The sequence below is a fragment of the Paracoccus mangrovi genome, assembly GCF_042648425.1.
GTDB lineage: Bacteria > Pseudomonadota > Alphaproteobacteria > Rhodobacterales > Rhodobacteraceae > Paracoccus > Paracoccus mangrovi.
Map to the genome: position 1 here is coordinate 1 of NZ_JBHRXJ010000020.1, position 57,671 is coordinate 57,671.

Here is a 57,671-nt window from a genome sequence, read left to right on the forward strand (position 1 = left end):
CGCCGCCCCTTCCAGGCCGTCCGATCCAGCGTCGCCGTCTCGGTGAGCGGGTATCTAGGCCCCACCGAACCCGCCCGCAAGTGAAAAAAGAAGGAAACGTCGCAGAAACTTCACAATACCATGTTATTGAAAGGAAAATTTACCTCGCCCGAGGCCGCGTTCCGACCCCAGGGATGGCATGGGCGGCGCATTTCGATGGTCCGGCATCGCGATTCACGCCCGAAATGATCGAGATTCGGGGATTCGCACCCGAATCCGCGCCATGGATTCGGCCAGACGATGCCCCGAAAGGGATGCCGGCCGATTCTCGGCGACAGAATCCCTGCCCCTTTTCCGCCCGACAGGCCCCGATGTGGCGCATCGGACGTAACCGGGAATCCGACAGCCAAAAAATTCGGGGCTGCGATACATCCGCTTGACAGAATCTCCGCCTTTGGCCGCTCATGAATACATTAAATTTTATGCAACTTGTCAGAGGGTCTTTACATGGAAGCATGGTTACTGGCCGCCCTGGCTTTGGAGGGGGGGCGCCGCCGTCTCGTTGTTCTCGTCCGATGATGATGACGGTTCGGACTCTTCGACCGAAGAACCGGAACAGCCCACAGACAATTCGGTCACCTATACGGGCAACGAAGAATCCGAGCTGGACTATTCCTACGATCCGGCCACCGGGAAGATCCGGTTCGAGGACGCCAGCGGCGAATACGAACTGGTGGACGATGGCGAATTCGTCGATTCCCAATTCGAGCCGGTCGATCCGCCCGCGGCCCTGGTTCAGGTCTCCGGGACCGACGGTCAGGACCATATGATCGTGACCGGAAATGACCTCATCGTCTATGACAGCGACGGCGCGGATCTGGTTGACGCCAGCGGCATGGAAAGCGGGATCGTCATCGTGAACGACGGCGACACCCTTGAGGGGCCGGACGGCACCGATCACAACGTCACGGTTCTGGGCCGGGGTGACATCACCATGGACGGCGGCGACGGCGATGACGTCGTCTATACCCGCGGCGACTCTGTGACGGGGGGCGATGGCGACGATTACGTGCGCATCACCGGCGCCGGCACCGTGCTGGGCGAGGACGGAAACGACACGCTGGTCGGCAATTACAACCCGCTCATCGATGCCCCGACCGAGCAATATGGCATCGCCTCTCACATCGGCAACGGCGCATCGCAGCTGGATGGCGACAATGGCGATGATCTGATCATGTTCGATTCCCGCGACACGGTCAGCGGCGGCGCGGGCACCGACACGCTGGTCGGCTTTGTCGATCCGGCCTTCGAAGAGGCGATGGTCAGCGACTTTTCCCCGGCCGAGGACGTCATGACCATCTGGGTCAATCAGGATATCCTGCACGAGGTCACCCTGACGACGGAACAGGGGGACACGCTGGTGATGCATGAGGGTGTCGTTCTGGCCCGCAGCGCGGATCAGACCGGGCTGAGCGCGGGCTATTATTCGAACACCGATCCCTTTGGCGCGCGGCCGGGCGACCCCTATGCGGCGGATTCGGTGGTCACCGACGCCCAGGGCAACACCATCGCCGCCAATTCGGTCAGCTTCATCATCGGCGGCGTGCCAAGCGTCACGACCTGACGCCACCCATAACAGGCAACGAAAAAGCGCGACCCCGATGGGCCGCGCTTTCTTTTCTTGATCTGGCCGGATGACAGCACCCGGCGCAAGGCTGTGGAAAATCAGCGCTTCGAGAACTGGAAGCTGCGGCGGGCTTTCGCCTTGCCGTATTTCTTCCGTTCGACCACGCGGCTGTCGCGGGTCAGGAAGCCGGCGGCTTTCAGCGCGGCGCGCAGGCTGGGCTCATGCAGTTGCAGGGCCTTCGAGATGCCGTGCTTGACCGCGCCGGCCTGACCCGACAGACCACCACCGGCAACGGTGGCATAAACGTCGTACTGACCGGCGACGCCCGCGATGTCGAAGGGCTGGCGCAGGATCATTTGCAGCACCGGACGCGCGAAATATTCGTTGATGTCCTTGCCGTTCACGACGACCTTGCCCGAACCGGGTTTCACCCAGACGCGGGCAACGGCGTCTTTACGCTTGCCGGTGGCATAGGAACGGCCCAGCTGGTCGCGCTGAGCTTCGCGGACGGGCGCTTCGGCGGCAACAGTGCCGGTGGTGACCGATTTCAGGTCGTCCAGGGTCTTGATGTCTTCGGCCATGTTCATGCGCTCCGGGTATTCTTGGCGTTCAGGACCTTGACGTCCAGAACTTCGGGCTGCTGCGCCTCATGCGGATGCTCGGCGCCGGCATAGACGCGCAGATTGGTCATCTGCTGCTTGCCCAGCTTGTTGCGCGAGATCATGCGTTCAACAGCCTTGATCACGACGCGCTCGGGGTGGGCGCCTTCCAGAACCTGACGCGCGGTGCGGTGCTTGATGCCGCCCGGGTGGCCGGTGTGCCAGTAGTATTTCTTGGCATCGCGCTTGTCGCCGGTCATCTGCACCTTGTCGGCGTTGATGATGATGACGTTGTCGCCCATGTCCATATGGGGGGTAAAGGTCGGCTTGTGCTTGCCACGCAGGCGCATCGCAACGATCGAGGCAAGACGGCCCAGAACCACGCCCTCGGCGTCGATCAGGATCCACTTCTTCTCGATATCCGCCGGTTTCGCGGTATAGGTTTTCATCGGTCGTCCCTTTGGGGGTGTAATTCGAGATGCGGGTATATCGGCGATCCCCGCGTTTCGGTCAAGTGCATTGATCGCCGATTAATCATTCGAAAACAATACTTTGCAAAATAGGTATTTAAATACCACAAAACAAGGCCCGAAAACCGGGGCAAAATCCGGGCCGGACGGTCCCGCGAGGCGGTGCGCGCCCTGGCCCCTCGTGCCAAAGGCGGCTGCGGGATTCGCGCCCGGATTGGCCATTTGACCCGGTCATCGATGCGCGGCGGCTCGGGCGGCCCGCGATCAGCCCTTTGCCCCGGGCGGGATCGAATAGGTCATCGAACAGCGCGCCACCGGCTGATCCATGCCGTCCGAACGGATCAGCACATCCCCCACCGCCAGCACCCGCCCCAGTTTCAGGATCCGGCATTCCGCCAAAAGATCGCGCCCCGCCTCGGGTTTGCGCATGAAATCGATCGAGGCATTGGTGGTCACGGCCAGCGCGACCTCGCCGATGCGGGACAGAATCGCCAGATAGATCGTCACATCGGCCAGCGCGAACATCGCCGGGCCGCTGACCGTTCCACCCGGCCGCAGATGCTGTTCATCCACCAAAAGCCGCGCAATCAGCACCTGCGCATCCACCGATTCGACGCGGATCTGACCCGAGATCTGTGGAAAGACCCGGTCCAGAAACCCGTTCAGCGTCGCGCAATCCATTGCCAGTGCCATGCTTTCCCCCTGCCCTGCCCGCCGCTAGAGTGAATCGCGCGACCCGGTCAAGGCAAGCCGGTCGTAACGTCAGGGAGGAGACGAGGATGAAGGACGGCAATCCCGAACCGCTGGTGCTGCGACAGGATCGCGGCCATGTCGCGCGGCTGGTGCTGAACAGCCCCGCGAATTACAACGCGCTGTCGATGGCGATGATCGACGCGTTGGGTGCCGCGCTGGATGAAATCGCCACGGATGACAATATTCGCGTGCTGATTCTGGCTGCGGCGGGCAAGGCTTTCTCGGCCGGTCACGACCTGCGCGAAATGCAGGCCGCGCGTCAGGATGGGGATGACGGCCGCGCCGCCTATGAACGGCTGTTTTCGCGCTGCGCCACGATGATGCAAAAGCTGCCCGCCCTGCCCCAGCCCGTCATCGCCGAGGTCCAGGGCATCGCCACCGCCGCCGGCTGCCAGCTTGTCGCCAGCTGCGACCTGGCCGTCGCCGCCGAAGGCACGCGTTTCGGCGTGAACGGCGTCAATATCGGGCTGTTCTGTTCGACGCCGATGGTCGCGCTTTCCCGCGCCATCCCGCCACGGGCAGCGTTCGAATATCTGGTCACCGGCGAATTCATGGATGCCGCCCGCGCCCGCGAGCTGGGGCTGATCAACCGCATTGCCGCGCCCGAAGCGCTGGCCGCCGAGACCATGGCCCTGGCCGAGGTGATCGCCGCGAAACTTCCGGCGGCGGTGCGCATGGGCAAGCGTGCCTTTCACGCCCAGACGCGCCTGGGCCTGGGCGATGCCTATGCCGCGACCGGCGCGGTCATGTGCGAAAACATGATGCGGGCCGATACCGCCGAGGGCATTCAGGCCTTTCTGGAAAAGCGCCCGCCGGACTGGTCATGACAGGCCCCGCCCCGGATCAGCCGACCAGCGCCAGCCCCGGAAAGGTCTCAAGCAGCCAATAGGCGAATCGGGCGAAATCGCCGCGATAAAGCGCCACGCCGACGATAACCAAAAGCGCGCCCATGATCCGTTCGATCAGCCGCAAGTGCGGCTTGATCCGGTTCATCAGCCCCATCGCCCGGTTGATGAAGATCGCCGACAACAGGAACGGCAGCCCTAACCCCAGCGCATAGATCGCCAAAAGCGCCATGCCGCGTTCGACAGCCGCGCCCCCCGCCGCCAGCGACAGGATCATGCCCAGCTGCGGGCCGATGCAGGGCGTCCAGCCAAAGGCAAAGGCCAGCCCCAGCACATAGGCGCCAAGGGCGCTGCCGCCGCGATCGCCCACATCCATCCGCGCCTCGGTATCCAGAAAAGGGATGCGGAAGAGGCGCAGGAAATGCAGGCCCATGATCACGATCACCACGCCCGAGGCTTTGACCAGATATTCCTGATATTGCAGGAACAGCCGCCCAAAGGCCGATGCCGCCATGCCCATCAGCAAGAACACCGTCGACAGGCCCAGAACAAAGAACAGCGCTGGCACCACCGCGCTGCGCTCGCCGGTTTTCAGCCCGCCAACCCCCACCCCGGTCATATAGGCCAGATAGGGCGGCACGATCGGCAGCACACAGGGCGACAGGAAAGACAGGATCCCGGCCAGCAACGCGACCATGGCGGCGGGCAGAAAGGCGGCGTCTACGAGTTCGATTCCAAACATGAGCCGCACTTTGCGCCATGAGAAAGGCGCGGGGAAGCCCCCCGCGCCGTCACTCTTTTGTCATTGCGGCCAGTAGATTACCGGCGCGTCACAGCGACCACCAGCCACGGCGCTTGGGACGCTGCGTTGCGGGTTCCTCGGTGGTCAGCTCCGGCTGCGGCGCGGGCGCGGGTTCGGGCGTCGGCTCAGGCCGGATCTCGGGCTGGGCTTGCGGCGCGGGCGCGACCTCGGGCTGCGGCTCGGCATCGCTGCCGGTTTCCGAAACGGCGCTGTCCCCGGCAACCGCCTGCGCGGCCTCGGACGGGGGCGCGACCTCGGAGGCTCCCTGATCGGGCTGGGCGGGTTCGGCCATCGGCAGGTCGGTCAGATCGACCACCTCGGCGGCCTCGACGACCACCGCTTCGGCGGGCTGGGCCTCGGCATCCGAAGCCTCGGCGGGTTGGGCCTCGGCCTCATCCGTCTTGCGGCGGCGGGTGCGGCGGCGACGCGGCTTCGCCTCATCCTCGCCAGAGCCCGCGACCTCGGTCACGGCCTCCACCGCAGGCGCGGCAGCATCGGCTTCGGCATCCGCTTCGGCCAACTCGGCCTCGTCACCGGCATCCGCGCCCTCGTCCTGGGCCTCGCCCTCGCCATTGCGACCGCCACGGCGGCGACGGCGGCGGCGGCGGCGCTTGCCATTGCCGTCACCCTGATCGCCATTCTCGGCGCGGGCGGCCTCATCCTCGGCGGCGCTGTCCTCGGCGACGTCCAGATCGGCCTCGTCCTCGGCGCTGTCCTCATCGTCGATCTGCGCCATCAGCCGCGCATCGACCGAAACCACCGGCGATGCCAGCTCGGGCACGTTGCGGATCGCGGTCTTGAACTTTTCGATGGCGAAATCGGGCGAGATCAGCGTCGGATCGGCCTCGACCCGCACCGACATGCCATAACGCGCCTCGATCCCGGCGATATGCTCTCGCTTCTGGTTCATCAGGAAGTTGGCGACCGCGACCGGCGCCTTGACCAACACCTCGCGCGACCGCTTGCGGGTGCCCTCTTCCTCGATGGCGCGCAGAATGGTCAGCGCAAGGCTGTCATCGCTGCGGATCAGCCCGGTGCCATGGCAATGTGGGCAAGGCTGCGTCGTCGATTCGAGCATCCCGGGACGCAGGCGCTGACGCGACATCTCCAAGAGGCCAAAGCCCGAAATGCGGCCGACCTGAATCCGCGCCCGGTCGGTTTTCAGCTTGTCCTTGAAGCGCTTTTCAACGGCGGCGTTGTTCTTGCGCTCTTCCATGTCGATGAAGTCGATGACGATCAGCCCGGCAAGGTCGCGCAGACGCAGCTGGCGGGCGATTTCCTCGGCGGCCTCAAGGTTGGTCTTAAGCGCCGTGTCCTCGATCGAGCCTTCCTTGGTGGCCCGGCCCGAGTTCACGTCGATGGCGACCAGCGCCTCGGTCACGCCGATGACGATATAGCCACCGGATTTCAGCTGGACGACAGGGTTGAACATGCCGCCCAGATAGCTTTCGACCTGAAAGCGGGCGAAAAGCGGCATCTGGTCGGAATAGTGCCGCACATTCTTGGCATGCGACGGCATGATCATCTTCATGAAGTCCTTGGCGGTACGATAACCGCGATCGCCCTCGACCAGAACCTCGTCGATTTCCTTGCTATAGATGTCGCGGATGGTGCGCTTGATCAGGTCGCCTTCCTCATAGACCGGCGCCGGCGCGACGGATTTGAAGGTCAGCTCGCGGATCTGTTCCCACAGACGCATCAGATATTCATAGTCGCGCCGGATCTCGGTCCGGGTGCGCTGGCTGCCGGCGGTGCGGATGATCAGGCCGGCGCCCTCGGGGACCGACAATTCACCGGCGATTTCCTTCAGCTTCTTGCGGTCGGCGGCATTGGTGATCTTGCGCGAAATGCCACCACCACGCGCGGTATTGGGCATCAGCACGCAATAGCGACCGGCAAGGCTGAGATAGGTGGTCAGCGCCGCACCCTTGTTGCCGCGCTCTTCCTTGACCACCTGGACCAGCATGATCTGCCGGACCTTGATCACTTCCTGGATCTTGTAGCGGCGGGCGCGCGGCTTTTTCGGCGGACGGATTTCCTCGGTCACGTCCTCTTCGGCGACGGATTCGATGCCGTCATCCTCGGGCGCGTCCTCGGCATGATCGTCGCCGGCATCGATGGCCTCTTCGGGCGGGCATTCGATGGCGGCGGTTTCATGCAGCGTGATCTCGACCGGCTCGTTGCCGGCGGTTTCATCCTCCAAAAGCGTATCTGCGGCTTCGGGATCGACGATGGTCATGCCGGGAATGTCGTCCGAAACGGCGACGGCATCGCCATTGTCGGCGGCGGCGGCTTTCGGCGATTTGCGGCGGCGCGAATTGCGCTTGGGCTTTTCGGCCTCTTCGCTTTCGGCCTCGGCGGCGCGGCGCTCTTCCTCGATCAGCGCCTGACGGTCGGCGGCGGGGATCTGGTAATAATCGGGATGGATTTCCGCAAAGGCCAGGAACCCGTGGCGATTGCCGCCGTAATCCACAAAGGCCGCCTGAAGCGAGGGTTCGACCCGCGTCACCTTGGCCAGATAGATGTTGCCAGCAAGCTGCCGCTTGTTGACTGTCTCGAAATCAAATTCCTCGACTTTGGTTCCGTCGACCACGACCACCCGAGTTTCCTCGGCATGGGTGGCGTCGATCAGCATTTTCTTTGACATATGTGTTTCTTCCACGCAGCCTGCCGCCCCGGCTTGCGACCGTTGGCGGGAACATGCTGCGATATGATGGGGACGCGGGCGCGGCGCGGGTAGTCAGCAAGCCTGCCGGGGACGTGCCCAACAGCGCCTCTGCCGATCTGTATCGCGCGCGATGCATCGCGTCTGTTACCTCTTGGACCCGGGCATGGCCGCGGGACAACGAATATCTGCCCTCGCGCGGATGCGCTGGGGCCGGCTTTCTCGGCGGACAGGGACCGGATAGATGAAGGTCCGCTTCCGCTGCGAAACTGATGGCGCAGGATCATCAACCCAAGGTTGAGGCACCGCACATGATCCAAACATAAGGGCGGATGGCAAGAAAGTTCAATGGGGAATTGATGTGGCGGTAATTTCATGCCGCGCCGGGCTGCGCGGCTATTGAACGCGGCAGTCTTTCGCCGCGTCCCGACACAGAATCGCCTCGAGCTCATCGGTCCAGGCAGAACCTCCGGGCCAGGTCCGCATGTCACCCATGCCGGGCAACCAGGGATAGGTCGCCAGATCCGCGCTTAGATCAAAGCGCAGCAAATCGGCCCCTTCGGCCGAGATCCGAAAATTCCGCGGATCCGCGACCGGCGCAAAATACCAGCCCAGAGCGACCCGAAAGCGATCGCGGTCGATCCCCGCCAGCAGGTCGCGGAATGGCGCAGTCGCGTCGTAATAGCCGCCCTCCATGACGAAATAGTCGATTCGCGCTAGTGGCGGCGCAATGGGTGCCGGTGCGCAGAACTGGCGCATATCGGCGTCCCGATCGGGCCAATCGTCAAAGCCCGGCGGAATATCCGACAGCGCCGCCTGTGCGCTCACCAATGCCGCAAGGTCCAGCGGTGCCGACAGATCGGAGGCCGGACCGTCGCCGCGCGGAATGTCCAGCGGTTCGATCATATAGACCTGCGCCGCGCCGGAATGGCGCAGGATCGCCTCGCATTCCAAAGAGATGTCGTCGTGGTTGCGGCTGCTGACATAGGCCACGACCCTGCCGGTCAGGTCGGGCACCTTGCGCGTGATCTCGGCCTTTTCCAGCGCGGCGACGCTGCGCCCAAAAGCGATGCGGTCCCAAAGATGCGGTCCCGCGCTCAGCACCAGGGCCACCGAACCGGCAAGACCCAGCTTGACCGCCGGCGCCCGCCGACCGGTCCGCCATAGCCCGATCGCGACCAGCGGCAGAACGATCCCCGCGCCAGCAAGAACATAGAAAAATGCCAGAACCGCCACGAAAAGCGCGATGGTCCCCCAGCCGATGCTGATCACGCCCGCATCACCCCCCTGCCGGCAAGGGCCGGCGGCGGACCGCCGCGCCCGGCAGACATTTGCGGCCTAAAGATAGTCGCCCCGGCTCAGCCCGTATTTCGCCATCTTCTCGTTCAGAGTCCGGCGCGGCAGGCAAAGCTCGTCCATCACGGCGGCAATGCTGCCTTTATGGCGGCGCATGGTGTTGTCGATCAGCATTTTTTCAAAGCTTTCGACATATTCTTTCAGCGGCTTGCCCTCGGTCGTGGTCGCCTGCTGGGTTTCCTCGCCATCCGCCATCAAAAGCGAGGCGATCGAGCCCGAGCCGCGCCGGTTCTGCAAAACCGCGCGTTCCGCCACGTTGATCAGCTGACGCACATTGCCGGGCCAGGGCGCCTGCAACAGCTGCGCGGCCTCTTGCGCTGTGACCTGCGGCGGCTCACAGCCATATTCCTCGGCGAATTGCTCGGTCATGCGGTTAAAGAGCGACAGGATATCCTCGCCCCGCGAGCGCAGCGGCGGCAGCGTGATCTTGAGCGCGGTCAGGCGGTAAAACAGGTCGGGCCGCAGCGAATCCTCGGCCTTGCGGCCTTCGCCACGGGCGTTGGAAATGGCGATGATACGGGTTTCTGCCGGGCTGCCCTGATCGGCGATAAAGGCCAGAAGCCGCGCCTGCAACGCATCCGACAGCGCCTCGATATCCTCAAGACACAGCGTGCCGCCGCGCGCCTCTTCGACGGCGGGCAGGCCGTTTTCGACCGGGCCGAAAATCTTGGCGGCCAGCACCTCGTCATTATAGGCGGCACAGGAAATCGGCACGAATTTCTTGCTGGCGCGCGGCCCCACCGCATGCAGCGCATGCGCGACCAGCGTCTTGCCGGTGCCGGTTTCGCCGTCGATCAGCACATGACCATCGGCCTGACCCAGATCCAGAATATCCTCGCGCAGGCGATCCATCACCGGGCTTGCGCCGATCAGCTTGGACATCACCTGCTGCCCCTCGCTGAGATCGCGGCGCAGCGCGCGGTTGTCCAGCGTCATGCGCCGGGCCTGCGTGGCCTTCTTGACCAGCTCGGTCAGACGCTCGGGGTTGAAGGGCTTTTCCATGAAATCCATGGCGCCGATGCGCATCGCCTCGACCGCCATGGGCACGTCGCCATGCCCGGTGATCATGATCACCGGCAGACCGGAATCGATGCCCATCAACCGCTTGAGAAACGCCATCCCGTCCATGCCGGGCATGCGGATGTCGGAAATCACCACGCCGGGCCAGTCCGCGCCGATCACCTTCAACGCGTCGTCGGCACTGGCATAGGTTTCCGCGTCAAAGCCCGACAGCGCCAGCCACTGGCTGATCGATTCGCGCATATCCGGTTCGTCATCGACGACGGCAATCTTCAACGTGCGGCTCATGGGCCCTACCTCATCTTGCTATTCTGCGGCCATCCCGGCCCCCGTCTTGCGCTGGGGATCGTGCAGCGGCAGTTCCAATTCGAAGACGGCGCCACGGCCCCCCTCGTCCGACGCATTATGCGCCGTCAGCCGACCACCGAAATCTGCCGCAATCCCTGACGAGATCGCCAACCCAAGCCCCGTGCCCTCGCCCGGTTTCTTGGTGGTGAAGAAGGGTTCAAACAGATTTTCCAGATCAGAAACACCCGGCCCGTTATCGCGAACGGACAAGAAAGCGTGAGAACCTGAACTTACGGTGATCTCGATTGCGGGGTCACGCACATCCTTGATCGCGTCGACGGCGTTGCGCAAAAGATTGATGACGATCTGTTCCAGCCGGATGCGGTCGCAATAAACCATCACCGGATAGCGCGGGATATTGCGTTGCAGCTTGATCGTGCGGTTGCGCAGCTGCGGCTCCATCATCACCAGCGCGCTCGACAGCGCGGCGCGCAGATCGACCGGCTCGAACGCCTCGCCGCCCTTGCGGGCATAGGATTTCAGCTGCCGGGTGATGGCGCCCATGCGTTCGACCAGATCGTCGATGCGCTGAAAACTGGACAGCGCCTCTTCGCCGCGCCCGCGCTGCAACAAAAGCCGCGCCCCCGCCAGATAGGTCTTCATCGCCGCCAGCGGCTGGTTCAGCTCATGGCTGACGCCCGCCGACATCTCGCCCAAAGCGGCCAGCTTGCTGGACTGCTGCACGGTCTGTTCGGCGACGCGCAATTCCTTTTGCACCCGCTCGCGCTCGGCGATCTCGCGGGTAAGACGCATGTTCAGCGCCCGCAGATCGGCCGATTCGCGCATATAGGCCGCCGATTCGACGCGCGCACGGCGCGACAACAGGTAAAACACCGCCGCAAGCAGGATCGCGAAGCCCATGATGACCAGCGCAAGGACGGCGTTCACCCGCTCGCGCACGGAATCGTAGGTGGTAAAGGCGATCATCTTCCAGCCCCGGAACGGGATCCGCGTCTCGGTCTGGATCACGGCCTTGCCCTGCACATAGGCATCCGCCTGCGGCGAGGTCCAATCCGCCGTCACCTGAAACGCCCGCGCAATCGCCGAGGGCGCCGAGCGCACCGAAAGCGCCTCTGGCAGCGTCAGCCCCCGCCAGCGCGGCTCGGTCGCAAGGATGATGGCGCCGGCGCTGTCGGTGACCGCAATCGCGTCCGAAATCCCCGCCCAGGACCGCACCAGCCGCGCCAGATCCGCGCCCACCACCACCACGCCCAGGGTCCGACCATCCGCCACGATCGCCCGGGAATAGGTGAACTCGTACCCCCCCTGCGCCGAGGACGAGACGGTGAATACCGTATCCTTCGACCGCAGCGATTCGACATAGAACGGCTCTTGCACGTAATTCTTGCCCAGAAGGTTGCGGTCGGTCGAACCGACCAGCCGCCCCGAGGCATCCAGCAACCGGATGGACGACGCGCCGATCTCTTTCTGGGCGGAAATCAATCGCGCCGAGGTGGTCGAGAAATCATTCCCCGAAAGCGCCGAAATCAACGCCGGATCGCGCGCCAGCAATTGCGGCACCACCGAGGTGCGCTGCAATTCCGATAAAAGATTGCCGGTATAAAGCGCCGAACGCAGCTCGGTGCGCACGCGCGTGGTTTCGGAAAACCGCGCGGTCAGCCACGCATTGGTGAACCAGACCGTGCCCACCGCCAAAAGCAACAGCACGCCAACGGCACCGCGCAAGCCCCAGCGACCGGCAAGGCCGGCGCCGTTCGTTGCATTCCCGGTCGCGTTCTCGTCGTCTTGCATAAGCCTCCGAACCCGCCGCCAAGGCGCGATCGGGGCAATCTAATGCAGGCTGCTGCCGTGCTCAAGTCAGGCGGCGGCCAGCTCGCCCATCAGCGATGCGAACAACCCCGCCCCGTCACGCCCGCCATGGGCCGCCTCGACGGCGCGCTCGGGATGCGGCATCATCCCCAGAACACGGCGGTTTTCCGACAGCACGCCCGCGATATCCCCGACCGAACCGTTGATCCCCGGCCCATAGGTAAAGGCGATCCGGTCCTGATCCCTCAGCACGGCCAGCCCCTCGGCGTCGATCTGATAATTGCCATCGTGATGCGCAACCGGCAGGCGGATCTCCTGCCCCGGCCGATAGGCGGCGCTGAACGCGCTGGCCGAACTTGCGACCCGCAGCCCGACCGAACGACAGATAAAGCTCAGCCCGGCATTGCGCATCAACGCCCCGGGCAACAGATCCAGCTCGGTCAGCACCTGGAACCCGTTACAGATGCCCAAAACGTAACCGCCCCGCGCGGCATGCGCCCTCAGCGCCGGCGCGATGGGCGAATGCGCCGCAATGGCACCACAGCGCAGATAGTCGCCAAAGGAAAACCCGCCCGGCACCCCCACCAGGTCGGTCCCGGCCGGCAATTCCGTGTCCTTGTGCCAGACCCGCACGACATCCGCCCCCGCCTGCGCCAGCGCGACGGCAAGGTCGCGATCGCAATTCGATCCGGGAAAGGTAATGACGGCAGCTTTCATGGCACGACTCCGGTTTTGACCCTGCCGCCCCTTTAGACCACGGCGCGCCTGCTGTTAAGCCGCTTTGACCTCTTCCATGTTCAAATATCCAAAGAACCGCACCAAAAAGCGAAAAGGGCCGGGGTTTCCCCCAGCCCTTGCAAACCGGCCTTGCAGGCCCGATCCGCGTGACCTCAGCCGACCAAGGCATTGTTCAGATATTCATCGACCTTTTCCAGATAACCCATGGTGGTCATCCATTTCTGATCCGGCCCGACCAGCAGCGCGAGGTCCTTGGTCATGAACCCATCCTCGACCGCCTGCACGGTGACCTTTTCCAGCGTGGTGGCAAAGTTCATCAGCGCCGCGTTGTCGTCCAGCTTCGCGCGGTGCTTCAACCCGCCGGTCCAGGCAAAGATCGACGCAATCGAGTTGGTCGAGGTCTGGTTGCCCTTCTGATGTTCGCGGTAATGGCGGGTCACGGTGCCATGCGCGGCCTCGGATTCCACGATCTTGCCATCGGGCGTCATCAGCACCGAGGTCATCAGCCCCAGCGAGCCAAAGCCCTGCGCGACGATGTCGGATTCCACGTCGCCATCATAGTTCTTGCAGGCCCAGACATAGCCGCCCGACCATTTCAGCGCGCTGGCGACCATGTCGTCGATCAGCCGGTGCTCGTAATGGATGCCCTTTTTCTTGAACTGCTCTTCGAATTCCTCGGCATAGACCTTGGCGAACAGATCCTTGAACCGGCCGTCATAGGCTTTCAGAATCGTGTTCTTGGTCGACAGATAGACCGGATAGCCGCGCATCAGACCATAGTTCAGCGAGGCGCGCGCGAAATCGATGATCGAGGCGTCAAGGTTGTACATGGCCATCGCCACGCCCGAACCGGGGGCCTGATAAACCTCGTGCTCGATGGTCTCGCCATCCTCGCCGACGAACTTGATCGACAGCGTGCCCTTGCCCGGATAGCGGAAATCGGTGGCCTTGTACTGGTCGCCAAAGGCGTGGCGGCCGACGACGATGGGCTTGGTCCAATGCGGGACCAGACGCGGCACGTTTTTCGCGATGATCGGCTCGCGGAAGATGACGCCGCCCAGAATGTTGCGGATGGTGCCGTTGGGCGATTTCCACATCTTCTTGAGGCCGAATTCCTCGACGCGGGCCTCGTCGGGGGTGATGGTGGCGCATTTCACGCCGACGCCGTATTTCTTGATCGCCTCGGCGGCATCCACGGTGATCTGGTCGTCGGTGCGGTCGCGCTCTTCGATGCCCAGATCGTAATATTTAAGGTCCACGTCCAGGTAAGGCAGGATCAGCTTCTGCTTGATGAAATCCCAGATGATCCGGGTCATCTCGTCGCCGTCAAGCTCGACGACGGGGTTGGCTACCTTGATCTTCGACATGGGTGGTCCTTCGGTTGGATTTCAGCTCGGGCGCGATATAGCTGCAATCACGGTAAATGAAAAGGCCGGTATGCAATTGCATACCGATCAGGTATCGCGCTGCAGCAAATATCTGTAGATCACAAGCGCAAGGCAGGCGCAAATCGTCAAAAGCACGCCGAACGAAGCCGTGAAACCTTCACCCAGCCCCAGAAACGAACGTCCCACCGTCAACGCCACCGCCAGTGCGGCGATCCAGCATGCCTGATCGCCCGCAAGCCCATCCGGAAAGGTGATACGCAATGCCGCAAGGAAAAGCCCGGTCACACCGACCACCTCGCCGACGGCGACAAAGCGTCGCTTCATGGCAGCATCGGCCACAAAGGCATCGATGCTCATGCCCGGACGGTATCCCTCACCGATCATGCTCCAAAGCGCCTGCAGCCCGTGATCCAACGTCCACATCCCGAACAGGCAAAGCACAAGCGCGGCCATCCGGCGATTCATGAGGGTTTTTCGAAAAAGCCGTGCGCCCGCGCATCAAGCCAGCCCCACAACCTCGGCGCGCCGCGTTCGATCCGGCTGCCCACCCGCTCGACCAACTGGGCATAGGTTACATCATAGGCGATCCAGCTGCCCCCGCCCGCGGCGATGTTCTGCATCACCGGCTGCGCCCGGTCCAGCGACTTGGCAAAGACCGCATCCGGGGTCTCGTTCTCCTCGAACTCGGCCCACAACGCGCGGAACGCCTGCCCCTGCGCATCGGGCAAGAGGCCAAAGATACGCGCGGCGGCGGCCGCTTCGGCGGCAAGCTGCGCGGCACCATGATGGGCGGCGCCATTGGCGGAATGGATCGGCACATCGCCGGTGTCGATCTCGACCAGATCATGCAGAATCAGCATGCGGATGACGCGACCGATCTCGACGCCCGGCCCGGCATACCCCGCCAAAACCAACGCATAAAGCGCAAGATGCCAGCTGTGCTCGGCGCTGTTCTCGTGACGCGAGGCATCACAAAGCGTGCTGGCGCGATAGACCGATTTCAGCTGATCGGCCTCGGCCAGAAAGGCCAGCCGCCGGCCCAGATCGCCCGCGACCCCGCACCCCGCCAAAAAATCCCGCGCCGCCGCCATGGCCTCGGGCCATTCCTCCCAAAGCCGCGCGGCACGGCCGCCATCCATATTGTCCCGCACGATGGCCAGATGATCGGCCAGCGGCGCGGGCGCCAGCAATACCTGAAACATCGGCTGCACATGATCCATGCGCTTTGCCATGCGTGCATCCGCCGACTGACCGGCCTCGAATTCCCGCCACAGCGCAAGCGCCGCATCGCCACCGGGCAGCATCCCGAACAGCCGCCGCGCGGCGGCATCCTCGGCCGCGGCCAAAGCCGCCGCATCATGGTTCAGGTGGATCGGATGATCGCCCACATCGATCTCGACCAGATCGTGCAGCAACAGCATGGCGATGGCCCGGTCCGAGGCCCCGAACACCATCGCATAAAGCGCCACATGCCAACTGTGTTCGGCGCTGTTCTCGGGCCGCGACAGATCCATCAGCACATTGGCCCGCTCGACGGATTTCAGCCGGTCGGCCTCGCACAGAAACCCGAACCGCCGCCCGGTCCCGGTTTCTTCTTCATTCAAATATCCCGGGGCCCGGGGCAGAGCCCCGGATCCTTCATCAATCACCGGCTCGTCTCGGTCAGACGGCGGCGGACATAGCTTTGCACGGTGTCGATCATCGGCTTCATATGCACCTCATCGTCGCGGAAGAAATGGTCCGCGCCCTCGATTTCCTCGTGGGTGATGGTGATCCCCTTCTGCTCGCGCAGCTTGCCGACCAGACCCTGCGTGTCCTTGGGCGGCGCCACGCGGTCGGCGGTGCCATTGATGATCAACCCCGAGGACGGACACGGCGCAAGGAACGAAAAATCATACATGTTCGCCGGCGGCGCCACGCTGATGAAGCCGGTGATCTCGGGGCGGCGCATCAACAGCTGCATCCCGATCCAGGCCCCAAAGCTGAAGCCCGCGACCCAGCAATGCTTGGAATTGGGGTTCATCGCCTGAAGGTAATCCAGCGCCGAGGCGGCATCCGAAAGCTCACCGATGCCCTGATCGAACTCGCCCTGACTGCGGCCCACGCCGCGGAAATTGAACCGCATCACGGTAAAACCCATGCGGTAGAACGCGTAATGCAGGTTATAGACGACCCGATTGTTCATCGTGCCGCCATATTGGGGATGGGGATGCAGCACGATGGCGATGGGGGCATCGGGATTGGCTTGCGCGTGATAACGCCCCTCAAGGCGACCTTCGGGACCGGGGAAAATCAGTTCGGGCATGGGCTTCCTTTGAAACTCGGGTTTCTTGACCCTGTGGCGGCACGGCTCTAGATCGTCAATCTGGGAAGCGCACCCGGCCTGGGCAAGACGCAGTCAAGGACGGCGCATGGGAATTAGCCTTCGGCAGGCGCTGCGTCAATGCTCTGCCGGTCGAGGAGAGGCAAGATGAAACTGTCCACCAAAGGGCGCTATGCCATCATCGCACTGGTCGATCTGGCCATCGCCAAGGGCGACGACCTGACATCGCTGGGCGAAATCTCGCAGCGACAGGATATCTCGCTGCCCTATCTGGAACAGCTTTTCGTGCGGCTGCGCCGCGCCGGGCTGGTCGATTCGGTGCGTGGACCGGGCGGTGGCTACCGGCTGGCGCGGGCCGCCGAAACCATCCGCATCGCCGAAATCCTCGAGGCCGTCGACGAAACCGTAAGCGCCATGCATATCGGCGCCGGCGCTTCGGGCGGGATCTCGGGGTCGCGCGCGCAGACGCTTTCGAACCGGCTCTGGGAAAGCCTTTCGGCGCATGTCTATGTGTTTTTGCACAATCACACGCTGGCGGATGTGGCGAAGAACCAGCTTCTGCCCTGTCCCGCCTTGCCCAAGATCCTGTCCATCGTGGACGATTGATCCATGCGTGTTTTGGTCGCGGGCCTTGGCAATATGGGGCGCAGCCACGCGCTGGCCTGGGCCGCGATGCCCGGCGCGGAGCTTGTCGGGCTGGTCAACCGCTCGGCGGTCGCCCTGCCGCCGGAACTGGCGGCGATCCCGCAACATCGCGACTTTCATCGGGCGCTGGCCGATCTGTGCCCTGATCTGGTCGTGGTCGCCACCTATTCCGACAGCCATGCCGAATATGCCATCGCCGCGATGCGGGCGGGCGCGCATGTCTTCGTCGAAAAGCCGCTGGCCACCACGGTCGCGGACGCCCGCCGCGTGGTCGAGATGGCCGAGGCGACCGGCCGCAAGCTGGTCGTCGGCTATATCCTGCGCCACCACCCCAGCTGGCAGCGCCTGATCGCCGAGGCCCGCGCCCTTGGCGGCCCCTATGTCTTTCGCCTGAACCTGAACCAGCAAAGTTCCGGCCCGACATGGGATGTCCACAAGGCCTTGATGCGGACGACGCCCCCCATCGTCGATTGCGGCGTCCATTACGTCGATGTCATGTGCCAGATCACCGATGCCCGCCCCGTCGAGGTGCGCGGCATGGGCCTGCGCCTGTCCGATGAAATCGCGCCCGACATGTATAATTACGGCCATTTTCAGGTGATGTTCGAGGACGGCTCGCTGGGCTGGTACGAGGCGGGCTGGGGTCCGATGATGTCGGATACCGCATTCTTCGTCAAAGACGTGATCAGCCCGAATGGCGCCGTCAGCATCCGCATGTCCGAGGATGCGCGCTCGGACGATATCGACACCCATACCCAGACCTCGAAACTGCGGCTGCATCGGGTGGGCCAGCCCGATCAGGACCTGTCGATGACGGGCGAGCCGGACCATCAGGAACTTTGCAACGCCGAGGCCCGCTTCATGGCCCGCGCCATCGCCGAGGGGATCGACCTCACGCGCCACATGCAGGATGCCGTGGCCTCGCTGGCGGTGTGCCTTGCGGCGGACGAATCGGTCAGGACCGGCCGGCCCGTCCGTCTGACCTGATCCGTCACGCAGGTTTCACCATTCCTTGCGAAACCCCGCGCATGGCCCTAAATGAGCCATTCGTTTCGACCTTCTACGGTTTCGCCACCGGGGGACCTGCGCCATGTCCGATCTGCAAACGCCCTTTTACCTGATCGACCTCGCGAAATTGCGGGTGAACATGGAGCGTATCCAGTACCTGCGCGAACGTTCGGGCGCAAAATGCCTGCTGGCGCTGAAATGCTTTGCGACATGGTCGGCCTTTGACTTCATGCGGCCGTTCATGGACGGCACCACCTCGTCGTCGCTGTTCGAGCTGCGGCTGGGGCATGAGGAATTCGGCAAGGAAACCCATGCCTATTCCGTGGCATGGGCGGATCATGAAATCGACGAGGCGCTGGGTTACGCCGACAAGATCATCTTCAACAGCCTTGGCCAGCTGGACCGGTTCGGCGCCCGCGCATCGGCGCGCGGCATCGCCATGGGCCTGCGGCTGAACCCGCGCTTTTCGACCAGCGGCTTTGATCTGGCCGACCCGGCGCGGCCGTTTTCGCGCCTTGGCGAATGGGATCTGCCGCGGCTGGGATCCGCGCTCGACCGCATTTCCGGGGTGATGATCCACTACAATTGCGAGAACGGCGATTTCGACCTGTTCGACGCGCAGCTGTCGCGGATCGAGGCCGAGTTCGGCGGTTTTCTTGCGAAACTCAAATGGGTCAGCCTTGGGGGCGGGATCCATTTCACCGGCGACGGCTATCCGCTGGACCGCCTTGCCGACCGGCTGCGCGCGTTCTCGGAAAAATTCGGCGTCGAGGTCTTTCTGGAACCCGGCGAGGCAAGCATCACCAAGACGGCATCGCTGGAGGTGACCGTCCTTGACGTGATCCATAACGGCAAGGATGTGGCCATCGTCGACAGTAGCATCGAGGCGCATATGCTCGACCTCCTGATCTATCGCGAGACCGCCAAGCTGCCGCAGACGGGCGATCACGCCTATCAGGTCGCGGGCAAGACCTGTCTGGCCGGCGATATTTTCGGCGAGGCGCGCTTTGCCCAGCCCCTCAAGGTCGGCGACCGCATCAGCATCGCCGATGCCGCCGGCTATACGATGGTGAAAAAGAACTGGTTCAACGGCGTCGCCATGCCCGCCATCGCCATCCGCGAGGAAAACGGAACGATCCGCGAGGTTCGCCAGTTTTCCTATGACGATTACAAATCCAGCCTGTCCTGAGATTTCTCGGGCGAAAGCCAGACCCTCCCCTTTCCCCCTGCCCTGAAAAGGAGACTGAATTGGCCAAAAACGTGCTCATCATCGGCGCCGGTGGCGTCGCCCAGGTGGTCGCGCACAAGCTGGCACAGAATGCCGGCGAATTCGGCAAGCTGCATATCGCCAGCCGGACCGTGTCCAAAGCCGAAAAGATCATCACGAGCATTCGTGACAAGGGCCATCAGGTCGAATTCGCCGCCCATCCGCTGGATGCGATGGACGCGGGCGCGGTGGCGGCACTGATCCGCAGGATCGACGCCCATATCGTCATCAACGTGGGCTCTGCCTTTGTGAACATGACCGTTCTGCAAGGCTGCATCGACGCCGGCGCCGCCTATATCGACACCGCCATCCACGAAGATCCGGCCAAGGTCTGCGAAACCCCGCCATGGTACGGCAATTACGAATGGAAACGCCGCGAAGCGGTGGAAAAGGCCGGCATCACGGCCATTCTGGGCGCGGGCTTTGATCCGGGCGTCGTGAACGCCTATGCCCGACTGGCCGAGGACGAATATTTCGACAAGGTCGAATCGATCGACATCGTCGACATCAATGCCGGCAGCCATGGCCGCTGGTTCGCGACCAATTTCGACCCGGAAATCAACTTTCGCGAATTCACCGGCACCGTCTATTCCTGGCAGGGCGGCGAATGGCGCCAGAACAAGATGTTCGAGGTCGGCCGCGAATGGGATCTGCCCGTGGTCGGCAAGCGCACCGCCTATCTTTCCGGCCATGACGAGGTGCACAGCCTTTCCGCCCGCTACAAGGACGCGGATGTGCGTTTCTGGATGGGGTTCGGCGAACATTACATCAATGTCTTCACCGTCCTGCAAAACCTCGGCCTGCTCAGCGAACAGCCGGTGAAAACCGCCGAAGGGCTTGAGGTGGTGCCGCTGAAACTGGTCAAGGCGGTGCTGCCCGATCCCGCCAGCCTTGCCCCGGACTATGAGGGCAAGACCTGCATCGGCGATCTGGTCAAGGGCACCCAGAACGGCCAGCCGGGCGAGGTGTTCATCTATAACGTCGCCGACCACAAGGACGCCTATAACGAGGTCGGAAGCCAGGGCATCAGCTATACCGCCGGCGTGCCCCCGGTCGCCGCCGCCATTCTGGTCGCGCGCGGCACCTGGGACGTCAAGCGCATGGCCAATGTCGAGGACCTGCCCGCCCGCCCCTTCCTTGAACTGTTGGGCGATCTGGGCCTGCCGACCCGCGTCATCGACGCGACCGGCGATCACCCGATCTGATCCGGTCCCGGTCAAAGGCGCCGAACCGAAAGATCGGCCGCCGGATGACCGCAAGAACCGGGCCAAAAACCGGCGAAAAGACTGGCCCGCGTCGGAACCCCGTCGCGGGCCTTGCGTTTTGGTCCCGCGAATGGGGGGGCCGGTGCATGACGCCTGATAACGAAAACCGCAATCACATGTTTCCGGTATCCGACCGCAGCACGCGGCCCAATGTCGGGACGGTCGCGAATTGGGCCGTGATCGGGATCTTTCTGATCCTGCTGTTCAGCTTTTTCGCCCAGGCGCGCAATTTCCTGATGCCCGTCACCTTGGCGATGCTGCTGTTTTTCGTGTTCAGCCCGTTCCGCCGGCTGATGCAGCGGCTGGGCGTGGGCGCGGCGGCAACCGCCGCCATCGTGTCGCTTGGGCTGGTCATATCGGTGGCCGGGATCGGGCTGGTCATTTCCGGCCCGGTCAACCAGCTGATCGAGGACGCGCCCCAGATCTCGACCCGGCTGGAACAGCGTTTCGACGAGCTGCGCGCCAATTTCCGCGGCATCGAACGCGCCGCAGCCAAGATCGACGAGATCACCGGCGGCGGTCAGGACAAGACCCCCGACGAGGTCGGCGCCGACGACATCCCGCCCGCCGCCACCCTGACCGGCACGCTGAGCAGCCCCGCCCTGCCCGGGGAACCCGTGCGCCCCAAACAACAGATCCAGGTCGAGGTGACGACCGCGCCCGAAGGCTCGGCCCTGGCCAGCGTCCTGAACCTTGGCCCGGCCTTTTTCGGACAGATCGTCTTTACGCTGTTCCTGCTGTTTTTCCTGATTTCATCGGGGGATCTGCTTTACCTCAAGATCGTGCAAAGCTTTGATACGATGCGAGAAAAGCGCGCGGCCTATGTCGCGCTGCGCGAGATCGAGGATCGTCTGGGCACCTATCTGGGCGCGATCACGCTGATCAATGCCTGTCTGGGTGTCGCGGTCGGGCTGACCATGTGGGCCTGGGGAATGCCAAGCCCGGTGCTGTTCGGTCTGGCGGCGTTTCTTTTGAACTATGTCCCCTATCTGGGTTCGGTCGGGGGGGTTATCATCGCGACACTGGTGGCGCTCTTTGTCTTTGACGACCTGTTCACGCCCCTGATGGTGGGGGGCAGCTATCTGTTGCTGACCTCGGTCGAGGGACAGTTGATCACCCCCTATTTCGTCTCGCGCAGGCTACAGCTGAACACCGTTGTGGTGTTTCTGACCGTGGCACTTTGGGCGTGGCTGTGGTCGGTTCTGGGCATGATCATCGCGGTGCCGGTGCTCGTGGTGGTGCGGGTTCTGGCCGAACATATTCCCGGCCTGAACAAATTCGGCAATTTCCTTGCCGGCGAGGACCCGCCCGAGCTGGAAGACGAGGACGAGGATGCGGATGCCGCGTCCCCCTCGGCATCCCCGGTTGCGACCAATGTCTGAAATGCAGGCACTGGATATGTGACGCGAAGATGGCATGATCGCGACAGGTTTCATGGACGATTCGCGACGCATGCCGAACACCGCCTCTGATCAGACCCAACCCCGCCTGCGGATCGGCTTTCTGCTGGCGCCACGCTTTACGCTTTCGGCATTCGCCACCTTCGTGGACGTGCTGCGGCTGGCGGCGGATGACGGCGACGGCTCGCGGCCGATCCGCTGTCGCTGGAAGGTGCTGTCGGCGGATATGGCGCCGGTTCAGGCCTCATGCGGGGCGCGGATCGAACCGGATGAGCGGCTGGGCGATCCGTCGCGCTTCGACTATATCTTTACCGTTGGCGGGCTGATCGAGGGCGGGCCGGGATTGACCCCGGAACAGACCGGCTTTCTGCGCCGCGCGGCCCAGGGGCGGGTTCCTCTGGGCGGGCTTTGCACCGGGGTTTTCGCGCTGGCGCGGCTGGGGCTGATGGACGGGTATCGCTGCTGCGTCAGCTGGTTCCATCATCAGGATTTTCTGGCCGAGTTCGAAAAGATGCGCCCCGTCTCGGATCAGATCTTTGTCGTCGACCGCGACCGGCTCAGCTGTTCGGGCGGTGTCAGCGCCGCGCATCTGGCGGCGTTTCTGGTCGATCGCCATATCGGCCGCGCCGCCGCGCGCAAAAGCCTGTCGATCCTGATGATCGACGAACCGATGCAGGGCGACCAGCCCCAGCCCGGCCTGCCGCTGGAACTGAATGCCCGCGACCCGCTTGTGCGCCGCGCCTTGCTGGCCATGCAGCAAAACCTGCAAGCGCCGCTGCCCATTGCCCGCATCGCCCGCGATCTGGGCGTCGGCCGGCGCAAGCTTGAGCGTCATTTCAACGCCGATCTGGGCGTGCCGCCGGCCGATGCCTCGATCCGTATCCGGCTGGCACAGGCGCGGATGCTGCTGTCGCGCTCGGATCGCACGGTGACCCGCATCGCCGAGGAAACCGGCTTTTGCGATGCCTCGCATCTGATCCGCGTCTTTCGCGAATCCCAGGGGATTACCCCCGATCAATGGCGTCAACAGGCGCTGGCCGGACAGGACGTGCCATCCAGCGCCATCCCGGAACTGGCCGCGCGTTAGACGACCCTGCGCCAGCGGCTGACATGCGGCCGGCCGTCCAGCAGCGGCAGGATCCGTTTCAGAATGGCGCGCAGGAAGTCGCTGTCGTTATGCGCCGCCTCGGCCTCTGCGCTGGCCCATTGCTCGACCGAGGAAAACGCCTCGCCATCGCGCAGATAGACATAGTCGATGCAGCCCGCCTCGGTCCGGCTGTGGCGGGCCAGCTCGTCCAAAAGGGCGATCAGCGCATCGGCCCGACCGGGGGCGGCGCGAAACTGCGCGGTGACCCAGATCACAGATGCTTGTCCCATTCCTCGGCCTGTTCGCGTCGGGCCATGTCCTCGGCCGCCTTGGGCAGCACGGTGCGATAGGGCGGATGCTCGGCGGTGATGACCCCGATCATGGCCGCGATCATCTCGGCGGGATCGGCCTGTCGGGTCAGTTCGCGCACCGGCCAATGATCCATCACCCGCGTGCCCTGGGCCCACCACTGGTCCTGGGCCTCCATCCCGGTATCGTTGAAACCGGTGCGATAGGCGCCGGGATTGACGGTGCAGACCTGAACCCCATACGGGGCCAGTTCCTCGCGCATGGCGGCGCAAAAGCCTTCGACGGCATATTTGCTGGCCGAATAGGCGCCGTCCCATGGCACCTTGACCAACCCCGCCACCGATGAGGTCCAGACGATCCGGCCGCCGCCCGCCTTGATGAACTTGCGCGCCGCGCCCTGCGCCATCTCAAGCGCGGCAAAGACATTGGTGTCAAAGATGCGGCGCACGATCTCGGCCGGCAATTCGGCGACGGGACCGGATTCCATGATGCCCGCATTGTTGAAGAGCACGTCGAAATCGAAACTCAGCGCGTGGTTGCGGTCGATTTCCGACAGCACGTCCAGCTTGATCACGCGCATCTCGACGCCTTCGCGCGCCGCCTCGGCGCGCAATTCGGTGACCTGCGGCCAGATATGACAGGCGGCGATCACCCGATGCCCCTGCCGCGCCAGCCCAAGCGCGACGCCACGGCCGAAGCCCGACCCCGCGCCGGTGATCAAAACGGTCCTGATGGTCATATGCCGCCCCCTTTGCCCGATCCGAGATGCCAGCTTACGGGCTGCGCCGCGCCGGTCCAGTCCCGACCGCACCGACCGGCGATCAGGCGCCGAGCAGCGCCTCGATCCGGGCGCCGTCAAAGGCCGCGACCATCTGCGACAGGCTTGCGCGATCCGGCATCAAACAGCCGGCGGTGGACAGCGCATCCGCCAGCGCCGCCCCGGGTGCCGAAACCGACACCAGCCCCCATCGCGCCGAAGTGGGGCGGCCGTCGCGCGGATTCAGAATATGCCCCACCCGCCCGGCGGCATCAAAGCAGGTGCCATTGGGCGCCGAGCTCGCCAATGCCCGATCCCGCAAATCCGCCCGCCGCCCCGATGCCAGCGTCACCGGCCAGTCGCCGTCCGGCGCATGGCCAAGGGCGCGGATCTCGCCGGTATCGATCAACACGTCGCGCAGGCCCCGCGCGCGCAACAGCTCGGCCACACGGTCGGCGACATAGCCCTGGGCGATGCCGTTCAGTGTCAGCGCCGTCCCCGGCGCCAGCGTGATCCGCCCGGCGGCAAAGGACACCCGGTCCCAACCCACGCGGCCAAGGGTCTGGCGCAATGCATCCCCGGTCGGGGCGCGGCCGGCGCTATAGCTTTGCGCATAAAGCGCCCAAAGCGGTTGCACCGTCGGATCGAAACGCCCGCCGCTATGGCGATGCACCAACCCCGCCAGCGACAGACAATCCAGAAGCTCGGGCGCCGGCGCCGTGGCCTCGCCGTCGCGGTTCAGGGTCGAAAGCGCGGAATCCGTGCGATAGAGGCTGAAAATATCCTCAAGCCGGTCGATCTCGGCGGCGGCGGCGGCGCAAAGGGCGGGGGCGTCGGGATGATCCAGCGCGATGGTCGCACCCGCGCCCATCGCAACCCCGCGCCAGATGTAAAGCCCCGCCCCGGATGCCCGCGCCCGTGCCATGCCGGCGTCGGCCCCGATCCCGATCCCGATCCCGGCCAATCCGAAACCCGCCGAAATCGTCAGGAAACGTCTGCGGTTCAGCGTCATGGTTGCGTCTCCCCCGGGGTCAAGGCCCGCAGCCGCCGGGCATAATCGCCATCGTCGGGCGGCACGGCATCAGTGGCGGGCGCAGTGTCGGACGCGCTATCGTCGGCGGTACCCAGAACCTCGGAATCAAGGATCTGGGACAGCTCGCGCAGCTGGCCCCCATATTGCGCGATATAGGCGCGGGCCTTGTCGGGGTCGGAAAACGGCACCAGCTCGGGCGCGCCCATGCCCCCCCGCTGGCGCGAGCCGGTGACATAGACCGCATCCCCCGCAAGGATCCAGTTGCCCGCGCCGGGCGTGGCCCAGCTTGCGCCGGGCGCGCCCATGTCGTTGACATAGATGCCAATGATTTCATCACTTTGTTCGGGCATGCGCTGATAGGCGATGGCGTCGCGCACCTGGCTGAAGAACAGCGGATGCATCACCGATTTCAGATGCACCTGCGCCTTGGGGCCTTCGTGTTCCAAAAGGTTCATCTGACAGAAATGGCCGACCGCCTCGGCGGTCATCGGAACCGGATCGGGCACCGCCGCCACGTCGGGCCGGCAGGCGGCAAGGATCAGCGCGGCGGACAGGAAAATGGCGCGGCGGCGGATCATGGCCGAACCCTTTCAAAGGCCAGCACCGCCAGCCCCAGCGCCGCGAAGGGCCAGATCAGCAACGAGGCCAGCGGCCAGGCCGGCGGGATCGTCGCGGCCGCGCCCGCAAGTCCCGCCGCCGCCGCCGTCGCCTCGGATACCGCAAGATTGTAAAGCCGGAACGCATCGGCCGGGCTGGCCACCAGCGCCGGCGCCAGCACCCGCCCGATCAGCGCCCCCCCCTTGTCGGCCACGACCAGCGCCAAAAGCGCCAGATCGTAAAGCACGATCAGAACCAGCCAGACCGCGATCGCCATCCCCGCCGCCCCCGAGGGCCGACGCGACAAGGCCGAAATCAGATAGCCGACGCCCAGAAACACCGCCCCCAGCACCAGCGAAGTCCAGAAGAGCCGCAACAGCGCCTCAAGCCCCGCTTGCGCGGCCCCGTCCGCGCCCAGCGTGACGGCGGCGGCCAGCCCGTAACCGACCGCCATGGCCAGCGCCAGCACCGCCATATGGGCCAGAAACTTGCCCAGCACGATCTGCGCGCGGCTGGCCGGATAGGTCAGCAGCAATGGCAGGGTGCCGCGCTCGATCTCGCCCGAAATGGCGTCGAATGACATCAAAAGCGCCACCAACGGCACCAGATAGACCGCAAGCGACGTGAGCGAGGCGACGGTGACCGACAGCCGGTCCACCCCCAGCGCCCCGGTCGGCGCCGAGCCCGCCGCCGCCAGAGCCAGCGAAAACACCGCCATCATGGCGATGGCGATGGCGACCCAGCGGTTGCGCAAAGCGATGCGGAACTCGGTCGCGGCGGTGGCGAGGATGCGGCTCATGCGGCGGCCTCTCGTGCGGAATGATGGGCATAGATGTCTTCGAGCGAGGGCGGCAGCACCTCAAGATCGGCCAGCTGCGGCAAGGTGGTGATACGGGCCAGCGCCGCCAGCTTGGCGTCCTGCGCCACGCTCAGCATCAGCGCATCGGCCGCCAGCCGGGGATCGGGCCGCGCCTCGGGCAGGGCGGCGGCCAGGGCCGCGCCCGCGCCGGGATGCGGCGTCAGGATCAGCGTGACCGACAGATCCGCCTGCGCGCGCAGATCGGCCAGCGTGCCTTGGGCGACCGGACGGCCGCGCGACAGGATCAGGATGCGGTCGGTGCGGGCCTCGACCTCGGTCAGCGCGTGCGACGACAAAAGGATCGCCGCCCCCTGCCCGGCCAGCTCGTCGAGAATAGCATAGAATTCCCGCCGCGATACCGGATCCAGCCCCGAGGTCGGCTCGTCCAGCACCAAAAGCTCGGGCTGCCCGATCAGCGCCTGCGCCAGCCCGACCCGTTGGCGCATCCCCTTGGAATAGGTGCCGATGCGGCGGTCCAGCGCGCCCGCCAGCCCGACCCGTTCCAGAAGCGCCCCGGCCCCCGATGCCGGCAGGCCGCGCAGCCGCAGGTAATGGCCGACCATTTCACGCCCGGTCAGTGCCGGGTGAAAGGCCACGTTTTCGGGCAGATACGCGGTCACGCGACGCGCGGCCGGACTGCCCGGCGCGGCGCCCGCGATGCGGATTTCGCCGGCATCGGGCGCGATCAGGCCCAGCACGATCTTCATCAGCGTGGATTTGCCCGCGCCGTTATGGCCCAAAAGGGCGACACGCTCGCCCGGCGCGACCGCAAGGCTGACGCCGTCGAGCGCCGTCAGCCCGCCAAAGCGCTTAGTGATCTGCAAGAGGGTCAATGTCTTCGACATCGTCGGATTTCCAATCGGGGATAGTCTCGGCCTCGATCCGGGCAATATCGGCGGGCACGGGAATGCTGACCGGGGCGGTCAGCGGGTGGCTGTCGACGACGCCGCCGGGCAGCATCGCCGGGAACGAAGCCTGCGCCCAGCGCATCAGCTGTACCGCCGGCGAACCGGTCAGCAGGGCGGCGGCGGGCTGGGACCACAGGACGTGATCCATCAGGTCATTGGGCCGATAGCGCGCATCGGCAAAGCCATCGGTATCCAGATCATAGGCGGGGTGATCGGACCAGTAATTGCCGCGCCCCTCGACGCTCCATTCCACGTCGCGGCTGCCGACATATTTCACCTGTTCGCGGTTGCCGATGAATGCGTTGCCGGTCAGCCCGTTGCGTTCCGATCCGGCGGTGAAATGGATCCCGGTCTGACAGCCCTCAAAGCGGTTGTTCGCGATCAGGTTGCGATGGGCGTTATAGATGAACAGGCATTTCTCGGTCCCGCCGCGCACCAGATTGCCGACGACATCGGACCGGTTGGCATAGTTCAGCATCACCCCGTGCTGGCGGTCGTTCAGGGACAGATTGCCCAGCAAGCGCACCTTGTTCGAGAACATGATGGCATAGCCAAGATGGTTGCCGATCGAGACATTGCCGCTGATCTCGGCATTGTTGGTATACATGTAATGCACGGCAAAGCGCAGATCGCGAAACAGGTTGTCGCGAAACACCGCATCACGCGAGGTGTTCGAAAAGATGCCGTCGCGGCCCCAGCGGACCTGATTGCCCTCGACCAGCAGGCCGGGCGCGTTCCAGACATAGATGCCATTGCCGCGTTCGTTCATGCGGCGGTCGCGGCGTCCCTCAATGACGTTCCCGCGCAGGATGGTGTCGGTGGCGCCATGCACGTCGATGCCGTAAAGATTGCCGGTCAGGCGGTTTTCTTCGACGGTGACGCGGGCGGCCTTGCGGGTCAGTTCGATCCCGGCATCGATCTTGCCGTGATCCGAACCCGAGCCGCGAATCTCAAGCCCGCGAATGGTCACATCGGTGCCGGTCACGGTGATGACCGAACCCCGGCCGCCGCCGTCGATGATCGCGCCCGCCTCGCCCCTCAGGATCAGGGGCTTGTCGATCACCACCGGCCCGGCATGGATGCCGGGGCCAAGGCGCAGCACATCGCCGGGGGTCGCCCCGGCGATGGCCAGTTCCAGATCGCCGCCCTCGGCCAGCCGCCGTTCCACCGCCCCGACAGGGCCGGCCAATATCAGCAACAGGACAAGCGCGGCGCGCAGCATGATCAGGCCGCCTTGGGATGAACGAACATGCGGCCGCGCATTTCCATGTGCAGCGCATGACAGAACCACTGGCAATAATACCAGTGCACGCCAGGACGGTCGGCGGTGAAGGTGACGCTGGCCGTCGCCATCGGCCCGATCTCCATGGCGATGCCATGCCCGCCAAGGGTAAGACCGTGGGTCAGGTCCTCGATCTCGTCGATATTGGTGACGTAAAGCGTCACCTCGTCGCCTTCGTTCACGTCGAATGTCTCAAGGCTGAAGGTCGGCGCGATCGAGTGCATGTAGACCCGCACCTTGGTCGGGTCGTCCTTGTCACGGATCACATCGGCGGCGCTTTCCAGATCGATCCCGTCGGCCGCGGCCTGCTTGACCGCATCGGCAAAGATCGGATCGTCGCGGGTCCAGACCGAAACCGGGTTCACGATATCCTTGCGCACAAGGATACAGTCATGGGGTTCGGCAAAGGTCGGGCCGTCGTGGATCAGCTCCATCTTGTCGCCCGAAATGGTGATCAGCTGATCGTTTTCGGGTTTCAGCGGGCCGACATTGATGAACCGGTCCTTTGAGAACTTGTTGAGCGAGATCAGGTATTTGCCATCCGCTTCCTTGGTTTCGCCCATGGTGGCGTGGTTGTGGCCGGGCTGATAATGCACGTCCAGCTTCTGGATGATCGGATCGACATCCTCGCCAGCATGGGCGCGGATCGCGGCCTCGATGTTCCATTTGACCATCTGGCTGTCGATGAAGGTCGTCGTATAGGCATTGCCGCGACCGTCGAATGCGGTGTGCAGCGGCCCCAGACCCAGTTCGGGCTGGGCGACGATGGCCGATTTCGGCTCGGCATTTTCGGAAAACAGCAGATCGATCTTGTCCACGTCGATGACGGTGACGGTGGGCGACAGCTTGCCGTTGATGCACAGGTGCTTCATGTCCGGCGCCATGTTGCAGCCATGCGGGCTGTTGGCGACGGGGATATAGCGGGTGTAATTGCTGTTCGCGGCCTTGCGCCCGTCCAGCACCTTGACCCCCTTGTGCATGGCGAAATCGCCGGCGGCGACGCCTTTTTCGATCTCGGCGATGTTGAAGACGGTGACCCAGTCTTCCTCGGCCTCGGTCATTTCGGCGACATTGACGCCCCCTTCCGAGTTGTAGCAGGTCGAAAAGGCGTATTTGCCCTTATAGTCGGAATCGCAATTGTCCAGATTGCCGTCGACCATCACCTGCCAGGCGATTTCCATCGTATCGCCGTCGATGGCGGTAAAGATGGCGACGTATTTTTCCGGCTCATCCAGGATCGTGCCGTCATTGACCAGCGGCACCCGGTGTTCGCCGTTCACAAAGACATAGCCGGTGCGCGGATAGCGCTGGGGCCGCATGCCGTGCATGTCGGATGCGTTCGGCACCTCGATCATCTTGTCGCATTTCATCACGTCGCAGCGGATGCGGGCGACGCGGCTGTTGGCCTTGTCCTGCACAAAGATATAGCGCCCGTCATAGGTGCCGTCGGTGAACGACATATGCGGGTGATGCAGGTCGCCGTTCTGATAGGTTTTCATGCCGCGCTTGGCGAGGAAGGCGTTCGTTTCCTCGAGCTGGTGTTCGGTCATGATCTTGAGGCTTTCATTGGTCTGGCCCCAGCCCGTCGCCGAACAGCGGTTAAAGACCGGGATGCGCATCAGCTCGCGCATCGAGGGCACGCCGATGATGCGCACCTCGCCCGACTGGCCCGACGACCAGAAGCCGTAATATTCATCCAGCTGTCCGGGCGCGATCATCCATTCGGCGCCGCCTTCGGCCGCCGAGGCGGCACTGGCGGCGGCGGTCGCCCCGGCGGCGACGCTGCCCCCGACAAGCGCGCCGCGCATCAGCCCGGCGCCCCCCAACAGCGCGGCACCGCCCGCGCTTGCGCCCAGAAGGCCGCGGCGGCTCAGGCCGGCTTTCAGTTTGTCAGTCATGGGTTTTCTCCTTGAGGTTGGGATGGTTCATGATGTCTCGGTCGCGCCCCGGCGCGGCCCCCACGGCAGAGCGCCGCTTGAGCTGTCGGATGACGACCGGACATTTGACGCGCGAGTGATAGAGCACCTGGCAATGCATGCAGTTCAGGCACTCGTTGGGATTGATCTCGCCCGTCGGGTGGATGGCCTGGACCATGCATTCATTGCCGCAGGTCTGGCACGGATTGCCGCATTCCTTGTAGCGTTTGAGCCAGTCGAACATGCGGATGCGCGCCGGGATCGCCAGCGCCGCGCCCAGCGGGCACAGATAGCGGCAGTAAAAGCGTTCGATGAACAGCCCGATGAACAACAGCCCCAGCGCGAATGTCACAAACGGCCAGGCGCGGCTGAATTTCAGGATGATCGCGGTCTTGAACGGCTCGATCTCGGCCAGCTTTTCGGCCAGTTCCATCGACGCCAGCGAGACCCCGAACAGCCCCAGAAAAATGATGTATTTGACCGGCCACAGCCGTTCATGGATCAGCCACGGCACGGTGATCTGCGGAATGCGCAGGGCCTTGGCGATATTGTTGGTCAGTTCCTGCAAGGCGCCAAAGGGGCACAGCCAGCCGCAAAACGCCCCCCGCCCCCAAAAGATCAACGCCGCCGCGACCGAAAACCACAGGATGAAGGTCAGCGGATCCAGAAGAAACGCCTGCCAGCTGAAGCCATGCGCAAGGCTGCCGGCCAGCGCCATGAGGTTGACCACCGACAGCTGCGCATTGGCGTACCAGCCCAGAAAGACCAGCGTCACCAGCAGATAGCCCTTGCGGAACCAGCTGACGGCGCGTTCCGACCGCGACAGCCATTCCTGACCGAAAAAGGCCAGCGTCAGCACGGCCAGCATCACCGCCAGCCCCGCGACCTCGGGCTTCTTGCCCAGCCAGATCTTTTTCCACAGCGCCGCTTGCGCCTCGCTTTCCGAACGGTCGGCCAGCTGGGCGGCGGTGGCCACGGGATCGGCTGCCGCATCGGGGGTTTCGGGCGCGGGCGGCGGGGCTTCGGTGATCAGGTATTTTTCCGGCAGCGCATAGGCCAGATCATAGGTCAGAAACACCTTTTCGATCGCCGCCACCTCGCGCTGGACCAGCAATTGCAGGCGGAACGGCCTGGCCGGATCAAAACCGGAATCGGCGGGAATGCGGAACAGGTCCATCTCGCGCAGGTCGGGATGGCCTTCGGCGGCGATGGTGGTGCGGCGGTGGTCGCGGTCGTGGAACCGCACCGACAGATCGTCCTGGATCAGCACGATCCGGTCGAAGATGCCGCCGCGCACATAGCCCGAGCCCTTGAAGCTATAAAGCCCGTCGCCGGCGATCAGGATGGCGTTGTCGCCATCCTTCAGCCAATTGGCCAGATTGCCATATTCCGACGCGCCCAGAAGCGACCGCCCGATGCCGGGCTGGCTGACCAGCGCCGTGAACATGGTGATGAATTCGGTCTCGGGCGGTTCGGTCAGGGCGCGGCGCGCGGCGCGCGGGTCGGCATGGGCCTGAAAATCGGCATTCACATCGCCCACGGTCAGCGCCATGCGCCGCAGGCTGCCGTCGCCTTCCAGCGTGGCCCAGTCGGGCGCGGCGGTGGCGTCGGGGTTGACGCGGACCACCGGCCCGCTGGCGGGCTGATCCGCGGCAAGCCCCCCCAGACCCAGCGTCTTGGCCACCTGCAGGCCCGAACGCACGATGGAATCGTCGATCACCATGACCGTGACCGTCGCGCCCGAGATGATGTTCAGCTCATGCGAGGTCCCGCCCGACGCCGCCTCGGCCACCAGATCCATGCCGATGTAATCGGCGGCCAGCCCGCGCATCTTGGCCTCGGGGATGCCGATCAGCACGATGGGTTCGGAATGCTTGACCAGCTGGACGCCCAGCACCCGGGCCTCGGGGCTAAGGGCGACCATGGTATGGATCGGCTTGCCGGAATAGCCGCTGGTGCCGACGAAATCCGATGTGATAAAGGCATAGCCCAGCAGCTCGTCGCCCTTGAGCACGGGGGCGACCGGGATATCGGCGCGGATCGGACCATAGCCGTCGGCGCCCTCGACCAGCTCGGCGGCCGGGATCTGGGGCAGGTATTGCGCAAGCACCGGCGCGGCATGACCGCGCAGCGGCAGAAGCGTCAGCAGGACAAGACAGAAAAGACGGATCAGAAATGGCATCACGACACCGGGATTGGGGGGCCGCGGGCCATCGGCACCGAAAGCCGGGCGGGGCTGACAAAGAGTGCGGGGATAACGGCGACGACGCGATGCGCCGTCCAGACCGGCCGGGCCAGCGCGACCGGATCGACCGGCGCCGGCACCGAAAGGATCACGCAATTGTCGCAGTGATCGCCCAAAAGACAGGGCGGGATCGGGTTGCCATTCGCGTCGATCACGATTTCGCGGACCTCGCCATCGGCGCAAAGCGTGACGGTCTGACCGGCAAGGGTGGCCCCCGCATCTGCCCGTACCGGCAAAAGCGGCGCCACCACCAGCAGGCAGGTCATCAGAAAGGCGAGCACCCTAGGCATGGCGCCTGTTTCCGCCCGCCCAAAAGCCCCCGCATTGACGTTTATCAAGGGTGCGGCGGAATGCCCGACCCCTGCCCGATCAGCATGCCGCCCCGACTTGCGGACCGGGTTACGGACCGGCTTGCCGAACGCCTTGCCGACCCTTGCGCCCGGCGCCGGGCCATGGCCCGCGGGCGCCTTGGGTTCAGGCCCCGCCTTCCAGCGCGTCCAGCCCCGCGACCAGCGCCTGTCCAATGCCGCTGGCCTCCATATGCAGGCGCAGGCGCTGGTTATAGCCGCCGGGCGTATTCAGCGCCTGGACCAGCGCGTTGCTTTCCATATCGGCAAGGCTTGACGCGATCAGCGTGCGCAGGAACGCCTCGGCCTGCGGGGCGTCATCGACGCGCGCGCCCAGCCAGCCGGCGGCATCCGCAACCATCCGCGCGACCGGCGACAACAGCGCCTGCGCACAAAGATAGGCGTCCATCTCTGCGGCGTCGCGCAGCGCGAAAATTCGGTTCCGGGCGCCAAACAGCGCCTGCACAAGATCCGGCGCGCCCAGCACGATGATCGGCGAGCCGCCATTGGCGACCGCCGGGAACGGCAGCATCTGGGCCACGACCGGCGCCGGCGCGGTCAGCGCCGCGACCTCGTCCGGCGAAATCCCGGTCATCAGCGTGATGACCTGCTGATCGGGGCGAAAGATCAGTTCGCGCAGGATCCGGGGCGCATCCCCGGCCAAAAGCGCGACGAACACCGCATCGCTTTGATCCAGCACCGTCTGATTGTCGGCAACCGAGACATTGGCGAAATCGCGCGCCAGCGCTGCGGCATTGGCGGCGCTGCGGCGCGAAACGGTGATCTGATGCCCGTCCCCCGCGATCCCGCGCATGGCTGCGGTGGCGATGGTTCCGGTGCCGATGACGCCCAACCTCATATCCCGTCCTCCATATCCGGTCCTCGGTGCGGATCGCCGCTTCAGATATCCTTGACCAATCGCAGCGCGTCGTAAATGGCCGCGTGGGTGTTGCGGGCGCTGACCGCGTCGCCGATGCGAAACAGCTGGAAACGCCCGTCGGGATTGCGCGTGGTCCGCTGTGGCAGGCCGGCGATCAGCGCGTCGTAATCCACCGCCCCCCCGTTCGACGACAGCGGCTTCAGATCGAAATACAGATCCGCCATCGGCATGGTGCCGTAATTCACCACCACCTGATCGTAATGTCCTTCGGTGACCAGCTTGCTGTAATCGGTGCCGATCCGGGCCGAAAGCCGGTTGCCGTCGCGCGTCACGCCCAACAGCCGGCGGGTGACGGTAAAGGTCACGTCCTTGTCTTGCAGCGCACGCATATAGGGCACCAGATTCATCGCCATGATTTCCGGGGCAAAGGTCCGGTCGGGGGTCATCACCTCGACCTTCGCGCCGGCATCGGCGGCGATTTCGGCCGCCATCAGCGCCGGGTGATCGCCGCTTTCGTCATAGATCAACACATGGCGCGCCGGCTTGACATCGCCCGCGATGATGTCCCAGGCCGAAACGGTCAGATCCTGATCCGCATCGCTTTCAAACAGCGTGGTATTGGGCAGCCCGCCGGTCGCCACGATCACCACATCGGGATCCAGCGCGGTCACATCGCCCGCCTCGGCCCAGGTATTGAAGCGGAAATCGACATCGCGCGCGGCGCATTGGCTCATCCGCCAGTCGATGATGCCGATCATCTCGCGCCGGCGCGGGCTTTGCGCGGTCAGCCGCACCTGACCGCCGGGTTCGGGCTGGGCCTCGAACACGGTGACGGCATGGCCGCGTTCGGCGGCGACGCGCGCGGCCTCAAGCCCGGCCGGGCCGGCGCCCACCACCACCACGCGCTTGCGCAGCGCCGCCGGGGCGATGCTGTGCGGCATCGACAATTCGCGCCCGGTGGCGGCGTTGTGGATGCAAAGCGCCTCACCCCCGGCATAGATCCGGTCCAGACAATAGGTGGCGCCGACACAGGGGCGGATGTCGTCTTCGCGCCCCTCGACCAGCTTTTGCACGATATGGGGGTCGGCCATATGGGCGCGGGTCATGCCCACCATGTCCAGAAGCCCCGCCGCCACCGCATGGCGCGCGGTCGCCACATCGGGGATGCGCGCAGCGTGAAAGACCGGCATCCCCGTCGCCGCCCGGACCGCGCCCGCGAAATCCAGATGCGGCGCGCTGCGCATGCCCTGCACCGGGATCATGTCGGTCATCGCCGGATCGGTATGGATGCGGCCCCGCACCACGTTCAGGAAATCGACCATGCCGCAAGCCGCAAGCCGGCGCGAGATCTCGATCCCCTCTTCGGCGGTGATGCCGCCGGCCTCGGCCTCGTCGGCGGTATAGCGCAGCCCGACGATGAAATCCCCGCCCACGCGTTTGCGGATCCCGGTCAGCACATCCATCAAAAGCTGCATCCGGCTGTCCAGCGTCCGGCCGCCATGGGGACCGTCCAGATCATTGGTCAGCGGCGACCAGAACTGGTCCAGCAGATGGCCATAGACCTGCAATTCGATGCCATCCATGCCGCCGGCCTGCATGCGCTCGGTCGCATCGGCGAAATCGCTGACGATGCGCTCGATATCCCAATCCTCGGCCAGTTTGGGAAAGGCGCGATGCGCCGGTTCGCGATGGCGCGAGGATGACAGCGACGGCAGCCAGTCGCCCTTGGCCCAGCTGGTCCGGCGGCCCAGATGGGTCAGCTGGATCATCACCGCACAGCCATGGTCATGACAGGCATCCGTCAGCTGGCGGATCCACGGCACCACCTCATCCTTATAGGCAAGGATGTTGTTAAAGACCGGCGGGCTGTCGCGCGACACCGCCGCCGAACCCGCCGTCATCGCCAAGGCCACCCCGGCGCGGGCGCGTTCGGCGTGATAGGCGGCATAGCGCGCCTTGGGCATGCCGTCCTCGGGATATGCGGGTTCGTGGCTGGTGGTCATGATCCGGTTGCGCAGCGTCAGATGCTTTAGCTGATAGGGCTGCAAAAGGGGGTCTTTGGACATGGCGCGCGGCCTCTCTGGCGATCTGGCTGGGATCAGCTTGCGGGAAAATGTTCATCAATGTCAAGTTTAGGTTCACCAGCGACGATTCCATTGCCCAAGGCCGCGATTGCGCCTAGGCTGCGGCGATGACCATGACCGGCACGGATGACATCAACGGCAAGGACAGCGGCTGGCGCGGATCGCGCGAGCTGTGGCTTGCGGCGGCACGCGATGCTTTTGTCGAATCGGGGCTGGACGCGGTAAAGATCCAGCCGCTGGCCAGCCGGCTGAACCTGTCGCGCACCAGCTTTTACTGGTTCTTCAAGGATCGCGCCGCGCTGCTCGCGGCATTGCTGGACGACTGGGAACGGACCAATACCGACAGCCTGATCGCCGCGACGGGCGCCTATGCCGAAACCATCACCGAGGCGGCGCTGAACCTGATCGGGATCTTTCTGGATAGCGGGCCGTTTCAGCCGGGCCTCGATCTGGCGGTGCGCGGCTGGGCGCATCGCACGGGCGCGGTGGCGGCGCGGGTGAACGCCGCCGACGCAGCGCGGCTGGGGGCGATTCGCGACATGTTCGCGCAGTTCGGCTTTGATCCGGCCCAGGCCGATGTGCGGGCGCGCACCGTCTATCTGGTCCAGATCGGCTATATCTCAATGCAGGTGCGCGAGGACATGGCGACGCGGATGGAACGGATTCCGCAATATGTTCATACCTTTACCGGGCTTTACCCAAGCGCGGCCGAATTGCGGCGCTTTCACGCGCGGCACGGCCATACCGCCCCAACCACGGCCAGTGGCTGACATATCGCGAATCCCGCGCGGCGAACGACAAACGGTTTCGGTTGGTTTTTCCCGGGCCATATCTTACACAGCGCGGCATGAACGACGTCACACGCCCTGTTTCCACCAAATTCGCTGGTGCAATCGCCCCCGATCTGACCGCCTGGGCATTGACGGCGCATGATCTGCGACGCCGTTACGGCGCGACGACGGCGCTGGACGGGGTGTCGCTGACGCTGGGACAGGGCGAAATCATCTGTCTTTTGGGGGCTTCGGGCTGCGGCAAATCGACGCTGCTGCGGCTGATCGCGGGGGTCGAGCATCCCGATGGCGGCACGATCACGCTGGCGGGGCGCGAACTGGTCGGGCCGGGCCGCTTTGTCGAACCCGAGACCCGCAATATCGGCTTCATGTTTCAGGAATATGCCCTGTTTCCGCATCTGAACGTGGGGGCGAATGTCGCCTTTGGGCTGGCTGGCCAGCCCCGCGCACAGGTACAGGCCCGCGTGGCCGAGGTGCTGGCCGTGGCCGGCGTCAGCCATCTGGCCGACCGCTTTCCGCATATGCTTTCGGGGGGCGAACAACAGCGGGTGGCTTTGGCCCGGGCTTTGGCGCCGCGCCCCTCGATCCTGTTGATGGACGAGCCGTTTTCCAATCTGGATCAGGGCCTGCGCGAAACCGTGCGCGGCGAAACCCTGCGCCTGCTGCGCGGGCTGGGAATCACCGCGATCATCGTCACCCACGACCCGCAAGAGGCGCTGGCCACGGGCGACCGGGTGGTGTTGATGCGCCACGGTCAGGTCGAGGCCGAGGGCAGGCCCCGCGCGCTGTATCACGCTCCGCCCACGCTTTATGCGGCGCGGTTTCTGGGGCCGGGCAACAGCCTGCCCGGCAGGGTCGCCGCCGGGCATCTGGACACCGCTCTGGGCCGTTTCCCCGCGCCGGGCCTTGCCGATGGCCAGCCCGCGGTGGCGTTCTTTCGACCCCAGGCGCTGAGCCTGACCGCCCCGGCCGAGGGCGCGGCGGCCCGCATCCTCGCCCGCGATTTTCAGGGCGAATTGGAACGGATCGACATGGCGCTTGTCGAAGGCGGGCAGCATTTGCAAATCCAGCTGCCGGCAAGCCCCTTTGCGGGCGATGACCGCCGCGATGGCGACACCGTCGGCCTGCGCCTCGATCCGGGGGCGGTGCGGGTTCTGGCCGCCGAAGCCGCCGATCTGAAGTCCGGCGCGGCCCAGACGAAGGTCAAATAATACTTGACTGATTTTCTCATGCATGACCATGATCCCCCCGGTCCGGCGATGCGGAACCGGACGTCAAACACCGATCAAGATCAGGAATATGCCATGACCATCCACCACATCCTGCGCAGCGCCCTTTTTGGCAGCACCGCGTTGCTTGCCGGAGCCAGCGGCGTTCTGGCCGCCGAAGTGAACATCTATACCTCGCGTGAGCCGGCGCTGGTGCAACCGCTTCTGGATGCCTTTACCGCCGAAACCGGGGTCAAGGTGAACACCGTTTTCCTTAAGGACGGTCTGGCCGAACGCGTCGCGGCCGAGGGCGCAAGCTCGCCCGCCGATATCCTGATGGCGGTGGATGTGGGCAATATGGCCGACCTCGTCGACAAGGATCTGACCCAGCCGATCGAATCCAAGGCGGTGCTGGACGCGGTGCCCGCGACGCTGCGCGATCCGGGCAATCAGTGGGTGGCGCTGTCGATGCGGGCCCGCGTCGTCTATGCGGCCAAGGATCTGGATCTGGACGCGATCACCTATGAGGATCTGGCCGACCCGAAATGGAAGGGCAAGCTATGCATCCGTTCCGGCCAGCACCCCTATAATACCGGGCTTTTCGCCGCCTATCTGGCGCATCACGGCGTCGATGCCACCGAAACCTGGCTGACCGGGCTCAAGGCCAATCTGGCGCGCAAGCCGGGCGGCGGCGACCGCGACGGCGCCAAGGACATTCTGGGCGGCATCTGCGACATCGCGGTGGCCAATTCCTATTATGTCGGCCTGATGCGCAGCAATGAAAAGGAACCCGAGCAAAAAGCCTGGGGCGAGGCGATCAAGGTCCTGCTGCCGACCTTTGAAGGCGGCGGCACGCATGTGAACATCTCGGGCGCGGCGCTGGCCAAGAATGCCCCGAACAAGGCCGAGGCGGTGCAGCTTCTGGAATATCTGCTGTCGGAGCCGGCGCAGAAAATCTATGCTCAGGCGAATTTCGAATATCCGGTCACGGCGGGGGCGGAACTGTCGCCGGTCGTTGCCTCGTTCGGGCCGCTGAACATCGACACGCTGCCGCTGACCGATGTGGTCAAGAACCGCAAGGAAGCCAGCGCGCTGGCCGAGAAAGTCGGCTTCGACAACTGATAAGACACGCTTAGCAAGAGGCCGGGTGCGGGCTAACCCACCCGGTTCCGCCATGGCACTGACCGACCTGCCTCTGGAAGATCTGGACGTCCCCGCCCGCCCCGCCGCGCGCGGGGGCGGTCGCGGTTGGGCCTGGGCTGCCTTTGGCGTCGGCGCGCTGGTGCTGGTGCCGGTGCTGGCGCTGGCATGGCAGGCCGCGCAGGGTTCGGCCGGGCTTTGGGGGCATCTCTGGGCCTATGTGCTGCTGCCGTCGCTGGGACAGACGGCGGTTCTGCTGATCGGGGTCGGCGCCATGGTCACGGTGCTGGGCACCGCAATGGCATGGCTGGTCGCGGCGCATGATTTCCCGGGCCGCCGGATGCTGGAATGGGCGCTGCTGCTGCCGCTGGCGGTGCCGACCTATATCATCGCCTATGTCTATCTGGACCTGTTGCACCCTCTGGGTCCGGTCCAGGGCGCGATGCGGGCGGTCCTTGGCATCGACAGCCCACGCGATTTCCACCTGCCCGACATCCGTTCGATGACCGGGGCGGTGATCCTGTTGGGGTTGGTGCTTTACCCCTATGTCTATCTGCCGGTGCGGGCGATGTTCGTGATGCAGGCCGCGAACCTGCTTGAGGCCGGGCATATGCTGGGCTGTTCGCGCCGGGCGCTGTTCGCGCGGCTTGCGCTGCCTCTGGCGCGGCCGGCCATTGCCGTGGGCGCCAGCCTCGCGCTGATGGAGACGCTGAACGATATCGGCGCATCGGAATTTCTGGGCGTCCGCACGCTGACCGTGTCGGTCTATACCACCTGGGTCACGCGCTCGGATCTGCCGGGTGCGGCGCAGATCGCGCTGGTGATGCTGGTCGTGGTCGCGGGTCTTGTCGCGCTGGAACGCATCGCGCGGCGGCGGCGGCGCTTTGCCGGCTCGGCCCGGCGCTGGCGGCCGGTGGCGCCGGTGCGGCTGAGCGGCGCGCGGGGCTGGGCCGCGCTGGTCATCGGGTTGATCCCGGTCACGCTGGGCTTTGCGGCGCCGGCGCTGTGGCTGGGCATCAAGGCGTTCGAGCGCATCCACAATGCCGGCATTTCCGCCCAGCTTCTGATCGAGGCGCGCAATACGCTGTTGATTTCGGCGGTGGCGACGGTGGTGGTGCTGATCGGCGGGCTGATCGTGGCCTTTGCGGCGCGGCTGTTTCCGGGGCTGGCCATGGCCGGGACCAGCCGGCTGGCCAGTCTGGGCTATGCGATGCCGGGCACGGTGGTCGCGCTTGGCGTGCTGGTGCCGGTCGCGGGGCTGGACCGGATCATCGACGCGGGCGCGCAAAGCCTGTTGGGACAGGCCACCGGGCTTTTGCTGATCGGATCGGGCGCGGCGCTGGTCTATGCCTATTTCGTGCGCTTTCTGGCGATCTCGATCGGCTCGATCGAGGCGGGCTTCACGCAGATCCCGCGCGCGCTGGACCATGCCGCGCGCAGTCTGGGCCATGGCGCCAGCAGCAGTTTCCGGCGGGTCCACCTGCCGCTGACGCGGCCGGCACTGGCGGCGGCGGCGCTGTTGGTCTTTGTCGACACGATGAAGGAACTCTCGGCGACGCTGTTGTTGCGGCCGCTGAATTTCGAAACCCTCGCCACCCATCTTTACGGCGAGGCCGCGCGCGGCACCTATGAAGAGGGCGCGATCGCGGCGCTGGCCATCGTCGCGGCGGGGATCGTGCCGGTGATCCTGTTGGCGCGGCTGGGCCATCGCGGTGGCCACGGCACCAACTGAGCGGCCATCGCCCGGCCATGAAAAAGCCGGGCGGAAATGAACCGCCCGGCCGCAATCGTCACCACAATCCGTCAGCCGATCAGCGCCGTCGACAGCCATGCGAACCGGCTGAGCAGGATCAGCACCAACCCCACCGCGATCAGGAACGGCCAGAGCGCGCGCAGGATGCCCCCCGGGGAAACCCCGCTCATCGTGCTTGCGATGTAAAGACCCACCCCCACCGGCGGCGTCAGCAGACCCAGCACCAGATTCAGGCTCATCACCACCCCGAACTGATAGGGGCTGATGTCGTAATTGGTCATCGCGATGGGCAGCAGGATCGGCGTGATCAGGATGATCGCGGCAATGCCGTCGATCAGCATGCCGACCACCAAAAGGATGACGTTGACGATCAGCAGGAACAGGAACGGATCGCTGGTGACCGAGGTGATCAGCGCCGCCAGTTTTTGCGGCAGGGCCTCATAGATGATCACCCAGCCAAAGACATTGGCCGCCGCGATCATGAACACGATCATCGAGGCGTTGACCGCCGTACGCTTGAAGATGCCAAACAGCGCCCCGGGCTTGAACTCGCCATAGACCAGCCAGCCGATGACAAAGGCGATCAGCGACGCCACGGCGGCGGATTCGGTCGGCGTGGCGATGCCGAACAGCACGCCCCCGATGATCGCGATGGGGATCAGCATCGCCGGCAGGCATTGCAGCAGCGCCGAAACCGCCTCGGGCGAGTTGTACCAGCGCCCCTTGGGAAAGCCCTTGCGGAAACCGACCAGCGCGATCACCCCCGCGAAAGCCACCGACAACAGCAATCCCGGCAAAATCCCGGCCAGAAACATGTCCCCGATGGGGATCTGGGCCAGAACGCCATAGATCACGAACATCATCGAGGGCGGAATGACCGGGGCCAGCAACCCGCCGGCGGCGGTGGTCGCGGCGGCAAAGCCCTTGTCATAGCCTTCCTTTTCCATCTCGGGGACCATGGCGCGCGACATCACCGCGATCTGTGCCGTGGCCGAACCGATGATGGCGGCCATGAACATATTGGCCAAAAGGTTGATATAGGCCAGCCCGCCGCGAAAGCCGCCGACGAACACGCGCGCGGCATTGATCAGCCGCCGGGTCATGCCGCCTTCGTTCATCAATTCCCCGGTCAGCATGAACAGCGGAATCGCCAGAAGGCCGTAATTCTCGATCCCCGAGAACATCTTCTGGGCAAAGCTCGCGTAAAGGACGGTATTGCCGCTTTCCCAGATATACCAGACCGAGGTCAGCGCCAGAACGATGGCGACCGGCACCGCGATCAATAATTGAAAGATAAAGATCAGCGGCGTCATTCGGCGGCCTCTTGCGGCAGGGGGGAACGGCCAAGCATGTTTGCCAGCGCGTGCAGCGTGGCGCCCAGGGCAAAGACCGGCATCGCCAGCCAGACCCAGGCCTTTTTGACGCCCAGCGTCGCGGTCGGCTCGGCATAGATGAAGTTGAAGGTGGCGCCCTGAAACGCCTCGACGTCGAAGCCATTGCCGATCAGCGCGGCGGGCGCGAACCACAGCCAGCAAAACCACAGCATGGCCAGCGCGAAACCCAGAACGATCGCATCGACAAGCCTCGCGATCACATGCTGGACCGCCGCAGGCAGACGGTCGGTCATGATGGTGATCGCCACCGTATGCCCGTAATGCAGCGCGGCCGACGCCCCGAGGAACGTCATCCACACCATCGCATAGATGGCCAGTTCGTCGACCCAGAACAGCGCGGCGCCGATATTGCGCGTCACCACGTTCAGCAGGATCAGCAAGGTCACCCCGGCCGCAAGCAGCGCCGCCAGCGTGATTTCGATCCGTGCCCAGAAAGCGGAAATTCGTCCCAGCATCACTCCTCCCATGCAGACGGGGCACGGGCATAGCCACGCGCCCCGAAGATCACTGTCCCGTCGTTATTGTGCGGTGTCCTGGGCCGCCTTGCGCAGCGCCTCCAGCGTGGCCGGGGCCTTGGCTTCCCAGATCGTGTTCCATTTCGCCACGGCATCCGCAAAGAACGAGGCATCGACCACCTTATAGGTCTTGGCCACGCCGCGGATTTCGTCCAGCCAGGGCTGTTCCTTGGCGACATAGCTGTCGATGGTGCCATCGACATGGCGCGCCATCATCTCGCCGATCATGGCGCGATCCTCTTCCGATAGGCCGGCCCAGACCTTGGCCGAAACCAGACCGACCATCGGGAACATCATGTGGTCGGATTGCAGGACCGTATCGGCGTTTTCATAGTATTTCAGCACCCAGATCAGCTCGGCATCCATGTCGATGGCATCGACCTGGCCATTGGCCAGCGCGTCATAGACATCGGGCAGCGGCATGGGCGTCGGCGCGGCGCCAAGGGCATTGTAGAAATCCAGGTTCGGGGTAAAGGGCGTGATGCGGATCTTTTTCCCGGCCAGATCGGCGGCGCTGTCGATCTTGCCCCGGGCCACGATCTGGCGCAGGCCGGCCATGCCATAGCCCGTCCCGACGACGCCGGCCTTGGCCGGCAGCTGGTCCAGCAGCCCCTTGGCGGTGTCGGTGCGCAGGATGCGCCCGGCATGGGAAATGTCCGAGGCCAGGAACGGCGCATAGAACGCGCCCAGATCCGGCGCCCGGTTCGACACCTCGGCCACGGTCATGAAGGCCATGTCCAGCGCGCCGGTCTGCAATTGTTGCAGCATCTCGGCCTCGTTGCCCAGCTGCTGGGCGGGGAAAACCGTGACACTGTGCGCGCCGCCGCTTTTTTCCTTGAGCTCGGCGCCAAAGGCTTCGGCGGCCTTGGTCCAGATATGCGGCGGCGGCGTGATCAGGCCCAGCCGGAAATCCTTGGCCATGGCGGCCGGCGCCGCGAAAGCCGTGGCCAGCGCGACGGCGCCGACAAGCTTGGTGATACTGAACGTCATGGATACCTCCCTGTTGGTGTTTTTATGCCGTTTTCAAAGCTGGACCCAGTCCGCCGGCGGCTTGCCGCGGCCGGGATGCATGGTGCCGCAATGGGGGCAGGTGCGCGCCTCGGGGCTGTTGTGGAACGCCTCATAGATCTTGGGCAGTTCGGTCACGATGCCCTCGGGGCTTTCCAGCGTGACCTCGGCCCGGTGCACCAGCCCTTCGCAGTTGAAGCAGTACCATTCGAATCCCTCGGACATGCCGGGCTGGCGCGGTGCCTCGACCACGATGCCGATCGAGCCCTCTTGCGGGCGCTGGGGCGCGTGACGGACATGCGCCGGCATCAGGAAAACCTCGCCCTCGCGGATCGGTACGTCATAGATTTTCCCGCCATCGGCGATTTTCAGCATCATGTCGCCCTTGAGCTGGAAAAACCACTCTTCGACCGGGTCATCGTGGAAATCGACGCGGGTATTGGGGCCGCCGACGACCATCACGATCATGTCGCCTTCCTTGTGCAGCAACTGGTTGCCGACCGGCGGACGCAACAGATCGGCATGTTCCGCAACCCATTTCTGAAAGTTGAACGGCTTCAATGTCGGATGATTGGACATGAATTCCTCCCGTGGATTTACTGGTCCCTTGGCGGGCATGCGGACGCGCCCTTATCGTGCAAGCCTAGGCGCAGGTGGTGAAAACAAATATTTGTTTCTGGGAAAATAGGTATCAATTCTATTGATATCTGCGTGGCTACAGCACCAGCACCGCCGTGCCCGCCACCGCCAGCAGGGCGGCGATCAAAAGCCGTCCCCCCGCGACCCTTTCCGAACGCAGGAAAACCATGACCAGCAGGGCCGAGAAAAACACCTCGAGCGTGCCCAGCACCGCCACCACCGCGACCGATGCCGATTTCAGCGCAAAGAATTGCAGCACCTGACCGATGCTCAGCATCACTGCCGTGAACCAATGCCAAAGGCCGCGATCCGCGATCAGCCTGCGCAGGCGCCGCACGGGCCTGCGCCCGAATGCGGCGGCGGCCACGACCCAGGCCCCGCCCGCCACCGCCCCGACAAGGGCGCCGAATGCGGCATCGGGAAGCGTCTCAAGCCCCAGCCGGCGCAGCGCATAGGCCAGCGCGTAAAACAGCGCCGAGCCGGCCCCAAGGATCAGCCCGGCCGCCGGCACATCGGCGCGCCCCCCCGACCGGCGCAGATAAAAGGCGACCCCGGCAAGGATCAGCACCCCGCCCAGAAGCGTCTGCGCGTCCGGCAGTTCACCCAACAGAAAAAAGGCGCAGGGCAGCGCAAAAACCGGCGTCAGGCGGCGCAGCAGGCTGGCCCGGACCGCGCCGATGCTTTCGGTCGCCCGATACATCAGCGCACGCCCCAGCGCGATCGAGGCCACACCCGCCAGCACAAAGGCCAGCAGCGGCCGCATATTCGCCGCCGTCATCGCCGCGCCCAGCGACACCTGTCCCCAGCCCAGCCACAGCGCAAGGGAAAGCGCCGCCGTCACCAGAACCGACAGGAATACCCCGTTGTCGCCCCGCGCGGCGGCCTTGCCCCGGACGATGGAAAGGCCGGCCGCGCCATAGGCAAGCGCCGCTAGCAGCGCCAGCGTCTCGCCCGTCATCGCGCGCCCCTGCCCGCGATCAGAGCTTCAGGCCGCTGGCCTCGAACGCCGCCTTTGTCGCGTCCTTTTCGGCCTGCGTCAGTTCCAGCATCGGATGGCGCACGCGCCCGCCGACCTGTCCCAGAAGCTCTTGCCAATATTTGCCATGTGCGGTGGGCTTGCCCCCGGGCTTGGTCGAGCGGATGGCATCGCGCACGCGGTTCAGGCTGTCGCGCACCCGGCGCGCCTGATCGAATTTCCCGGCAAACGCCAGTTCGGTATATTCGTCCATCCGCCGGTCATTCGTGGTCTGCAACAGATAGGGCGGGGACGAACACAGATAAAGCTGCCACCCCAGTTCCTCGATATTGTCCAGCCATTCCTCTTCGGACGAGGTCGAGACCAGGATCTTGTCGCCGACCATGCGGCTCAGCCGGGCATACATCTCGCGCGGGACGGAATATTTGATCGCCATGATATTGGGCAGCTCGGCGATGCGCGCACAGGTTTCCGGCGCCATCAGATAGCCGCTGTCGGGATGGCTCCACATCGCGATGCCGATATCCAGCCGGTCACAGAGATACTTGTAGTAATTGTAAAGCACCTCGTCCCGGTCGTGGACAAAGCTCAGCATGGGCGCATGCACGACCACATAATCCGCGCCGCAATCCTGTGCGTGGCGGCCCAGTTCCAGCACGGTGTCGACGTTCTGGTCGGAAATCGACATGATCGTGCCGGCCTTGTCGCCGCATTCGTCGGCGGCGACGGTCATGTTGCGCTTGCGCTCGTCAAGCGACATCGACCAGAATTCGCCCTGTTTGCCGGCGACGAACAGGCCCTTGATGCCCAGATCGTCGATCCAGTGGCGGATATTGCGGCGCAACCCCGCCTCATTCATTTGCAGTTTGTCGTCGAACGGGTTCAGGGCTGCGGCCCAGATGCCGCGCATGGTCTCGCGTGCGTAACCTTTGGCTTCGTGCTTGGCGTATTTCATTGGCGCTGCTCCACGGTGTCGCTTGCCGGCATCAAGGCGCGGCGGGATGCGAAACGCCACTTCAATGCGCGGAACTGGGTATCCAAAATTTCGATAACAAAGGCTCTGAACTTTCCGATATGCAGAAGCAAACCGGAGGATGCGATGAAGATCGGGATCATTGGTCAGGGCGCGATCGCGCAATATGTGCAGCAGCAGCTGGCAAGGCGGGGCGTGGTCCCGCAGGTGGTTCTTGCCCGCTCTGCGGCGGCGCGCGACGGCGATGGCATCGCGCATGTGACGGACGCGGCCGACCTGCCCGGGGATCTGGATCTGATGGTGGATTGCGCGGGTCATGCCGCGCTGGCCCAGCATGGTCCGGCGATTCTGGAACGCGGGCTCGATCTGGTGACGGTGTCGCTTGGCGCGCTGGCCGATCAGGACCTGCATGAGCGGCTTTTGAGTGCCGCGCATCGCGGGCATGCGCGGCTGCATCTGGCCAGCGGCGCCATTGGCGGGCTGGATTGCCTGCGTGCGGCCCGTGTCGGCGGCCTAGCCGAGGTCACCTATATCGGGCGCAAGCCGCCGGCCGGCTGGAAGGGTTCGCCCGCCGAGGCCGAGCTGGATCTGGACCAGCTGTCCCGCCCGGCTATCCATTTCGAGGGCACGGCGCGCAAGGTCGCGATCGCCTATCCAAAGAACGCCAATGTCGCCGCCGCCGTCGCGCTGGCCGGGACCGGCTTTGACGCCACCCGTGTCCGTCTGATCGCGGATCCCGCGATCAACACCAATATCCACGAAATCCATGCCACCGGCGCCTTTGGCAGCTTTACCTTTCGCGTCGATGGACAGGCTTTGCCCGACAATCCACGCAGCTCGGCCCTTGCCGCGATGAGCGTCGTCGCCGCCATCGAACAACAGGACGCCGCGATCACCATCTAGCAAAGGAAGCGCATGGCCACCCGTCACACCCGCATCGTCGAACGCGCCCTGACCCGGCTGAAGCTGCGCCAGCTTCGGCTTCTGGTGGCGGTTGGCCAGCATGGCAATATTCAAAGCGCCGCCCGCGATCTGGGCATTTCCCAGCCCGCCGCGACCAAGATGATCCAGGATCTCGAGCTGGATTTCGAGGTCAAGCTGTTCGATCGCACCAATCGCGGCGTGGTGCCGACGGTGTTCGGGGAATCGCTAATCCGGCACGGCAAGCTGATCTTTGCCCAGGTCTCGAACGCGGCGCAGGAACTGGACGACCTGAACGAAGGCAATAGCGGCCGCGTCATCGTCGGGACCCTGCTCGCGGCCTCGCCCGCGCTGTTGCCGGTCGCAGTCGAGCGGTTGCTGAAGGAACGCCCCAAGGTCGCGATCAAGATCGTCGAGGGCACGAACGAGGTGCTGATGCCCGCCCTGCTTTCGGGCGAAATCGACATGGTCGTCGGCCGCCTGCCCAGCCATCGCCACCGCACCCGGATCACCCAGGAAAAGTTCTTCGACGAACGCGTCGTGGCCGTGGTCGGGCCCGATCATCCTCTGGCGGGTCAGCGCGGGATCGGCTTTGACCAGCTGATCGCCTATGGCTGGATCCTGCCGCCGGCAGAAACCACGCTGCGCCGTCAGACCGATCAGTATTTCATCCGGCAGGATCAATATGTGCCGATGCTGGCCATTGAATCGGTGTCCTATCTGGCCAATCGCGCGCTGTTGCGCAGCCATGATTTCGTCGGGCTGATGCCGGCGCAGGTCGCGGCGCTGGATATCGAACGCGGTCTTTTGGCACAGCTGGACTGGACCGTACCCTTTGGCGCCAGTCCGGTGGGCGTATCCTATCGCGGCGACGAAAGCCTGTCGCCCGCCGGCGCCGCCCTGCTGCACCAGCTGCGCCGGGCCGGCCGGCAGGTGGAAGGAACCGATGCCGACGTCTGATATCCCGAAAACCGATATCTGTATTTTTTCAATTAACTTGAGATTGGGTCCCCCGGAATGGGACCTTGCCGCGACAAGACGACTTGCGAGGGCATGATGAGCTACTATCCCGATCTGCATCTCTATATCGACGGGCAATGGCGCAAGACGCCCGACAGCATCGCCGTGCTGAACCCGGCCACCGAGGCCGAGATCGCGCGCCTGCCCCATGCCCGTCAGTCCGATCTGGACGACGCGCTGGCCGCCGCCGAAAAGGGCTTCCGCATCTGGAGCCGGACCGCGCCGCGCGATCGCGCCCATATCATCATGAAGGCCGCCGCCCTGATGCGCGAACGTCAGGAAGAGATCGCCCTGTCGATCACGGCCGAACATGGCAAACCCCTGCCCCAGGCCCGGCTTGAGGTGATCCGGGGCTGCGAGTTTCTGGAATGGGACGCGGGCGAGGCGGTGCGCACCTATGGCCGGGTCATCCCCTCGGCCCCCGGCATCCGCTATGTCGTCCATCATCAGCCGATCGGGGTGGTGCTGGGCCTTGCGCCGTGGAATTTCCCGATGAGCCAGCCCTGCCGCAAGGTTGCCGGCGCGCTTGCCGCGGGCTGTTCGATCATCCTCAAGGCGGCCGAGGAAACGCCCGCCGGCGCGCTGCATATCGCGCGGGCCTTTCATGACGCGGGGCTGCCGGCGGGGGTGCTGAACCTTGTCTTCGGCGCGCCGGCGATGATTTCGGACTATCTGATCCGGCAAGAGCCGGTGCGGCTGGTGGCCTTTACCGGCTCGACCACCATCGGGCGGCATCTGACCACGCTGGCCTCGGAAAACATGACCTCGGTCCTGATGGAGCTGGGCGGCCATGCCCCCGTCATCGTCTGCGAGGATACGGACCCCGAAAAGGCCGCGATCAGCAGCGCCATCCGCAAATATCGCAATGCCGGTCAGGTCTGTACCTCGCCGACGCGGTTCTTCGTGCATGAAAGCATCTATGAGCGGTTCCTGGACGCCTTTGTCAAACGCGCCGCCGCGACCGTGGTGGGCGACGGCATGACCCCCGGCGTCGAGATGGGTCCGCTTGCCAATGAACGGCGCGTCCCCGCCCTGCTCGACCTGATCGAGGACGCCCATGCCAAGGGCGCCGAGCTGCGCACCGGCGGGTCGCGGATCGGCAATCGCGGCTATTTCCTTGAGCCGACGGTGCTGGCGAATGTGCCCGCCCACGCCCGCATCATGCAGGAAGAGCCTTTTGGCCCGCTTGCGGTCATCAACCCGGTTGCATCGCTGGACGAGGCCATCGCACAGGCCAATTCGGTGCCCTATGGCCTGGCCGCATACGGCTTTACCAACCGCGCCGATTACATCGACCGCATGACCGACGAGATCGAGGCCGGCAACGTCTCATTCAACACGCTGGAAGCGTCGCTGCCCGAAACCCCGTTCGGAGGCGTCAAATCCAGCGGCTATGGCCGCGAAGGCGGCATCGAAGGGCTGAACAATTACATGATCATCAAGAATATTTCGCACAGCATGAAGATCGTCTGAGGCCCCGCCGGGCCGGCGAACGATGAGCATGTGATCCCGACCAGACGGGCCAGACGCCGCGACGCGCCTGGCCCGTTTCGGCTTTCGCGTTGCGTCGGGGCATGCGAGGCAATGACGCAGGAAATATAAGCACCATAATTTTGATGCGTTCGTTCCCGAGGCAGAACCAACCCGGTTCAATGAGGGAGGGTGTTGCCGCTTGCAACGGGACGGCATCGATATCTCCCAGAACTGCCGGACGTTTGACCTCGTTTAGAGTCAGGCGACCTTGGCAACACAGGTGCGCATAGGCGCCTGCCGTCCAGTTTGAAACGAGGGTGAATCGTCGGCCAGAAGCAATCTCTGCGGCCCAAGCATGTCTGGGGATCCGTGTCCGCCGCAAGATCGCAAATAACATCCGCGACCTCGCATTGTTCGACCTTGCCATCGACAGCAAGCCAAGGGGTTGTGATCTGGTGACTCTGAAAGTCGCCGACACCTATGCGACCGGTCGGTGAAAGGACGCGCTCCAATCATCCATAGCAAGACAAGGAAACCCGTCGGCTTTGAACTCACCAAGGCAGATCGGCGCGTGGCTCAAAGAAGCATTGTTTATCAGGTCAGAGTATTTGTGGCCCGGTTGTTTCCATGTACGGCCGCACATCTCGACCCGGCAATATGCCCGGCTCGTCCGAGAATGGGTTTTGTGATCGGGCTGGAACCGATATCCTATCGAACCTACGGTCCTGTCTGCTGCTGCCAGATGCAGTCACAGCCTGCCGGAGCTCAATGAAGCTATCGAGAGCAAAGGTCTTGCGCCCGCAATCATGAACCAGACCGGCGCGGACAGCCAGCAATTGCGTTTCGGCACGATATAGGCGCAACATAGGCGCAGTGTATAAATATATGCATGGTTACAGGTTTGGATATGAGCATCTCGAAAGATCATGATGGGGATGATCCATGGATGGTTGGGACGGGCAGCGCTGGGACTGTTCCTGCGGCGGAATCCAAACAACCCGCGCTACGTATCGAGACCATAGAAGGTGTAGAACCACTGGATATCCGGATGGGGGTGTTTCCAAAGAAGACGGTGCCGGATGTGCTGTATGATGCGCTGTTCGGTCAACCCGATCCATCATTAGCCGAGCTCAAGGCGGTAGGCGGCGACGCCTCAGCCGTGCCCCCCGTACGAACCTATGCTATTCTAGACGCGGCCAAGGTCATGAACCTTCCCGAGCTGCTGGAAAACAGCGGGCTAGAACATCGCTGCCTGTTCAAGGGCGACGCTTATGACCAGCTTAAGGATGTCGCCCCCTGGATCATACGGTTGGAAGAAGACAACCGTTTTACCCGGGACCTGTTCACCCGTTCGGACGCATACTGGCATCTCTGGGCCAAGGAGCCGGGTGTCTATGTCCGCTCACGCGCAGCACTTGATGACCTGTGGCGGCATTTGAGGAAGTTCACGCGTGTGCCGGACGATCAGGGTAAGATGCATTACCTTCGCTTCTGGAATCACCACGTCTTTCTGGCCTGTGTGATCGGAAACGATCCATCGAAACCGACCATTCCACCGATTTTGGGTAATGGTAACAATGTAACACTGCGGTCCGCTTTGGCACTGGATGCGGAAACCGGCATTGCTTGGATAATTTCGGGCAATGCGGACGATGCGCTCCAACCATCCCGTAAGCCGTTCAGGCTAAAGGATGAAGACACCCCACTCTTTCGCCGGGCATTGGTGCGACCGCTGGCAGTGAAGCTTGTACCGCAGCTGCGCAAAGAACATGGTCAGATTTGTGTTGGTCACAACTTGATCGACTTACAGCTTACTATTGAAAGGTCATTGATGCGACTGCACGAATATGGATTTCGTCGCCACGATATTCTAAAAGAACTGATCATCCAGGACATCTATTTAGGCTACCCTTTTGAGGATGAAGATATGACTGGAAATCTTCGGCGGATTTGCAAATCTGACGCCTTGCAAACGGATCGCTACGCTCAAATTTGTCGTCGATTACAGGACATGACTAAAGTAACGAATACGAGCTCGGAGATGTGATGAATACTACACCAAAGGGAACCCGCCCGGTTCCACGACCAATCGCTGAGATACCCGTACCCTCAGGGGTACCTGCTTCTCCCTATGAACTTCCGCCCGGGCGTCCACCTGAATTTGTCACCGCCGCCGACATCCCTGAACCACCCAAACTTCCTGATGAGCTTCCGCCTGCGCTGGAACAAAAATGCTGCCCGGAGGTGGCGACGTTTGAAATAGCTAAAACTAGATCTCTGTACTTTGCATTTGATCCAACAACAAATTTACCCGCAAATCCTGGCGCGGACGAATACTGGATTCCACCCACCAAGGCCAAATCATTACCTAGCTCAAAGATCACTCGTGACGGTGCGCGCTGGGTATCTGTTGGCGTAGGCCTTGAGACCGAAGTAGAGATAGCCTTTGACGGCCATAAAGGTGCTGGCTGTATCGTGAACTGTACCTATGAGGTTGTTCCTGCAAGTATCGCGGATGTGGTCACCACAGCAATTGCCGGCTCGGGCGTGTCGTTCAAGATTAAGGGCAAGGCCGTAGGAGAAGCGAGTCTAAAGGTAATCTGTCAGGGCAAGGAAATTGGCTGGTATCACATATGGTGCATCCAACCTGTCACAATCAATGTTGACGTTGCCAGCATCGTCACACCGAATTCCCGAGCCGCCGTATATTCAATATCTGACATGGAAGCATATATAAATGAAGTATATCGACAAACCCTTATTACCGTGTCTCTGAATGATGTCGGAGCGGTTACCGTTACACCCACACTATCTACTTATTCCAGTACAAACTTAGCGCATCTGAACCAGATGGATGCGCTTGCACGTGCTGCAAGCAGCAAGTTCTTGGCGGACTACCGTCTTTACTATTACGTTGATACTGCAGGACACAGCGGCGGCCTGGGTGTGGTTTCTGGTGGATTGGGGAATCCAGGCCCTGGATTTTCATTTTTTGACCATCATACAGATGGGTCATATAACACAATGGCGCATGAGTTCGGCCACTTGCTTAACCTCTCCCATCCCTTACATGACTATGATCAAGATGAGTTCCCTCTATTCCAATTAAATAAAATGTCTCCATCAGCAAACGTTCTGCCGGATGATCAGTGGAACCTCATGGGATATAACGGAACGCTTCCCCAGCGCGGGAGCAGTCGTAAGCCACTACGATATCTGCAGTGGAAAAAGTGCAACAGGAGTTAGTCATGCTAGAAGAGTATGTGAAGTTGATTGAACAGCTTTGCGCCCCGAACCTCGCAGCCGAAGTTCGGAGCATTGATATGACGCAGTCCGGCAGCCAATCGCTGGCACATAAGATATCCCAGGATATTCAGCGTTCTAACCGAACCGACTGCCTGTCGGCCTATGTCGGCTATTTGGCCTACAACGTCAGCAGCAGAACGGCGCCCGCTATGGCGTATGAGTTTTTGACCGCAGCGGCAATGGTTCCGCGGGATAACCGGGCCACATTGCAGAGCGATGTTGCGAAGGCCTTGACGAAGTTCAAGCCTTCGGCATCCAATCACAAGATGTATTTTAATGTCGCAGGGCTTTACAAACTGCAGCTTCCCGAAAGCTACAGCACTGAGTTTTCAGGTGCAGATTTTTGGGATCATTCACAACTGACGATGTCATACTACAAGTATCTGATCATGATTGGCAATCCAGAGGGATCAGTTGGATTCGATAGAATGCTAACGCAAAATAAGGATGACATATCTATCGTTTTTGGATTGGTTTCGGCGCTGTCGGATGTAGCTATCCTTATGCATCGCGAAGGGCGAAGCGTCATCGATGTGAGAAAGGTTCTGGAAAAATATCAAAATGATGACAGGAGAACCGTCGGGGTGAATGGGCCAGGTACTGGCGGTGCGCCCCAAGATATCGTTCGACCGGTACTAATGATAACCGGAAGGTGACATATTCTCGCCGTGTGAACCACCGAAAAGACCCGTGATGGGAAGTGCAGAATGCACTTCTGCCGAAACATCTCACATCCCGCAATAGCCCTTGCCGCTGGCGACTTAAATGGTCGTTTTCAGCACATCCCTGATCCTCCTGATTTATGATTCCCCTGCAAAACCAGATTGATTCATGAAGCTTAATGGCATATTTTTGAAGATTATCGCCTCTCGGCAGGCGGCCATATATTGAATGCAAATATCGATACACGGAAATCGGCGGTGGCGATGCGTACCGACGTATTGCTCCGAAGTCACTGATTGAAACCAAACGGCCAAAGGACAGAAAAACTCCGGCGGTATTCTTAGGTTGTGTTGACAAAAGGGATTCCGTTGTCAGACGTCCTGTGATTCAAGCTCATCTTTACTTGGGAGTTGGGCTTGGCGCGCAAACTGATATTCGACGATGAGTGGGCCTTCTTCGAGGGCTTCATTCGTGCCGTCCGACACCCGAATGGGCGGAAGCCTGCGGATCATCGTCTTGTTCTGAATGGTATTTTCTGGATTGCCAGAACCGGAGCGCCTTGGCGCGACCTGCCCGAAGAGTTCGGCAAGTGGTCATCGGTCTACCGCAAGTTCCGCCGCTGGACCCTGGCCGGGCTGTGGGAGGATATCCTAGACGCACTGAACCATGCAGGGATCGCGCCGGACAAGCTGCAGATGGTCGACAGCACCGTGATCCGTGCCCATCATCATGCGGCGGGTGCAAAAGGGGGACTCCGAAAGAGGCTCTTGGCCGTTCGAGAGGTGGGTTCTCGACCAAGATCCGCCTCCGGGTCAACGGTGCTGGCCTCCCGATGAGGACCGAGATCACGCCTGAGCAGGATTCCGACTACACCGGCTATGATATGGTGATGGCCGATAACCTGCCGCAGCCGGCAGTTCTGATCGCCGATAGGGGCTACGACTCTGATAAAATTCGGGAATACATCGAGCGCCGCAGCGCCCTGCCAATGATCCCAATGCGAAAAAACCGAAAGGTGCGCAAGGCTGTCGACATGACCATCTACACCCTGCGCAACATGGTCGAGCGCTGCTTCAACAAACTGAAAAACAGCCGCCGGCTGGCAACCCGCTACGACAAAACCGCCGAAAGCTTCATCGGCTTCGTAGACGTCGCCTGCATCAGGCTCTGGCTCCGACATTTTTCAACATAACCTAGGGCATCGCGAGGGACAAGATTCTGTGTCCGTGATATCTATGCGCAGCCGCCTAATTGCGGCCGCAACGAATCCAACCCATTAAGCAGGACAAAACACCTTCACAGATACCTTTACCCCCGACCTTGACGTAGCTCTGCTGAACCTCCACCTCCATGGTTGCGTGGATCTGGATGCCGCAAATCAGCTTTGTCAACTTGAACTGGCGGCCCCAACAACATTCACGCGGCGCGCCCCCGGTGTCGGGCTACTGTTATTCGAGGCGCTTGAACTGGAACTTTCTGGCTATCTTGAAATTGGCAGAATCGATCAAAGCCGGACGATCCGGCATCCTTTCGTGCAGGATGCCTTCTCTCAGCAGCTGCATGCCAGCCTTGGTGGTGAGCGACCTGATCGAAGCAGAATTGTTGGACAATCAGCCGGTCGACAGCGTCACATATCCTGCACTACTACCTATAAGTGTGCAAAAAAATGGTTTCAAAACACAAAAAACAGATCTTGTGACGTAGGAAGCCAGAGTGCCAAAAAAAGGAGTTTTCAGTTGACAAGGTAAGAGCATCTCGCGCAGGTCATACCTTTCATGAAAGTTGGACAGCCCGCCGCGCTCTTCAACTTGTATTTCCAAAGGATGACCTACACACAATCGCAATTGAGGGCATATCCTCTCATGATTCCGCTGAGCCTGGCGATGAGGCCGAAGATGTCGCCGACTTGGTTCTCTACTACGGAAACGACGATACTTTCGCTTCGTGTGAAACACTCAATACCGCACAGTTTAAGCACAAGGCCGACGGACAAGCTGTAACGTCGTCCTATTTGAAAAAGACCATTCAAAAATTTTCAGAAACCATCACCGGCTATGAAAAGAGTTCGCCTTCCGATGAAGTGGACAAAAAACTCTCTTTTTCATTCGTGCCGAATTGTGAATTTATCGATCAACTTTGGGAGGCCATCCGATATCTTCAGGGCGGAGAAAGGCCAACCTCTACTGCTGGGCTTAGCCAACTTAAAAATTTGGAAAACTGGTGCAAGGAGAAGTCCGTCAGCCCCGCACGCTTGTTTTCGCGGACCAGTTTTCAAGCGGCGACTGAAAACCTAGCAGCGCAAAATCTCAGGCTCAAACGGGCACTTTGCGACTGGTCGGCGGGTGCAGATGCCCAGTCAAGAATGAGGTTGTTTGAGTTAACCGAGCTCGCACGCGAGAAAGCTGGACTCCGCAGTCAAGAAAACAACTTGATCAAAAGGGAAGACGTCCTTGATGCACTGGGCTGTGACGTCGAAGATCTTTTTCCCGCCGAAACACGGTTTATCAATGTGGGAGAGGTGATTTATCGAGCACTGCAGGCAGAGGTTAGCGACCTACTCAACACATCGAACATACCCGTTTTACTACACGCCGTTGGCGGAGTTGGGAAAACTGTGTTCGTGCAAAGTATAGCTTTAGAGTGGGCGGAAAAGTACGAGGTTGTGGCATTCGACTGCTTTGGTGGCGGCGCATACCGATCTGAGGATCAGGGGCGGCACCTTCCGAAAATCGGCTTGCTACAGGTAGTGAACGAACTGGCTGCCCGTGGGTTACGTGACCCAATGCTCCCAAGTGACAATGATACAATTGGAATTGTCAACGCAACGCGAAAACGTCTGGAACAAGCAAGCAAGACCGTGGTCGAACAATCCCAAAAGCTGGGAGTGTTGGTGGTTCTCGATGCTGACAATGCTCAAATTGAGGCTGAATATCGCAATCAAGGTGCATTTCCTAAACTTCTCTTGACCTCATTGGCTCGCCGACCAACAGAAAATGTCAAATTGTTGCTGACGGCTCGCACTTATAGGATGTCAGAAGTCACCGGCCAAAGCGTCATCGCACAGTACGAACCCCCTCCGTTCGACAGCTCCGAGATCAAGGTTTTTGTTAAGAATAGGCGCGAGAGTGTTTCAATCGGTAAACTCCGGTGGGAGGTAGAGCCGCCGTCCAATATGGTCAAGGCGTTGGGTTGGCAGAACAGCCCCCGAACTCTGGGCAGGTGAGAGTAAGATGAAGAAGGTCAAATCCTATCTGGCCATAGCCGCAATGCTCGCTTTAGTCCGACATTCTCCAAGTGGCCTGCCGCTTGACTTCAAGAT

Annotated in this window: 52 protein-coding genes and 1 pseudogene; 21 read left to right on the forward strand and 32 right to left on the reverse strand. The window is 63.1% G+C overall.

Translation table 11 applies throughout. The features are described from left to right. Positions 1-541 precede the first annotated feature (541 nt). Entirely contained in the window at positions 542-1,603 is a 1,062-nt protein-coding gene (locus tag ACFOMH_RS18380; RefSeq protein ID WP_377746297.1) for a hypothetical protein, read from the forward strand. Between the two features lie 101 nt (positions 1,604-1,704). Here ACFOMH_RS18380 and rpsI read toward each other — a convergent pair whose 3' ends face one another. From rpsI to ACFOMH_RS18395, 3 genes are all read right to left on the reverse strand, one after another. Continuing rightward, the gene (rpsI, locus tag ACFOMH_RS18385; protein ID WP_374427415.1) at positions 1,705-2,187 is read right to left on the reverse strand and encodes a 30S ribosomal protein S9; all 483 of its coding nucleotides are present in this window, start codon (positions 2,185-2,187) and stop codon (positions 1,705-1,707) included. Between the two features lie 2 nt (positions 2,188-2,189). Further along, the gene (rplM, locus tag ACFOMH_RS18390) at positions 2,190-2,654 is read right to left on the reverse strand and encodes a 50S ribosomal protein L13 (protein WP_374427397.1); all 465 of its coding nucleotides are present in this window, start codon (positions 2,652-2,654) and stop codon (positions 2,190-2,192) included. A gap of 285 nt (positions 2,655-2,939) precedes the next feature. Beyond that, on the reverse strand, positions 2,940-3,368 hold the full coding sequence (locus tag ACFOMH_RS18395; protein WP_377746299.1) for a PaaI family thioesterase: 429 nt from the start codon (positions 3,366-3,368) through the stop codon (positions 2,940-2,942). An 86-nt stretch (positions 3,369-3,454) separates the two neighbouring features. Between ACFOMH_RS18395 and ACFOMH_RS18400 the strand changes: the two genes are divergently transcribed. Then, entirely contained in the window at positions 3,455-4,255 is an 801-nt protein-coding gene (locus ACFOMH_RS18400; RefSeq protein ID WP_377746301.1) for an enoyl-CoA hydratase, read from the forward strand. Between the two features lie 16 nt (positions 4,256-4,271). Here the strand turns inward: ACFOMH_RS18400 and ACFOMH_RS18405 are convergent, their stop codons facing one another. The 10 genes from ACFOMH_RS18405 to ACFOMH_RS18450 form a co-directional block, all read right to left on the reverse strand. Continuing rightward, entirely contained in the window at positions 4,272-5,015 is a 744-nt protein-coding gene (locus ACFOMH_RS18405; RefSeq protein WP_374427389.1) for a cytochrome c biogenesis CcdA family protein, read from the reverse strand. 88 nt (positions 5,016-5,103) lie between these two features. Then, positions 5,104-7,722, reverse strand: a complete 2,619-nt coding sequence (locus tag ACFOMH_RS18410; protein ID WP_377746303.1) for an Rne/Rng family ribonuclease — start codon at positions 7,720-7,722, stop codon at positions 5,104-5,106. Positions 7,723-8,136: 414 nt separating this feature from the next. Then, entirely contained in the window at positions 8,137-9,012 is an 876-nt protein-coding gene (locus tag ACFOMH_RS18415; RefSeq protein ID WP_377746304.1) for a hypothetical protein, read from the reverse strand. A gap of 66 nt (positions 9,013-9,078) precedes the next feature. Beyond that, positions 9,079-10,404 carry a sigma-54-dependent transcriptional regulator gene (locus ACFOMH_RS18420; protein WP_374427382.1) on the reverse strand — a complete coding sequence of 442 codons (1,326 nt, stop codon included), beginning with the start codon at positions 10,402-10,404 and terminating at the stop codon, positions 9,079-9,081. Between the two features lie 18 nt (positions 10,405-10,422). Beyond that, entirely contained in the window at positions 10,423-12,216 is a 1,794-nt protein-coding gene (locus tag ACFOMH_RS18425; protein WP_374427379.1) for a sensor histidine kinase, read from the reverse strand. 66 nt (positions 12,217-12,282) lie between these two features. Then, a complete protein-coding gene (gene purQ / locus ACFOMH_RS18430; RefSeq protein ID WP_377746306.1) occupies positions 12,283-12,951 on the reverse strand; it encodes a phosphoribosylformylglycinamidine synthase subunit PurQ in 669 nt (222 codons plus the stop codon). A 173-nt stretch (positions 12,952-13,124) separates the two neighbouring features. Continuing rightward, on the reverse strand, positions 13,125-14,339 hold the full coding sequence (locus ACFOMH_RS18435) for an NADP-dependent isocitrate dehydrogenase (RefSeq protein ID WP_374427374.1): 1,215 nt from the start codon (positions 14,337-14,339) through the stop codon (positions 13,125-13,127). Positions 14,340-14,426: 87 nt separating this feature from the next. Further along, the gene (locus ACFOMH_RS18440; RefSeq protein ID WP_377746308.1) at positions 14,427-14,813 is read right to left on the reverse strand and encodes a hypothetical protein; all 387 of its coding nucleotides are present in this window, start codon (positions 14,811-14,813) and stop codon (positions 14,427-14,429) included. A gap of 8 nt (positions 14,814-14,821) precedes the next feature. Continuing rightward, complete coding sequence (locus ACFOMH_RS18445; RefSeq protein WP_377746310.1) at positions 14,822-15,964, reverse strand: HD domain-containing protein; 1,143 nt, start codon at positions 15,962-15,964, stop codon at positions 14,822-14,824. Between the two features lie 41 nt (positions 15,965-16,005). Continuing rightward, positions 16,006-16,665, reverse strand: coding sequence for an alpha/beta hydrolase (locus ACFOMH_RS18450; RefSeq protein WP_377746312.1), 660 nt, complete (start codon positions 16,663-16,665; stop codon positions 16,006-16,008). A gap of 165 nt (positions 16,666-16,830) precedes the next feature. On the opposite strand from ACFOMH_RS18450, the gene ACFOMH_RS18455 reads away from it, so the two are divergent. The 6 genes from ACFOMH_RS18455 to ACFOMH_RS18480 all read left to right on the forward strand — a co-directional run bounded on the left by ACFOMH_RS18455 (position 16,831) and on the right by ACFOMH_RS18480 (position 23,355). Continuing rightward, positions 16,831-17,289 (forward strand): Fe-S cluster assembly transcriptional regulator IscR, encoded by a 459-nt coding sequence (locus ACFOMH_RS18455; RefSeq protein WP_374427362.1) that lies wholly within the window; start codon positions 16,831-16,833, stop codon positions 17,287-17,289. A 3-nt stretch (positions 17,290-17,292) separates the two neighbouring features. Beyond that, entirely contained in the window at positions 17,293-18,315 is a 1,023-nt protein-coding gene (locus tag ACFOMH_RS18460; RefSeq protein WP_377746314.1) for a Gfo/Idh/MocA family protein, read from the forward strand. A 103-nt stretch (positions 18,316-18,418) separates the two neighbouring features. Further along, complete coding sequence (gene nspC / locus ACFOMH_RS18465) at positions 18,419-19,525, forward strand: carboxynorspermidine decarboxylase (protein ID WP_377746316.1); 1,107 nt, start codon at positions 18,419-18,421, stop codon at positions 19,523-19,525. 59 nt (positions 19,526-19,584) lie between these two features. Continuing rightward, entirely contained in the window at positions 19,585-20,808 is a 1,224-nt protein-coding gene (locus tag ACFOMH_RS18470; RefSeq protein WP_377746318.1) for a saccharopine dehydrogenase family protein, read from the forward strand. Between the two features lie 146 nt (positions 20,809-20,954). After that, the gene (locus ACFOMH_RS18475; protein WP_377746319.1) at positions 20,955-22,250 is read left to right on the forward strand and encodes an AI-2E family transporter; all 1,296 of its coding nucleotides are present in this window, start codon (positions 20,955-20,957) and stop codon (positions 22,248-22,250) included. Between the two features lie 52 nt (positions 22,251-22,302). Further along, on the forward strand, positions 22,303-23,355 hold the full coding sequence (locus ACFOMH_RS18480; RefSeq protein ID WP_374427349.1) for a GlxA family transcriptional regulator: 1,053 nt from the start codon (positions 22,303-22,305) through the stop codon (positions 23,353-23,355). Here the strand turns inward: ACFOMH_RS18480 and ACFOMH_RS18485 are convergent. From ACFOMH_RS18485 to ACFOMH_RS18540, 12 genes are all read right to left on the reverse strand, one after another. Beyond that, the gene (locus tag ACFOMH_RS18485; RefSeq protein WP_377746322.1) at positions 23,352-23,645 is read right to left on the reverse strand and encodes a putative quinol monooxygenase; all 294 of its coding nucleotides are present in this window, start codon (positions 23,643-23,645) and stop codon (positions 23,352-23,354) included. The genes ACFOMH_RS18480 and ACFOMH_RS18485 overlap by 4 nt on opposite strands. Then, positions 23,627-24,403, reverse strand: coding sequence for an SDR family oxidoreductase (locus tag ACFOMH_RS18490; RefSeq protein WP_374427343.1), 777 nt, complete (start codon positions 24,401-24,403; stop codon positions 23,627-23,629). The genes ACFOMH_RS18485 and ACFOMH_RS18490 overlap by 19 nt, the downstream gene beginning before the upstream one ends. 82 nt (positions 24,404-24,485) lie before the next feature. Further along, positions 24,486-25,433: an FAD:protein FMN transferase gene (locus ACFOMH_RS18495; protein ID WP_377746324.1), complete on the reverse strand. Its 948-nt coding sequence runs from the start codon at positions 25,431-25,433 to the stop codon at positions 24,486-24,488. After that, positions 25,430-26,032, reverse strand: coding sequence for a nitrous oxide reductase accessory protein NosL (locus ACFOMH_RS18500; RefSeq protein WP_377746326.1), 603 nt, complete (start codon positions 26,030-26,032; stop codon positions 25,430-25,432). The genes ACFOMH_RS18495 and ACFOMH_RS18500 overlap by 4 nt, the downstream gene beginning before the upstream one ends. Then, positions 26,029-26,850: an ABC transporter permease gene (locus ACFOMH_RS18505; protein ID WP_374427334.1), complete on the reverse strand. Its 822-nt coding sequence runs from the start codon at positions 26,848-26,850 to the stop codon at positions 26,029-26,031. The genes ACFOMH_RS18500 and ACFOMH_RS18505 overlap by 4 nt, the downstream gene beginning before the upstream one ends. Further along, a complete protein-coding gene (locus tag ACFOMH_RS18510) occupies positions 26,847-27,755 on the reverse strand; it encodes an ABC transporter ATP-binding protein (RefSeq protein WP_377746328.1) in 909 nt (302 codons plus the stop codon). The genes ACFOMH_RS18505 and ACFOMH_RS18510 overlap by 4 nt, the downstream gene beginning before the upstream one ends. Further along, positions 27,721-29,040 (reverse strand): nitrous oxide reductase family maturation protein NosD, encoded by a 1,320-nt coding sequence (locus tag ACFOMH_RS18515; protein ID WP_377746329.1) that lies wholly within the window; start codon positions 29,038-29,040, stop codon positions 27,721-27,723. Before ACFOMH_RS18515 ends, ACFOMH_RS18510 begins: the two co-directional genes overlap by 35 nt. Before the next feature lie 2 nt (positions 29,041-29,042). After that, the gene (gene nosZ / locus ACFOMH_RS18520; RefSeq protein WP_377746330.1) at positions 29,043-30,998 is read right to left on the reverse strand and encodes a TAT-dependent nitrous-oxide reductase; all 1,956 of its coding nucleotides are present in this window, start codon (positions 30,996-30,998) and stop codon (positions 29,043-29,045) included. After that, entirely contained in the window at positions 30,991-33,198 is a 2,208-nt protein-coding gene (locus ACFOMH_RS18525; protein ID WP_377746331.1) for a 4Fe-4S binding protein, read from the reverse strand. Before ACFOMH_RS18525 ends, nosZ begins: the two co-directional genes overlap by 8 nt. Further along, entirely contained in the window at positions 33,198-33,551 is a 354-nt protein-coding gene (locus ACFOMH_RS18530; protein ID WP_374427319.1) for a hypothetical protein, read from the reverse strand. The genes ACFOMH_RS18525 and ACFOMH_RS18530 overlap by 1 nt, the downstream gene beginning before the upstream one ends. Positions 33,552-33,735: 184 nt before the next feature. Continuing rightward, complete coding sequence (locus tag ACFOMH_RS18535; RefSeq protein WP_377746332.1) at positions 33,736-34,467, reverse strand: NAD(P)-binding domain-containing protein; 732 nt, start codon at positions 34,465-34,467, stop codon at positions 33,736-33,738. A 41-nt stretch (positions 34,468-34,508) separates the two neighbouring features. Continuing rightward, positions 34,509-36,554 carry an oxidoreductase gene (locus tag ACFOMH_RS18540; protein WP_377746334.1) on the reverse strand — a complete coding sequence of 682 codons (2,046 nt, stop codon included), beginning with the start codon at positions 36,552-36,554 and terminating at the stop codon, positions 34,509-34,511. 131 nt (positions 36,555-36,685) lie between these two features. On the opposite strand from ACFOMH_RS18540, the gene ACFOMH_RS18545 reads away from it, so the two are divergent. The 4 genes from ACFOMH_RS18545 to ACFOMH_RS18560 all read left to right on the forward strand — a co-directional run bounded on the left by ACFOMH_RS18545 (position 36,686) and on the right by ACFOMH_RS18560 (position 41,443). Further along, on the forward strand, positions 36,686-37,342 hold the full coding sequence (locus ACFOMH_RS18545; protein WP_377746353.1) for a TetR/AcrR family transcriptional regulator: 657 nt from the start codon (positions 36,686-36,688) through the stop codon (positions 37,340-37,342). Positions 37,343-37,419: 77 nt separating this feature from the next. Continuing rightward, complete coding sequence (locus ACFOMH_RS18550; protein ID WP_377746335.1) at positions 37,420-38,574, forward strand: ABC transporter ATP-binding protein; 1,155 nt, start codon at positions 37,420-37,422, stop codon at positions 38,572-38,574. Between the two features lie 93 nt (positions 38,575-38,667). Then, positions 38,668-39,693: a Fe(3+) ABC transporter substrate-binding protein gene (locus tag ACFOMH_RS18555; protein ID WP_374427311.1), complete on the forward strand. Its 1,026-nt coding sequence runs from the start codon at positions 38,668-38,670 to the stop codon at positions 39,691-39,693. A gap of 52 nt (positions 39,694-39,745) precedes the next feature. After that, complete coding sequence (locus tag ACFOMH_RS18560; protein WP_374427308.1) at positions 39,746-41,443, forward strand: ABC transporter permease; 1,698 nt, start codon at positions 39,746-39,748, stop codon at positions 41,441-41,443. A 71-nt stretch (positions 41,444-41,514) separates the two neighbouring features. Here the strand turns inward: ACFOMH_RS18560 and ACFOMH_RS18565 are convergent, their stop codons facing one another. The 7 genes from ACFOMH_RS18565 to ACFOMH_RS18595 form a co-directional block, all read right to left on the reverse strand. Next, positions 41,515-42,777, reverse strand: a complete 1,263-nt coding sequence (locus ACFOMH_RS18565) for a TRAP transporter large permease (protein ID WP_377746336.1) — start codon at positions 42,775-42,777, stop codon at positions 41,515-41,517. Further along, positions 42,774-43,313 carry a TRAP transporter small permease gene (locus ACFOMH_RS18570; protein WP_377746337.1) on the reverse strand — a complete coding sequence of 180 codons (540 nt, stop codon included), beginning with the start codon at positions 43,311-43,313 and terminating at the stop codon, positions 42,774-42,776. Before ACFOMH_RS18570 ends, ACFOMH_RS18565 begins: the two co-directional genes overlap by 4 nt. A gap of 63 nt (positions 43,314-43,376) precedes the next feature. Then, the gene (locus tag ACFOMH_RS18575) at positions 43,377-44,363 is read right to left on the reverse strand and encodes a TRAP transporter substrate-binding protein (RefSeq protein ID WP_377746338.1); all 987 of its coding nucleotides are present in this window, start codon (positions 44,361-44,363) and stop codon (positions 43,377-43,379) included. A gap of 33 nt (positions 44,364-44,396) precedes the next feature. Continuing rightward, positions 44,397-44,960: a 3-hydroxyanthranilate 3,4-dioxygenase gene (locus ACFOMH_RS18580; RefSeq protein WP_374427298.1), complete on the reverse strand. Its 564-nt coding sequence runs from the start codon at positions 44,958-44,960 to the stop codon at positions 44,397-44,399. Between the two features lie 136 nt (positions 44,961-45,096). Then, positions 45,097-45,978 (reverse strand): EamA family transporter, encoded by an 882-nt coding sequence (locus tag ACFOMH_RS18585; protein WP_377746340.1) that lies wholly within the window; start codon positions 45,976-45,978, stop codon positions 45,097-45,099. A 19-nt stretch (positions 45,979-45,997) separates the two neighbouring features. Further along, positions 45,998-46,951: a dihydrodipicolinate synthase family protein gene (locus tag ACFOMH_RS18590; RefSeq protein ID WP_377746342.1), complete on the reverse strand. Its 954-nt coding sequence runs from the start codon at positions 46,949-46,951 to the stop codon at positions 45,998-46,000. Beyond that, complete coding sequence (locus tag ACFOMH_RS18595; RefSeq protein ID WP_377746344.1) at positions 46,948-47,112, reverse strand: hypothetical protein; 165 nt, start codon at positions 47,110-47,112, stop codon at positions 46,948-46,950. The genes ACFOMH_RS18590 and ACFOMH_RS18595 overlap by 4 nt, the downstream gene beginning before the upstream one ends. Between ACFOMH_RS18595 and ACFOMH_RS18600 the strand changes: the two genes are divergently transcribed. The 9 genes and pseudogenes from ACFOMH_RS18600 (at position 47,096) to ACFOMH_RS18640 (ending at position 57,575) form a co-directional block, all read left to right on the forward strand. Beyond that, complete coding sequence (locus ACFOMH_RS18600) at positions 47,096-47,872, forward strand: aspartate dehydrogenase (RefSeq protein WP_377746345.1); 777 nt, start codon at positions 47,096-47,098, stop codon at positions 47,870-47,872. The genes ACFOMH_RS18595 and ACFOMH_RS18600 overlap by 17 nt on opposite strands. Positions 47,873-47,884: 12 nt before the next feature. Beyond that, positions 47,885-48,850, forward strand: coding sequence for a LysR substrate-binding domain-containing protein (locus ACFOMH_RS18605; protein ID WP_374427283.1), 966 nt, complete (start codon positions 47,885-47,887; stop codon positions 48,848-48,850). A 96-nt stretch (positions 48,851-48,946) separates the two neighbouring features. After that, positions 48,947-50,383: an NAD-dependent succinate-semialdehyde dehydrogenase gene (locus ACFOMH_RS18610; protein ID WP_374427280.1), complete on the forward strand. Its 1,437-nt coding sequence runs from the start codon at positions 48,947-48,949 to the stop codon at positions 50,381-50,383. Positions 50,384-51,290: 907 nt separating this feature from the next. Next, positions 51,291-52,430 carry a DUF4123 domain-containing protein gene (locus ACFOMH_RS18615; RefSeq protein WP_377746347.1) on the forward strand — a complete coding sequence of 380 codons (1,140 nt, stop codon included), beginning with the start codon at positions 51,291-51,293 and terminating at the stop codon, positions 52,428-52,430. Continuing rightward, entirely contained in the window at positions 52,430-53,629 is a 1,200-nt protein-coding gene (locus ACFOMH_RS18620) for a zinc-dependent metalloprotease family protein (RefSeq protein WP_374427274.1), read from the forward strand. The genes ACFOMH_RS18615 and ACFOMH_RS18620 overlap by 1 nt, the downstream gene beginning before the upstream one ends. Before the next feature lie 2 nt (positions 53,630-53,631). After that, positions 53,632-54,345 carry a hypothetical protein gene (locus ACFOMH_RS18625; RefSeq protein ID WP_377746349.1) on the forward strand — a complete coding sequence of 238 codons (714 nt, stop codon included), beginning with the start codon at positions 53,632-53,634 and terminating at the stop codon, positions 54,343-54,345. A 423-nt stretch (positions 54,346-54,768) separates the two neighbouring features. Beyond that, positions 54,769-55,544, forward strand: a pseudogene (locus tag ACFOMH_RS18630) (IS5 family transposase). Between the two features lie 158 nt (positions 55,545-55,702). Continuing rightward, complete coding sequence (locus ACFOMH_RS18635) at positions 55,703-56,056, forward strand: hypothetical protein (RefSeq protein ID WP_377746351.1); 354 nt, start codon at positions 55,703-55,705, stop codon at positions 56,054-56,056. Positions 56,057-56,258: 202 nt separating this feature from the next. After that, positions 56,259-57,575: a hypothetical protein gene (locus tag ACFOMH_RS18640; RefSeq protein WP_377746352.1), complete on the forward strand. Its 1,317-nt coding sequence runs from the start codon at positions 56,259-56,261 to the stop codon at positions 57,573-57,575. The last annotated feature ends 96 nt before the right edge of the window (positions 57,576-57,671 follow it).

Coding starts and splice junctions, on each gene's coding strand:
- ACFOMH_RS18485 (WP_377746322.1), bottom strand. CDS start 23,645: ATGGGACAAGCATCTGTGATCTGGGTCACCGCGCAGTTTCGCGCCGCC.
- ACFOMH_RS18545 (WP_377746353.1), top strand. CDS start 36,686: ATGACCGGCACGGATGACATCAACGGCAAGGACAGCGGCTGGCGCGGA.
- ACFOMH_RS18550 (WP_377746335.1), top strand. CDS start 37,420: ATGAACGACGTCACACGCCCTGTTTCCACCAAATTCGCTGGTGCAATC.
- ACFOMH_RS18625 (WP_377746349.1), top strand. CDS start 53,632: ATGCTAGAAGAGTATGTGAAGTTGATTGAACAGCTTTGCGCCCCGAAC.
- ACFOMH_RS18450 (WP_377746312.1), bottom strand. CDS start 16,665: ATGCCCGAACTGATTTTCCCCGGTCCCGAAGGTCGCCTTGAGGGGCGT.
- ACFOMH_RS18580 (WP_374427298.1), bottom strand. CDS start 44,960: ATGTCCAATCATCCGACATTGAAGCCGTTCAACTTTCAGAAATGGGTT.
- nosZ (WP_377746330.1), bottom strand. CDS start 30,998: ATGACTGACAAACTGAAAGCCGGCCTGAGCCGCCGCGGCCTTCTGGGC.
- ACFOMH_RS18460 (WP_377746314.1), top strand. CDS start 17,293: ATGCGTGTTTTGGTCGCGGGCCTTGGCAATATGGGGCGCAGCCACGCG.
- ACFOMH_RS18440 (WP_377746308.1), bottom strand. CDS start 14,813: ATGGCCGCGCTTGTGCTTTGCCTGTTCGGGATGTGGACGTTGGATCAC.
- ACFOMH_RS18405 (WP_374427389.1), bottom strand. CDS start 5,015: ATGTTTGGAATCGAACTCGTAGACGCCGCCTTTCTGCCCGCCGCCATG.
- ACFOMH_RS18395 (WP_377746299.1), bottom strand. CDS start 3,368: ATGGCACTGGCAATGGATTGCGCGACGCTGAACGGGTTTCTGGACCGG.
- rpsI (WP_374427415.1), bottom strand. CDS start 2,187: ATGGCCGAAGACATCAAGACCCTGGACGACCTGAAATCGGTCACCACC.
- ACFOMH_RS18535 (WP_377746332.1), bottom strand. CDS start 34,467: ATGAGGTTGGGCGTCATCGGCACCGGAACCATCGCCACCGCAGCCATG.
- ACFOMH_RS18610 (WP_374427280.1), top strand. CDS start 48,947: ATGAGCTACTATCCCGATCTGCATCTCTATATCGACGGGCAATGGCGC.
- ACFOMH_RS18475 (WP_377746319.1), top strand. CDS start 20,955: ATGACGCCTGATAACGAAAACCGCAATCACATGTTTCCGGTATCCGAC.
- ACFOMH_RS18530 (WP_374427319.1), bottom strand. CDS start 33,551: ATGCCTAGGGTGCTCGCCTTTCTGATGACCTGCCTGCTGGTGGTGGCG.
- ACFOMH_RS18555 (WP_374427311.1), top strand. CDS start 38,668: ATGACCATCCACCACATCCTGCGCAGCGCCCTTTTTGGCAGCACCGCG.
- ACFOMH_RS18410 (WP_377746303.1), bottom strand. CDS start 7,722: ATGTCAAAGAAAATGCTGATCGACGCCACCCATGCCGAGGAAACTCGG.
- ACFOMH_RS18455 (WP_374427362.1), top strand. CDS start 16,831: ATGAAACTGTCCACCAAAGGGCGCTATGCCATCATCGCACTGGTCGAT.
- ACFOMH_RS18605 (WP_374427283.1), top strand. CDS start 47,885: ATGGCCACCCGTCACACCCGCATCGTCGAACGCGCCCTGACCCGGCTG.
- ACFOMH_RS18620 (WP_374427274.1), top strand. CDS start 52,430: ATGAATACTACACCAAAGGGAACCCGCCCGGTTCCACGACCAATCGCT.
- ACFOMH_RS18575 (WP_377746338.1), bottom strand. CDS start 44,363: ATGACGTTCAGTATCACCAAGCTTGTCGGCGCCGTCGCGCTGGCCACG.
- ACFOMH_RS18595 (WP_377746344.1), bottom strand. CDS start 47,112: ATGATCCCGATCTTCATCGCATCCTCCGGTTTGCTTCTGCATATCGGA.
- ACFOMH_RS18505 (WP_374427334.1), bottom strand. CDS start 26,850: ATGAGCCGCATCCTCGCCACCGCCGCGACCGAGTTCCGCATCGCTTTG.
- ACFOMH_RS18590 (WP_377746342.1), bottom strand. CDS start 46,951: ATGAAATACGCCAAGCACGAAGCCAAAGGTTACGCACGCGAGACCATG.
- ACFOMH_RS18495 (WP_377746324.1), bottom strand. CDS start 25,433: ATGACGCTGAACCGCAGACGTTTCCTGACGATTTCGGCGGGTTTCGGA.
- ACFOMH_RS18435 (WP_374427374.1), bottom strand. CDS start 14,339: ATGTCGAAGATCAAGGTAGCCAACCCCGTCGTCGAGCTTGACGGCGAC.
- ACFOMH_RS18490 (WP_374427343.1), bottom strand. CDS start 24,403: ATGACCATCAGGACCGTTTTGATCACCGGCGCGGGGTCGGGCTTCGGC.
- ACFOMH_RS18420 (WP_374427382.1), bottom strand. CDS start 10,404: ATGAGCCGCACGTTGAAGATTGCCGTCGTCGATGACGAACCGGATATG.
- rplM (WP_374427397.1), bottom strand. CDS start 2,654: ATGAAAACCTATACCGCGAAACCGGCGGATATCGAGAAGAAGTGGATC.
- ACFOMH_RS18480 (WP_374427349.1), top strand. CDS start 22,303: ATGGACGATTCGCGACGCATGCCGAACACCGCCTCTGATCAGACCCAA.
- ACFOMH_RS18600 (WP_377746345.1), top strand. CDS start 47,096: ATGAAGATCGGGATCATTGGTCAGGGCGCGATCGCGCAATATGTGCAG.
- ACFOMH_RS18425 (WP_374427379.1), bottom strand. CDS start 12,216: ATGCAAGACGACGAGAACGCGACCGGGAATGCAACGAACGGCGCCGGC.
- ACFOMH_RS18585 (WP_377746340.1), bottom strand. CDS start 45,978: ATGACGGGCGAGACGCTGGCGCTGCTAGCGGCGCTTGCCTATGGCGCG.
- ACFOMH_RS18525 (WP_377746331.1), bottom strand. CDS start 33,198: ATGCCATTTCTGATCCGTCTTTTCTGTCTTGTCCTGCTGACGCTTCTG.
- ACFOMH_RS18515 (WP_377746329.1), bottom strand. CDS start 29,040: ATGCTGCGCGCCGCGCTTGTCCTGTTGCTGATATTGGCCGGCCCTGTC.
- purQ (WP_377746306.1), bottom strand. CDS start 12,951: ATGAAAGCTGCCGTCATTACCTTTCCCGGATCGAATTGCGATCGCGAC.
- ACFOMH_RS18510 (WP_377746328.1), bottom strand. CDS start 27,755: ATGTCGAAGACATTGACCCTCTTGCAGATCACTAAGCGCTTTGGCGGG.
- ACFOMH_RS18570 (WP_377746337.1), bottom strand. CDS start 43,313: ATGCTGGGACGAATTTCCGCTTTCTGGGCACGGATCGAAATCACGCTG.
- ACFOMH_RS18560 (WP_374427308.1), top strand. CDS start 39,746: ATGGCACTGACCGACCTGCCTCTGGAAGATCTGGACGTCCCCGCCCGC.
- ACFOMH_RS18400 (WP_377746301.1), top strand. CDS start 3,455: ATGAAGGACGGCAATCCCGAACCGCTGGTGCTGCGACAGGATCGCGGC.
- ACFOMH_RS18565 (WP_377746336.1), bottom strand. CDS start 42,777: ATGACGCCGCTGATCTTTATCTTTCAATTATTGATCGCGGTGCCGGTC.
- ACFOMH_RS18500 (WP_377746326.1), bottom strand. CDS start 26,032: ATGATCCGCCGCCGCGCCATTTTCCTGTCCGCCGCGCTGATCCTTGCC.
- nspC (WP_377746316.1), top strand. CDS start 18,419: ATGTCCGATCTGCAAACGCCCTTTTACCTGATCGACCTCGCGAAATTG.
- ACFOMH_RS18540 (WP_377746334.1), bottom strand. CDS start 36,554: ATGTCCAAAGACCCCCTTTTGCAGCCCTATCAGCTAAAGCATCTGACG.
- ACFOMH_RS18615 (WP_377746347.1), top strand. CDS start 51,291: ATGAGCATCTCGAAAGATCATGATGGGGATGATCCATGGATGGTTGGG.
- ACFOMH_RS18635 (WP_377746351.1), top strand. CDS start 55,703: ATGGTTGCGTGGATCTGGATGCCGCAAATCAGCTTTGTCAACTTGAAC.